Genomic DNA, 57,283 nt, shown 5'->3' with positions numbered 1-57,283 from the left:
ATGTGGAGCTCACTATACTTATGACACAATGACCGATAAATTAGCCATCCGTAACATGACATGATACTTCATGTAATAAATAGAAAGAGAACATCGGAATGAAACGCCACTTCGAAGAGATGCAGATCGGCACGCTGGAGCTGTTTTGCCAGGCCGCGGAACAGCTGAGCTTCAGCGCGGCGGCCAATTTTATGGGGATCACGCCCGCGGCGGTCAGCCGCTCTATCGCCCGCCTTGAAGAGCGCTTAGGCGTGCGCCTGTTCGTGCGTACAACCCGCCAGATCAGGCTGACAGAAAGCGGGGAGCGCTATTTCCGCCAGTGCCAGCAGGCGCTGCAGCAGCTCAGAGAGGCAGAGCGGGAAGTCACCGGCGCGCAGAGAGAACCCGCTGGCGTGCTGCGAATTAGCCTCCCTACCCCGTATGCGCATTATCGAGTGCTGCCGCTGCTGCCGGAATTCAGGCAGCTTTACCCCCGCGTCTCGGTGCAGGTTCACATCAGCAACCGCAACATCGACTTTGCCGATGAAAGTTACGACATTGCCATTCGCGGCCGCTCACCTCAGGATTCATCGCTTATTGCCCGCAAACTCGAAGACGCGGAGCTTATCACCGTGGCTTCCCCGGCCTATTTAGCCCGGGCGGGAATACCCCAAACGCTGGACGACTTAAATCACCATGAGTGCATCCAGTTTGAGCTGCCGAGCACCGGGCGAAAAGTCCCCTGGACGTTCAGCGTCGACGGCAAAGATACCGACATTTTTACCCACGGCGGCTTTACCTGCGCGGAAGATGTATTGGGGGTAGTGACGCTTGCCAGAAGCGGAGCAGGCCTGATTCAGACCTACCGGTTTATTCTGGAGCAGGATGTGGCCGACGGAACGCTGGTTGAGGTGCTGCCGGAGTACAGCGGCACCTCACGACCGTTTATTTTACTTTACCCTCACGCTCGCCATCTCTCTTTACGCGTCAGGAGCCTGGTTGATTTCTTAGTCCAGCGGACTGGAACATAGCGCCAATCGCCCTCTGCAGCCAGGCCAGCACCTCCGGCGTCATCCAGGTGCCTGTGGCAAGCTCTGGCTCGTTCGCCATCGCGGTGCGGAATTTTTGCTGCGTTTGCACAGACGGCCCGGCAAACGACTGAAACAGTTCCAGCCAGCGACGTGCGAGCTGCTGTGCCTGCTCTGATTCAGCTTGTACGCCTTCCGCATTGGCCTTACGCACCGCGGCCACCAGCGGCGGCCACTCCTGCATACGGTCGAAATAGTGGCGGCTGGTGAAAGCAAACTCCTCATCGTTGAGGTAGCGCCGGTAAATATTCAGCTTGCTGTGGCCGAATGCGTGAGTTACGTATTCGGTCAGCGCCGGCGAAATCCCGGTCTGGCGGGCCATGTCCGGCTCAGCCTGATGCATTTTGTTCAGGCGAACCAGAAAATCCGGCTCACCCGCCGTGTCACGCTCCAGGATTTCCATCCAGTACACCGCCAGCCGCTGGGCGCGCTCATCCGCAGGTGGAACGCCCTGGGCATGAAGCCCGGCCACCTCGTCTACCAGTTGTTTCCATTCCGCGTCACGGCGGCTATCAGCCTGCGCAAAAGGCAGGCGCTCTAACTCTTCTTTTGAAAAATAGCGATCGTACATCGTCATTAACTCCAGCGTAGTCAGCCATTCCTCGAGGTCAGGTTCTGCGCCGCTGCGCAGAGTATCACGCAGCGTAACCAGCCGCTGGCGCAGCACGGCGATTTCAGCCAGCTGGCCATCCAGCACGGAGATCTGCGAATCCAGGATCTCCTGGAGCGACAGCGCCTGACGCTCGAGACAGTCGCGCACCTCACCCAGGCTCATTCCCATCCGGCTCAACGCCTGAATATGATGTAGACGGGCGATATCCAGCCGGTTATACAGTCGATAACCCGCGGCGGTGCGGGCAGAAGGCAGCAACAGGCCTATAGCTTCATAGTGGTGTAGCGTCCGTACCGTGATCCCGGCACGCTTTGCCAGTTCACCTACTTTGAACAACATGTCCTGCTCCTTTTGGCTTCTGCTGAGAGGGAGTGTGCAGCCTCACGTAACGTGAGGGTCAATCCGTTAAGCATAAAAAAAACGGCCCCTGAAAAGGAGCCGTTTCTCAAAATCTGCTAAATATTAGCTGTGGCGATGATGTTCATCCCGGCGGCAGCGTTTATCGTAATGGCGAACCCACCAGTAACGGTCGCAGACCTGTTCACGTCCGCCAATACGCGCCCCGGCAAGCCAAAGTACGGCCCCAACGAAGATGCTCAGCACGGCACCGTGGGCGAAAAACTGCGGCAGGTTTAGCTGCGGGAGCTGGTTCAGAATTGAATAGCCCACGCCGACCACCATCACAACCAGTCCCAATCCCATGAGGACATTACCGAGTAACGAAGCGTTTCTGCGTTTCATATGTCACCTCCGCACTATTACGGGTGGTGGGGAACATCCCCTATCCTTGTGACTAAAGTATAGACAATGCCCCTAAAGAGCGTGTGCGTGAGCGATCACAATTACGAATGAAAGACCTACAAAAGTTTACAAATAAGCGTCTGAGTTACTTGAAATTCTAATGGTTCAGATCCTCAACTATTCAAGAATGTGTCGGCGGGGGGATTGCGCTTTGTCAACGTCGCCCTCGCGCAGTAAACTACGCGGCTGTGAACGGTTTTCAGGAATTTAAACGTGAGCATTAAATTAATTGTCGGCCTGGCCAACCCAGGCGCGGAATATGCAGCGACCCGCCATAATGCCGGGGCCTGGTATGTGGATTTACTGGCCGAGCGCCACAATCAGTCGCTGAAAGAAGAAGCGAAATTCTTTGGCTATACCGCCCGCATTAATCTGGGTGGAGAAGACGTTCGCCTGCTGGTTCCGACCACGTTTATGAACCTCAGCGGGAAAGCGGTTGCCGCCATGGCCACCTTCTTCCGCATCGCCCCGGACGAAATTCTGGTGGCGCACGATGAACTGGATCTCCCTCCGGGCGTGGCGAAATTCAAGCTGGGTGGCGGCCACGGCGGGCACAACGGCCTGAAGGACATAATCAGTAAACTCGGCAATAACCCGAACTTTCACCGGTTACGCGTGGGGATTGGCCATCCGGGCGATAAAAACAAAGTTGTCGGCTTTGTGCTCGGCAAACCGCCGGTCAGCGAACAGAAGCTTATCGACGACGCGGTAGACGAAGCGGCGCGCTGCACCGAAGTCTGGCTGAAAGAAGGCCTGACTAAAGCAACTAATCGTCTGCACGCCTTTAAAGCACAATAAACCGGCCTTCCCCGCACCGGGAAAGGATTTCCACGCCCGCTGGCGGCGGTTTCAGTGTATAATGCGCAAAGTTATCTACATTTTTTCAATGAAAACAGTTAAATTCATTGATAATCAAGCAATTAAGGTGATTTAAACCATGGGATTCAAATGCGGTATCGTCGGCTTGCCGAACGTGGGCAAATCCACGCTGTTCAACGCCCTGACCAAAGCAGGTATCGAAGCGGCTAACTTCCCGTTCTGTACCATCGAGCCGAACACGGGTGTGGTGCCAATGCCGGACCCGCGTCTGGACAAGCTGGCCGAAATCGTTAAACCCCAGCGTATTCTGCCGACCACCATGGAATTCGTGGACATCGCAGGCCTGGTGAAAGGCGCATCTAAAGGTGAAGGCCTGGGCAACCAGTTCCTGACCAACATCCGTGAAACCGAAGCTATCGGCCACGTGGTGCGCTGCTTTGAAAACGACAACATCATCCACGTAAACAATAAAGTGGATCCGGCTGACGACATCGAAGTTATCAATACCGAGCTGGCGCTGTCTGACCTGGACACCTGCGAGCGCGCGATTCACCGCGTGCAGAAGAAAGCCAAAGGCGGCGACAAAGACGCTAAAGCCGAGCTGGCGGCGCTGGAAAAATGCCTGCCGCAGTTGGAAAACGCCGGTATGCTGCGCGCGCTGAAAAATCTGACCGAAGAAGATAAGGCGGCGATCAAATACCTGAGCTTCCTGACCCTGAAGCCAACCATGTACATCGCCAACGTTAACGAAGACGGTTTTGAAAACAACCCGTACCTCGATAAAGTCCGCGAAATTGCCGCTGGTGAAGGCTCCGTCGTGGTTGCCGTCTGCGCCGCGGTTGAATCCGACATCGCCGAGCTGGACGATGCCGACCGCGAAGAGTTCATGGCCGAGTTGGGTCTGGAAGAGCCGGGCCTGAACCGCGTGATCCGCGCAGGCTACGAGCTGCTGAGCCTGCAGACCTATTTCACCGCTGGCGTGAAAGAAGTGCGCGCGTGGACCATCCCTGTCGGCGCGACGGCTCCACAGGCGGCGGGTAAAATCCACACCGACTTCGAAAAAGGCTTCATCCGCGCGCAAACCATCGCCTATGAAGACTTTATCACCTACAAAGGCGAGCAAGGCGCAAAAGAAGCCGGCAAAATGCGCGCCGAAGGTAAAGACTACGTCGTGAAAGACGGCGACGTGATGAACTTCCTGTTCAACGTCTAACCCCTTCCCTTTGGGCATAAAAAATCCACGCTCAGGCGTGGATTTTTTTTAACAAAGAAAAATCAGCGGGCCGCGCTATTCGGGTAAACCGTCGCCGCTGGTAGAACGCGTTTATCGAGGCGATGCAGGCCATAATAGAGAATCGCCGTACCGAACCAGCCGATGATCCACGACACGTCATTGCCGTCAAAGAGCCACGTCAGCGAGCCGTGGTAAAGCGGGTTCTCAATAAACGGCAGCTGAATCAGCACTCCGACGATATAAACCCCTATGCCAAACAGGTTCCAGCGGCCATAGCGCTTATCGGCATCAAACAGCGCGGGAATATCTACGGCTCGGGACGAAATAAAGAAGTAATCGGTCAGGCTAATGGCGCTCCACGGCACAAAGAAGGCCAGCAAGAACAGCAGGAAATGGGTGAAGTGTTTCAGGAATGCCGGCTCACTCAACAGCGCAATGATGCATGAAGCCGCCACCATCAGCACCACAAACAGAATGCGGTTCTTCTGGCTCAGGGTCACCTGCTTGCGGAACCCTGACACAATGGTGGTCAGCGACATAAAGCTGCCGTATGCGTTCAGCGTGGTGAAAGTAATTTTGCCGAAGCAGATAGCAAAATAAATCAGCATCGCCATGGTTTCGGTTTTACCCAGCCCTACAATATAGGCGACTTCGTGGCCAGAAAAAGCGCTCCCGGCAATGGCCGCGGTGATAACGCCCAGCGTCATGGAGGCCTGAGTCCCCAGCACGGTGCCGCTAAACACCGAGAAAAACACCTTCGGGCCAGACACGTCTCGCGGCAGGTAGCGCGAGTAATCGGAAACATAGGGGCAAAAGGCAATTTGCCAGGAAGAGGACAGCGACACCGCCAGCAAAAACATCGGCATGGAGAAATGGTTATTTTGCAGAATGCCCGCGAGATCGGTGTTGAACAGCAGTGACCCAAACAGCCAGGCAAAAGCCAGCACGCCAACAACACTGGCGACCTTGCCAAGCTTATGGATCACGCGATAGCCGAGCACGGCAATGACGATAATAATGACGCTGAACAGGATCATCCCGCTGACATCGCTGATTGACAGCAAATGCGCCATTGCCTGCCCCGCCAGCACGGTGCCGCTGGCGGAAAAGCCGATATACATGATGCACACCAGCACCAACGGAATCACCGCCCCGTAAACGCCAAACTGCGCCCGGGAGATTATCATCTGCGGCAGGCCAAGGCGCGGCCCCTGTAATGCGTGGAAGGACATGATCGATGCCCCCAGAATCTGCCCCACAAACAGCCCCACCAGCGACCAAACGACGTCGCCGCCCAGCACCACGGCCAGCGCGCCGGTGACAATCGCGGTGATCTGCAAATTGCCGCCGAACCAAAGGGTGAACTGGCTAAACGCATGCCCGTGACGTTCCCCGTCCGGGATGTAATCGATAGATCGGGTCTCGCTCAGACGTGAGCCCTTTTTTGACTGTTCTTCTGTGGATGAAAAGGAAGACATAACGACCTCGCTGAACCTGATTAAACGCCGGAAAACCCATCGCACATCAAATGATCACTCATGTATATACAAGTAATGCACACAAACAACACCCTGCTGATAATGAATTTGCGAACTAAGTTGTAGATTTTATGTAACCAAATTGATGTGTAGATGTACCAATATGAAAAACTGATGGTGAACAGGCGTCGAAGACCGGCCCAAGGGTTGACGGGAGGGCGAACGTTGAGAAAAGAGGGAAACTAAGGCGTCAGTTAATGCCAAAAGAAACCCACGCTGACGGTGGGTTTCCTACGTTACCGCCTGCCACACAGGCTGAACAAAATGGGGATTACAGTCCGGCGGGGCGCGGCACTTCGAAATAGTTACCGTTAATATCCTTCTGGTAATAGCTGCCGTTACGCACGTAATAGCGTTTGCCGTTATAATCCAGCACGCTGACGCCAGAATTGATGCTGGACGGCGTCTCCACGCGAATGTATTCCGCTCCCTGACGCTGGTAATAAATCCCGTTGACCACGTAATAGGTCAGGCCACCAACAATAATGGCCGTGGCAAGCCCAGGCAAAACGGTTAAACGCGGTCCGCCATAGAAATAATGCGGCCCCGGATAATAGCGCGGGCCAGACCAGAATCCAGGGCCATGACCAAACCATGGGCCAGGACGCGCCTGCGCCAGGGACGGCACAACAATCAGCGCAGACATAGCCAACACATACAGATACTTTTTCATCTTAAACTCTCCTGACCTGCGGCTGAACGCGAGCATTCGCCCGCTCTATGTCGATTATAATCCCGCCGCCTCAGGCTTTTCCGTACAGGGAAAGTAAATCCGCGAAATCTCCACAATCCCGCTTCTGACGTCTTTATTTATCCATAGATGTAAAAAATCCACGCAAAGCGTGGATTTATTTATCTGCAAGAGCGCTGGCGAGAATTTATTCGAAACAAACGTCAGGGTTATCCGCCAGGGAAACAAAGGATTTGCTGTTTTTATCCAGGGTGCGAATTTCACCGCTTTCGATATCGTAAACCCAGCCGTGCAGGCGCAGGCCATTGTTACGCAGCCCTACCGCGACGGAAGGATGCGTTTTAATGTTGTTCAACTGGGCAATAACGTTTTCTTCTACCATGGCGTTGACCTTGTCGGTCTCGTTGTTCCAGGTTTTCTTTTCCACGACCGCTTTTGCCGCATCGGCATAGTGCAGCCAGTGCGCAACGGCCGGCATCGGATCCAGGCACTGGCAGGAGGCAATAGCTTTCATCGCACCGCAGTTAGAGTGCCCGCAAATCACAATATCGGTTACGCCAAGGGCAACAACTGCGTACTCGATGGTTGCAGAAACGCCGCCCGGCTCCGGACCGAAAGAAGGCACGATATTGCCGGCATTACGAATAACGAAGAGCTGCCCCGGTTCCTGCTGTGTTACCAGCTCCGGCACCAGTCGGCTGTCGGAACAGGAAATAAAAAGCGCTTTAGGATTTTGGCTGGACGCCAGGCTGCGAAAGAGCTCTTTGCGCTGCGGGAAAATCTCTTTCTGGAAGTTAAGAAAACCTTCGATGATATGTTGCATAGCACGTTCTCTTGTTCTGTAGTGACCCCGACATGATAGAGATCACATTGAGTTAGTCCAGCCCCGACTCGCCAAAAGTCCGCTTTTTCTCTGGCGATAAACCGGAATAAATCCACAGTAAACGTGGATTTATTCCCTGCTACCGACGGCAAATACTTAGCCGCATCGGGCTTTAATCGCCGAGACGTTTTTTTCCAGATTCGCCGGGTCGTATTCCGCCAACTGAAAATTAAAACCTTGATTCCTTTGTAGATCCAGACGCTCCGGGCGCAGCATGTTCGGGTTACTGTCAACGTCGAACAGCTTAGCAATATGCCCCGGATCGATTCGCCCGTGCGCCATGTTCATAAAATGCGTATTGATATCGTTCAGCGATACCGGCTGTGCAGCTTTCTTGCTCATCCAGTCGTCAAGACGCAGCGGGCGAGTCGCCCCTTCCCCTAAATCCGACTGATACAGAAACGCATCGCGCCTTGGCTTTGTGCTGGCCGGGAGATCAATCACGTAAGCATGGCCCATGCCTGCGTCATTCACGCGCAAAATAAAGTGTTTGTGGGCGGGTAAATTGGCAAGCTGTTGCTGAAGCTGGGGTAACGACATTGTTCGCCCGTGTTCAAAAGCGTAGCTGAAATGGTCGGTGTCGAGGAAAAGCTTCATCACGTTATTCGCCGTAACGCCGCAAACAGGCTCGTTAATGCGTTTGCTGCTGCCCAGCATCGCCTCAACTTCATGCTTAGGCATCCCCCACTCTCTGGCCGTATTTGAAATATTATCGTCTATCGCTTTCAGCAGTGCCGACGGGCTTTTATGGTGAATAGGTACCGAATTATCATCGCTGTTAAGCAACACGTTGGCCCTCAGGTTTTTGCCGCTTAACTTCGCGAAATCCTGCACCAGGCGGGTGGACGGGTTATTCACGTTGCGGGACGACGATGCCGTGGCCGACGTTCTGGCGGTGCGGCTCGACTGGCCACTTTGCGCCTGCAGGCGAGGATCGGACTGTGTAGGACGGAAAGTATTAAGGATGTTTCTCATCGGAGGGTATTCCACTCGTTGGGCAATTGAGGCTGAGTGGTAGCGCCGGCGCGCAGGTTCCCCGACAGAGGTAAAAAACCCACGCCGCAGCGTGGGTAGCAGGATTATTTCAGATTCAATGGATTGGTTGATTTCAGATTGACATTATCCGCCAGGAGATTGACCTTCTTCGTCTCTTCCTTATCAAACGGGGTGCGTTTCTCATCGGTCAAACGCGCCGCAACGTAAGTCTGAACATATTCGGCGTTATGGGTCGCGCGGCTGGTTTCCACGCTCGCCAGATTGCCCTTTTTGAACGCCAGCGTTGTTTGGGTCGACGTTTCTTCACTAATCACATGATAAGTATAATTTTGTGAGGATTTCAGTCCCGTGAGATCCAATTTCCCGCCCGGGACCAGCGACTCATGATAGCTGGCCTTGAGACTCGCCTTCGTGCTCTGAGCCAGCTTGCTCAGGTCACCCCGGGTATCGGTGCTGCCCTGAGTGGTCTGGCTAAAGTCATAGGAAAAACTGTCTTTTTCCTCGGACTTGTATGGATTTGAGGCCACGTCCGACTGTTTAAAGGACGCGGTAAAATCAGCCAGCCCGCTCAAGTAAGAGCATGCTTTATCTTCTGCAGAAACAGTGATGCTTTGCTGTATCCCACTGGTTTTCGATTCGTTAGAGCCATAATCGCTGTTCAGCGCGTGGAAGGCGCTTTTAAACAGGGCAAGCTGGGCTTTGTTCGCATGGCCGCGGGATCCGGCTCCGTCGAGCTGTTTCTCATAGGCGGAAAGCGCCTGGGCCTGCTGACTTTTGCTGCCCAATGTCCCCGCGTTACTGAGGTCGGTCGTCAGGTTAAACGTGGCGTCGCCGTCTTTATAACTGAGCGTGCGCCGAGCGCTGTCGCTCTGGAAACTCAGAGACTGGATTGAGCTGCCGGCCTGGCTGACATCGGTGTTCAGCTCCACGGACTTGAACAGCCTGCTATCAACGTTGAGCAGTCCGCCAATTTTTATCGCCGGTGGCTGCTGCGACAGGCCATCAAGCACGTTCTGGAAGCCATCCGCCAGGCCCGAGATCGCCGCCACGTCATCGTCGGTCAGATCGCCGCCGCTGATCTGAACTTGCGCGACCAGGCCTTCAGACTGGCGGGATAACGAAATGCTGACCTTAACGCCGCTCTTTGTCTCGATATTCAGCGCGACAGCGCTGTCTTTGTCCTGCACAACGTCGCCCTCTACGGCGGCGGCCGCAGGCGAGGCAACCGCCAGAGAGAAACCTTTCGGATTGTCTTTCAGCGCCAGCAGAAGCTCTTTACCCAGCCCCTGAAACGAGACAGAACCTGGCTGCGAAAGGGTTGCCCCCATCAGCGCGGATAAACTGCTGTTGCCTGCGGGCGTATTCGCCCGAAGCTTTTGGGCACCGAACGAGTAAACGGCGCTGATGCTGTCGCTCGCTCCGCTGAGGGTAACGCGCGTTGAGGCCTGGATCGCCGGGCCGGGGACCACCGGAGCTTTAACCTTTGCCGCAATATTTGCCCCCATCGAGGGAACAGAAACGCCAATGCTGCCAATCGGACCTGTCATTTAATTCATCCCATATTGTTGGTCTGCAAAAAATATCGGCCCGGGCGGGGCTAACTTGAGTGCGAAAGCACCCACGGACAAACGTGCCTACCGCAGCGTATAGCCGCCATCGCAATAAATTGTACTGCCGGTAATATTATGATTATCAAGTAAAAAAAGAGCCGTTGCGGCCTGTTCATCTACGTGTCCTGGGCGACCATTTAACGCCAGACTGTTCCAATATTGGTAGGTCGATTCACGCACTTCGGCCGGTCGGCTACGCCAAAGTTCACTGTCGGTGGTACCCGGCGACAGGCAGTTGACTCGCACCGGCTTCAGCTCCACCGCCAGGCCCCGCGCCAGGCCCTCAAGCGCCGCATTGCAGGCGGCATAGGCGGGTGCACCAATGGGGCGGGCAGAAGCGGCACCGGACATCAGCACCACGGCAGAGGAAGCATGCAGATTAGAAAGCGCCTCATAGACGGCCCAATACTGTGACCAGAATTTGGCCTGAAACAGCGCTTCGGACGTGGCGGCATCGCCGTCGCGAAAATCGCCAGTTTGATAAGAGGCCGCGGGGGTAAACAACCCAGCCAGCGGCCCGGCCTCCGAAAAAAATGCCCGGAGAGACAGTCGGTCTGTCACGTCCACCGTTTTACCTGCGGCATTTACGCCAAGCTCAGCTAATGCCGCCTGCAGTTTTTTCCCCGATCGCCCGCCGATAAGGACGCTGTCTCCGCGGGACGTCAGCTTCCGGGCAAGCGCCAGCCCGATACCAGAGCTGCCGCCCAAAATAGCATAACGTGCATTGGCCATGATTTTCTCCTCGTGAACTTGCAGGCCAGCATTAAAACCCGAAAGCCCGGAGGCGGATAGCTCAATAGCGGATATGCATTTTCACCGGGTAACTAACGCGTTAACTGCTTCAGCACCTGCGCGAAGCCTGCTTTGATCTCCGTGTCTTTCTCGTGCCGCCCTTCGCGTATCACCCATTTCCCGCCGGTCATAACGTCTTTGATTGGGTTAGAAGAGCAGGCAAAAATCCAGCGGTTCAACAGCTCGCTATCTTTCGCCGTCGCCAGGAACGGATCGTTGCCGTCCAGCACCAGCCAGTCGGCTCTCGCCCCTACGGCCAGCTCGCCAATATTTTGCCCCAGCGCCATGCGTCCGCCGCGAAGCGCCCCCTGATAAAGCACATTGCCGACATACGGCTCCGCTTCAAGGTGAAGCAAATTGCGGCGGCGGTTATTCAGCCGCTGGCCGTATTCAAACCAGCGTAAATCCTCGCTAACGCTGACGCTGATATGGCTGTCGGAGCCAATGCCCCAGTTGCCGCCCTGCTGCAAAAACGCCTGCCCGGGGAAAATGCCGTCCCCGAGATTCGCCTCGGTGGTCAAACACAACCCGGCAACTGCGCCGGAATCAGCCATAAGTCGCGTTTCGCTTTCGGTGATGTGGGTGGCGTGAATCAGGCACCAGCGATCATCGACGGGCATATTGTCATACAGCCACTCGACGGGACGCAGCCCGGACCAGACGAGGCAGTCCGCCACCTCTTTCTGCTGCTCGGAAATATGAATATGCACCGGCTGAGGCTGCGGCTGGCTGGACAGCACCAGATGCATTTGTTCCGGCGTCACGGCGCGCAGCGAATGGAAGCACAACCCAGCGCGCTGCATCGGTTCCGGGGCAAGCGCTGTGGCAATGCTGTCATACAGCTTCAGGTAGCTGTCGGTGTCGTTAATAAAGCGACGCTGCCCTGCCGATGCAGGCTGGCCCCCGAAACCAGAATGCGTATATAGCACCGGGAGCAGCGTCAGGCCAATGCCAACGTTTTTTGCAGCCTGAGCCACGCGCAGCGCCAGTTCCGCAGGCTGCGCGTAGGCTTTGCCGTCCACATCGTGATGCAGATAGTGAAACTCGGCCACCGAGGTATAGCCGGCTTTTAACATTTCGATATACAGATAGCTGGCGATGGTCTCCAGCTGTTCCGGGGTGATTTTGCCCACCAGGCGATACATTAGATCGCGCCAGGTCCAGAAGCTGTCTGCCGGATCGCCAACGACTTCCGTCAGCCCCGCCATCGCCCGCTGAAAAGCGTGCGAATGCAGGTTCGGCATCCCCGGCACAACAACGCCGTCCAGGCGAATATCGCCTTCATCCGGCACGCTGTCAGCGACCACGGACTGAATGACGCCCTCGGGCGAAACGCCCACCCTGACATTTTCCGCCCAGCCCTGCGGCAGAAGCGCTTTTGCCGCGAAATATACCGCCATATCAGCACCCCGGTTCGATGTTAATCAATTGTATATACATGCATGTATATATACATCCAAATAGGGGTAGAGTAAACTTTAAAGGATACCCGGGCGAGGAATGATGAATGGCACAAAACGACGTTTTTAAAGCAGCGGCAGAGACCGACAATCTGGACCAGCCGGCCCCCTATTATGAAAGGGTCAAAATCATTATTAAGACCAATATTCATAGTGGATTATGGCCAGTAAACTACCGGGTTCCCTCCGAAAGTGAACTGGTGAATCAGTTTGGCTACAGTCGCATGACCATCAACCGCGCTCTGCGCGAGCTGACCGCCGAAGGTCTGCTGGTGCGTATGCAGGGGATCGGGACTTTCGTCGCCGAAGTGCGCGGGCAGTCCGCGCTGCTCGAAATCAATAATATTGCCGACGAAATTGCCAGCCGTGGCCACCGCCATCACGCCCGCGTACTGGAGCTAACCCAGGTGTATGCCGACGCGCAGCAGGCGATGGCCTTCAATTTACCCAAGGGCAGCCGCCTGTTCCATTCGCTGATTTGCCACTACGAAAACGGCGTCCCGGTGATGCTGGAAGACCGCCTGGTGAACTCGCTGATCGTGCCGGATTACTTCCAGCAGGATTTCACCCGCATCACGCCCAACGCCTATCTTTCGTCCATCGCGCCTATCGTTGAAGGTGAGCATATTATTGAGGCGGTAAACGTGCCTCGCGAAGAGTGCGCTTATCTTGAAATCGACGAGCACACGCCTTGCCTGCAGGTCAATCGTCGTACCTGGACCGGCCGCCAGAACAAAAAAATCGTCACCAGCGTGCGCCTGGTTTACCCGGGTTCACGCTACCGCCTCGAAGGAAGCATGCACAAATGATCCAGCTTCTGCCCTACGAGCAGTGCCCGGAAATGCCCTGGAAAAACGGCCAGGGCGTGACGCGGGAAATTTATCGTTTCCCGGCAACGGATAACTACGCCTGGCGCATTTCGGTGGCGACCATCCGCCAGGACGGCCCCTTCTCTCTTTTTTCAGGCTATCTGCGCAATATCAGCGTACTGGAAGGCGAAGGCATGTATCTCACCGTCGACGGCGAACAAAGCCCGCTTATTCCACCGTTCCAGGCTACGGATTTTAGCGGCGAAAGCGAAGTCAGCTGTGCGATTGTCGGTGGGCCGCTGCTGGATTTTAACGTCATCTATAAAGCAGAGAGCACGCGAGCCACGGTAAGCTGGCTGCGGGAAGGCGCCTGGAAACATCAGCAGGGTACACAGCTGCTGTTTAATGCCGGTGACGTTCTTGAGGTTGAGGTCAACGGGGAACGCCTGGTATTACAACACTACGACAGCCTGTTGATTAGCACCCCGGCCACGGTCAGCGTGGTTTCTGCGGCCTCTTCCCTTTTCGCTCGCGTCATCCTTTCGGCATAAAAAAACCGGCAGACTTGCTGCCGGTTTAAACGTTATCCAACCTCATCGCCCCTTAAACTCGGGCGATTGTTTATTTTTAAACGCCGCCAGCCCCGCCGCCCGGTCTTCACTGTCGGCAATTAACGCAGAGAGCGATCGCTCGTAGGCCACGCCCGCGCTCAGCGGCATTTCGTAGCTGGCCGCCACGGCTTTTTTGATCATCATCGCGGCAAGCGGCGCGGCTTTTGCCACCTGAGTCGCCAGCGCTAAAGCCTGCTCTTCCAGCGAATCCGTCACGCGGCTGACAAGCCCGGCACGCAGCGCTTCCTGCGCGTCAATTCTTCTGCCGCTTAACAGCATGTCCATCGCCAGCGATTTGCCCACGGCGCGCACCAGCCGCTGCGTCCCGCCCGCCCCGGGGATAATCCCGATGTGGCTTTCCGGCAGGCCAAAGACGGCGCTTGAATCGGCGATAATAATGTCGCACAGCAGCGCCAGCTCCAGGCCACCGCCGAGGGCGTAGCCAGACACGGCGGCAATCAGCGGCGTTTCAATGCTCGCCACCTGGTCCCACTTCTCGCTGAATCCACTGCGCCATAATGTTGTCGCCGAAGCAGATGCCAGCGTGCCGGTATCCGCCCCGGCAGAAAACGCTTTGGGAGAGCCAAGCAAAACGATCGCCCTGACGTCCGGTCGCCCGTCCAGCTCGGTTAAGACGCCGAGCAGCTCATCAAGCATTTCAGCCGTGAGCGCGTTGTATTTCTGTGGCCGGTTGAGCGTCACCACCGCAATCGCACCATCAACGTGAGAAAGGATATCACTCATGCTTCTCTCCCCCGGTCAGTTGCCTGACGATTTCATCCCGGTGGCGCATTCCGGCTGCGGCGGTCTCTGCGGTCCATGCATAGAAGCCCTCCCCGCTTTTCGCGCCGAGCTTACCGTCGGCCACTTTGGCTTTCAGCCACGTCGGGAGTTCACCGCTGTTATCCAATTCGGGCAATAGAATACCGGCCACTTTCTCTACCGTATCCAGCCCGGCAAAATCCATTAGCTTCATCGGCCCCATCGCCGCCCAACGGGGCGCCAGCGTGCGCTGTACCGCCAGGTCAACGTCCTCTACGGAGCCAATACCTGCATCCACCAGGTAAAGCGCCTCGCGCAGCATCGCGTACTGCAGCCGGTTTATAATAAAACCCGGAATATCCTGGTTAACGACGATAGTCTCTTTCCCCAGTTGCTGGCAGATGTCCCGCACGCGCTGGCAGATGTCATCCCCGGTCTGTGTCCCGCGCACAATCTCGATCATCGGCATGGTATCCGCCGGGTTAAACCAGTGCATACCAATCAGCCGCTGCGGCTGGCTCAAGGCCGATGCCAGCAGCGTAATAGATACGCTTGAAGTGTTCGTCGTGATAACACAATGCTCACTCACCAGGCGCTCGACATCCCTCAGCACGCGCTGCTTGAGCGCCACGTCTTCGGCAACGTTCTCGGACACCAGGTCGGCATCGCTCAGGCAAGCCTCAAAGGAGGTGGTGAACTCTACGGCTTCACCAGCGCCGAGGGATGCCACAATGGCCCGCGCTTTATCGAGCGTCGGCTCAGAGCGCGACCACAGGCTAACGAGGTAGCCCGCTCGCGCCATCACCACGGCAATGCGCGCGCCCATCGTTCCGGCCCCGACCACCGCCACTTTCTTTATTTGCACCATTTTTGTTCTCCGCCGGTTAAATGACGCCCTGCGCCTTGAGCTGCGCCAGCGTTGCCTCGTCGATAGCCAGTAATTCTCGCAGCACGCTGGCCGTATGTTCACCCAGCGCAGGCGGCAACAGCGCCGGCTCGGCCTGCATGGCGCTCATTTTCACCGGCTGCGGAACAATAGAGATGGTGCCTGCCGTCGGGTGCGTCACCTGCTTAACGAGTTCACGTTCTTTCGCATAGTCGCTGGTCAGAATCTGGTCGAGACGCAGCACGGCAGAAGCCGGGACGCCCGCATGGTCCAGAATGGCCTGAGCATCGTTCACCGTTTTATCCGCCAGCCAGCGCTCAATTTCTTCCCGCAGTGGCCGCTGGTTCGCCAGGCGTAGCGGATCGGTGAGATACAGCGGGTCGCTTGCCAGTTCAGGCTTATTCATCGCCGAGCAAAGCTGGCGGAAAAGTTTATCGTTGGCGACAGCAATGACAATGTGGCCATCCTGCGCCGGATAGCTGTCCATCGGGGCGCTGATCGGGTGCGCGTTGCCCAGGCGCCCGGCGGAAGGCTGCCCGCCGATCCACTGGGTCAGGGAAACCATTTGCATCGTCACCATCGTGTCGAGCATCGACACATCAAGATGCTGCCCTTTGCCGCTGATCCCGCGCTGCAGCAACGCCGCGAGCACCGCCCAACTGCCGTACAACCCGGCCACAACATCCCCAATGGCATCGCCGACGCGTGTTGGCTCTCCTTCCGCCCAGCCGGTGACCTGCATAATGCCGCCGTAGGCCTGCACGATATGGTCGTAGGCAGCTTTGTGTGCCATCGCCCCGTGCTGCCCAAACCCGGAAATGCTGGCGTAAACCAGCCGCGGGTTGATTTCCTGCAGCGTCGCGTAGTCGATGCCGAGGCGTTTGGTTACGCCCGGACGGAAGTTCTCCACCAGCACATCGGCCTGCGCCACCAGTTGCTTAAGAATGGCTAACCCCTCCGGTGCCTTTAAATCCAGAGTGACGCTTTTCTTGCCGTGGTTAAGCTGCATGAAGTAGCTGCTTTCCCCGCCGATGTGCGGGGTGAAGCTACGAGAGTCATCCCCGCTGCCCGGCATCTCAATCTTGATGACTTCCGCCCCGAGATCGTTCAGCAGCGAGGCGCACCACGGGCCGGCCAGCACACGGGATAAATCAAGCACTCTGACGCCTTTCAGCGGTTGCAAAGCTTCACTCATGTTCGGACTCCTCAACCAGAGCGAGCAGTCGTTGGCTCAGCTCACCTTCAGCAATCAAATTGCGCACGGCGTGCATATCCGGGTAAAGCGCCGTGTCTGTCTCACGGAATGGCACTCGGGCGCGCACCATGCTCAGCGTTAACTCCGCACCAACCGAGGCGCGAAGCGGGCGGTGAAACTCAAGCGCCTGGCTGGCGCACAGCAACTCAATGGCAACGATATCCACCGCGTTGCTCACCGCCAGCATGGCTTTTCGCGCCGAAGAAACGCCCATGCTGATATGGTCTTCCTGCCCGGCGCAGGTGGTGACGGTATGCACGCTCGACGGCGCGGCCAGGCTGCGGTTATCCCCCGCCAGCGCGGCGGCCACATAAGGCGGGATCATCATCCCGGAGTTCGCGCCGCTTCTGCCCACCAGGAACGCAGGCAGGCCGCTCAGGTGCACGTTGGTGATACGATCCGATCGCGCCTGGGACGCCGTGCTGACCTGGGCAATGGCAACGGCCAGAGAATCCAGTGCCAGCGCCAGCGGCGCACCGTGCCCGTTGCCACCGGGCAGAATAACCAGCGCGTCTTCTTCGATAAGGAAGACCGGGTTATCGGTCACCGAATTGAGTTCGATAGTCACAATCTGACGGCAATGGGCGAGCTGGTCGCGCACCGCGCCGTGAATTTGCGGAATGCAGCGCAGGCTGAGCGCATCCTGCACCCGATGGTCGCGGTAGCGGGCAAAGATCTCGCTGCCGCTCAGTAACCGGCGAAGAATCGCGGCGGTTTTCTGCTGCCCATCGTGCGGACGCAGGGCGTGCAGACGGGCATCATAGCCACGAGTATTGCCCTTCAGCGCCTCAAGGCACATACCGCCGGCCATGTCCGCCACCGGCAGCAGCCGCTCAAAATCATGCACGGCAAGGCACGCCAGGCCGGTGATTTCGTAGGTGCCGCTGATCAGCGCATGACCTTCACGCGGGCCAGGCACTCGGGGAGCAATCCCCGCTTTTGCCAAAGCTTCGGCGGACGGCAGAAGCTCGCCCTGATACCAGCACTGCCCCTCGCCAAACAGAGACAGCCCGATATGCGCCGTCGCAATTAAATAGCCGACCGAGCCGCTGGCCGGTGACCATGGCGTCACCTGCCGGTTAAGCATTTCGGCCATGCGTGTCGCCAGATCGGCGCTGACGCCGCTATAACCTTGCAGTAGCGACTTCAGCATCACCGCCATCATGGCGCGCACTTCACGCACGGACAAATCTGGCCCCATCCCGCAGGCGTGGCTGCGCAGCATATTGAGCTGCACGCTGGCGATTTGGTCGGCGGAAAGGCGCTCCGTCACCAGATCGCCTACCCCGGTGGTCAGGCCGTAGATCACCTGTCCCTCATCTATTGCTCGTCGAATATACCCGCTGACGTGGTTCATATTCGCCAGGGCTTCGGGGGCCAGTTCGACCGGCGCCCCGTCGGCAATGCGTACCAGCTCGTCAATGGTGGTTTGCGCCCTGCCTAAGGTGACGGTTTCATGGGAACGTGCGGTGGAGCCAGTTTGTCTTGTCATCGTTCGCCCTTACTTGCTCAGACCATGTTTAACCAGCCACTGATGCGCCACGTCATCAATGCTGGCAAATTCCGCAAGCTGTCCGTTCATGGCGATCAGATCCGCGGTGGTCAACTGAGCCGAGACTTTATTCAGCGTGCCCTCAATCGTCGGATTCAGCGTAGTAGTGGCCACAATCGGGACGATGTTTTGCGCCGCAAACAGGTTTTTCGGATCGGCCAGCGCCACCAGATGGTCTTTCTGAATTTCCGGCGTGGTGGAGGTTAAATCCGCCGCCTGAATTTGGTTGTTCTTCAGCGCGGTCAACGTCAGCGGGCCAGCCACGTCCAGCACTTTGAAGCTCTTGAAGTTCAGGCCATACACTTCTTTCAGCCCCGGCACGCCTTCGTGACGCGTTTTCCATTCAGCCGGGCCGCCCAGAATAAGCTCTGCCGCGTGAGGCTTCAGGTCTTCAATGGTTTTGAGGTTGTATTTATCCGCCGTTTTTTTGGTGACGGCGATAACGTCGCTGTTTTGCGCCACGGAGGTATTCAGCATTTTCACTTTGGCCGGCAGCTTCGCCGCCAGCGCGGTCGCCACTTCATCAGAACTGTGCGCCGTGTTCTTGGCATCCAGGTAGCTCAGCAGCGCACCGCTGTACTCAGGGATAACATTAATGGAGCCGTCCAGCAGGGCCGGAATGTAAACTTCGCGGCTGCCGATGTTGAGCTTCTTCTCCACTGGGATGTTTTGCGCTTCCAGCGCCCCGGCGTAAATCGTCGCCAGCAGCTGGTTTTCCGGGAAGTCAGCCGAGCCAATAATCACCTTCTGCCCCGCATCTGCCGCCCACGCGGAGGAAACAACGGACAGCATCGCGGCACTCAACAGCGTCAAACAACGTTTCTTCATATTCATCGCTTTCACCTTGTGTAATTAACGGGCTCAACATCACTGGGTTTTGATACGTCGGGAAATGCCGTGGGATACCACGTACTTCACCGAAAGGGAAAAGAACACATCCACGAGCAGCGCCAGAATGGCAACGAGTACCGCACCAGCGGTCATCTGGGCAAAATCGTTCGCCGCACGGCCATCGATAATCAATCGCCCCAGGCCGCCAAGGGAGACGTAGGCCGCAATGGTGGCAGTAGAGATTATCTGCAGCGTGGCGCTGCGAATGCCGGACAGAATCAACGGCGTGGCGCAGGGCAACTCCACCTGAGTCAGCACCTGGAAAGGCGTCAGGCCGATACCTTTGGCGGCATCGTGCACGCTAGGGTCAACGGAGCGAATCCCCGCATGCACGCCCAGCGCTATCGGCGGCAGGGCTAATACCACCAGCACGATAATGCACGGCAGAATAAAGGCCATGTCGGACTCGAAGTAGCCCGCCATCAGAATTACCAGCAGGATAATCAGGCCAAACGACGGCAGGGAGCGCAGCGCGTTGGTGGTGCCAATCAGCAGCGCCTCCCCTTTGCCGGTATGGCCGGTGTAGCAGCCCACCGGAAACGCAATGGCTATCGCTATCGCCAGCGCCACCGCGCTGTAGCCTATATGCTGCACCAGCAGCGGAAGAATACCGTCGTCGCCATACCAGTGGCTGAGCGTAAAGAACCAGTCAGACATACTTTATCCCCTTGTTGGCTGCCAGCGGCTTAATGAGCGGGTGACGGCCACGACCACGCAGTCGAGCACGAAAGCCAGCACGATACACAGCACGATGCCGGCAATAATCGGTGTCAGAAACTGCAGCTGAAACCCCTGGGTAAATAGCGACCCGAGCTGCGGGGCACCGATCAGCGCAGCGACGGAAACGATGCTGACGTTTGAGACCACGGCAACCCGCATCCCCGAGCCAATCACCGGCACTGCCAGCGGCAAATCAACCTGGAAAAACTGGTGCACCGGCTTGTAGCCGAGGGCAAAGGCGGACTGCCGGGTGTCGGTGGGTACTGAATCCAGCCCGTCGCACACGGTTCTGACCAGCAGCGCAAAGCTATAAATTGTCAACGCCACCACCACGTTGATCGGATCGAGGATCTGCGTGCCGAGCAGCGGCGGCAGCAGCACAAACAGCGCCAGAGACGGGATGGTGTACAGCAGCCCGAACAGGTTAAGAATGACGCCCTTCACGCGCGGCATACTGCTCACCAGCCAGCCAGCCGGAATTGCCAGCAGCAGGCCAATCAGGATCGGCGTTACCGAAAGGTAGAGATGCCACAGCAGCAAATGGAAAATTTTGTCGCTCTGCGCCCACAGCCAGTCAAATCTCATACCGCCTCCCGCGCCATTGACTTGCAGGCATCCAGGACGTGATCCAGCCCCAGAGTCCCCAGCACCTCTGCCCGCTCGCCAATCACCACAGCCCGATGACACGGCGAGCTGAGCGCAGAGTCAAGCATCTGGCGCAGCGTGCCGGTTTGCGGGAAGAAGGTGGCGCCCAGATTAATGTGCTCCGGCACCACGGCCTCAACCTGCTGATGCGTATCAAACCAGCCGCAGGCTTTGCCTTCGCGGGTTACCAGCAGCCAGCGCTGCACCGCAATGTTGCGAGCCATATCAATAGGCGTGCCCACTTCGGCGGTCGGCTCCGTTTGCATTGAGGCCAGCGGCCCGGAATTGTAGAAACTCAGCTTGCGATAGCCGCGGTCGCGGCCAATAAAGTCGGCAACAAAATCACTCTGCGGGGCGTTAAGCAGTTCACTCGGGGAGGCCATCTGCCCCAGCTTGCCGCCGGGCCTCAGGACCGCGACCAGATCGCCCAGCTTCATCGCTTCGTCAATATCGTGAGTCACCATAATGATGGTTTTACTCACTTCCTTTTGAATGCGGAGAAACTCCTCCTGCAACTGGTCACGCACCACCGGGTCCACGGCGCTAAAGGGTTCATCCATCAGCATGAACTCCGGGTCAGCGGCCAACGCTCGGGCAACCCCGACACGCTGCTGCTGGCCGCCGGAAAGCTGCCACGGATAACGTTTGGCCAGCTGCGGGGCCAGGCCGACAACCTCCAGAAGCTCCCCCGCTCGCGCACGGGCTTTGGCCTTAGACATACCGTTTAGAATCGCGGTGGTAGCAATGTTGTCGATGATGTTTCGATGTGGGAACAGGCCCGCATTCTGGATAACGTAGCCAATGCGGCGGCGCAGCTGCACCACGTCCATGGCGGAGGTGGATTCGCCGTTAAGCAGAATGTCACCGGAAGACGGCTCAATCAGCCGATTAATCATGCGCAGTGACGTTGTTTTCCCACAACCGGAAGGGCCTACCAGCACGGTGATCTTGCCGCCGGGTGCGGTGAGATTCAGTCCGTCTACCACGACCGTGCCGTCGTCATAAAACTTGGTCACATTGTTGAAAGTAATCATCGCTACGCCTCATGGTCATCTGGCTGCCGAAGAAATGAACGGCTGCGTAAAAAAGCTATGTATAGCATTGTATGTACAATCTGCAAAGCCTGTGCCATAACAAATACGCAACATTACAATCAATCAAATTTATTGTTTAAAAACAAATAAATAATGAATTTATTAAATTTTAAGTGTGATCAAACCGTGATTTTTATCAGGATTAAACGGTGCCTTCCGGGCGATTTGCCAGCTATCTGAACTGCTATTTTTGCCCCAAAAAGGATCAATCTCTTTGTAAAGAGCGTCAAAATGGTGCGGAAGAGGTCGAAAAAGAAAAGATATATGATGTAACTACCTATCGATCAATATTTAAAATATTGATTTAAAAGAATAATAAAATGTTTTTCACGCCTGGCATCAAATATGCTAATCATGTATATACAAGCAAACGAAAAGATGACATGGTATTTTTCGTGAGCACTTTCCCCGTTATATCAAAACAAGGTGAACCCCATGAAGAGTGAGTTTTCTCGTTATCGTGATGTTGAAATCAGGGCGCCACGCGGCACAAAGCTGAATGCAAAAAGCTGGCTGACGGAAGCCCCGCTGCGCATGCTGATGAATAACCTCGATCCGGATGTGGCTGAAAACCCGAAAGAACTGGTGGTTTACGGCGGCATTGGCCGGGCGGCGAGAAACTGGGAGTGCTACGACAAAATGGTCGAAGCGCTTAAAGCCCTGAATGACGATGAAACCCTGCTGGTGCAGTCCGGCAAGCCGGTTGGCGTCTTTAAAACCCATGCCAACGCCCCTCGCGTGCTGATTGCCAACTCTAACCTGGTGCCGCACTGGGCTAACTGGGAACACTTCAATGAGCTGGACGCCAAAGGCCTGGCGATGTACGGCCAGATGACCGCCGGGTCGTGGATCTACATCGGCAGCCAGGGCATTGTGCAGGGCACCTATGAAACTTTCGTGGAAGCAGGCCGCCAGCACTACAACGGCTCGCTAACCGGGCGCTGGGTGCTCACCGCGGGCCTCGGCGGCATGGGCGGCGCGCAGCCGCTGGCCGCTACCCTTGCCGGTGCCTGTTCACTGAACATTGAATGCCAGCAGTCGCGCATCGATTTCCGCCTGCGCACCGGGTATGTCGACGAGCAGGCCAAAGATATGGACGATGCCCTCGCCCGCCTCAAACGCTACACCGGCGAAGGGAAAGCTGTCTCTATCGCCCTGCACGGTAATGCAGCAGAAATTCTGCCTGAGCTGGTGAAGCGCGGCGTGCGCCCGGACATGGTCACCGATCAGACCAGCGCCCACGACCCGCTCAACGGCTACTTGCCCGTTGGCTGGAACTGGGAAGAGTATCGCGAGCGCGCAGCCGTTGAGCCTGCGGTGGTCACTCAGGCGGCGAAAGCGTCCATGGCGGAACACGTAAAAGCGATGCTCGCCTTCCAGCAGCAGGGCATTCCTACCTTTGATTACGGCAACAACATCCGCCAGATGGCCAAAGAGATGGGCGTCAGCAACGCCTTTGATTTCCCGGGCTTTGTACCGGCCTATATTCGCCCGCTGTTCTGCCGTGGGATCGGGCCTTTCCGCTGGGCCGCACTCTCCGGTAACCCGGAAGATATTTACCGCACCGATGCCAAAGTCAAAGAGTTGATCCCGGACGACAATCACCTGCACCGTTGGCTGGACATGGCCAAAGAGCGCATTAGCTTCCAGGGTCTGCCGGCGCGTATCTGCTGGGTCGGCCTCGGCCAGCGCGCAAAACTGGGCCTGGCGTTTAACGAAATGGTCAGAAGCGGCGAGCTGTCTGCCCCTATCGTCATTGGCCGCGATCACCTTGATTCCGGCTCGGTGGCAAGCCCGAACCGCGAAACCGAATCGATGCAGGATGGGTCCGATGCCGTGTCCGACTGGCCACTGCTGAACGCCCTGCTGAACACGGCCAGCGGCGCGACCTGGGTTTCCCTGCACCACGGCGGCGGCGTCGGCATGGGCTTCTCACAGCACTCCGGCATGGTTATCGTCTGCGACGGTACCGACGAAGCGGCGGAGCGTATTGCTCGCGTGTTGAACAACGACCCGGCCACCGGCGTGATGCGCCACGCGGATGCGGGCTATGATATTGCTATTGAGTGCGCCAGAGAACACGGCCTGAACCTGCCAATGCTGGCGAAGTAGTTCCCCTGGGGTGCGGCTTTTGTCGTGCCCCGTCCTGATGAGAGAGATCTTATGCGGATTTTATGGCGTAACTGCCGCATCGCCACCATGGTCAACGGCAAGTACAATATTATCGAAGACGCAGCGATGCTGACAGAAGGCGAGAAAATTGCCTGGGTTGGCCCCGAAAGCCAGCGTCCCAACCAGCCCCACGACGAAGAACGCGACCTTCAGGGTAAACTCGTCACCCCCGGCCTTATCGACTGCCACACCCACAGCGTGTTCGGCGGCAACCGCAGCCAGGAATTTGAGATGCGCCTGAACGGTGCCACCTACGCGGATATTGCCGCAGCAGGCGGTGGGATAGCCAGCACGGTGAAAGCCACGCGCCAGGCCAGCGAAGCCGAGCTGCTGGAAAGCGCCAGTCGCCGTATCAATGCGCTGCGTAAAGACGGCGTGACTACTCTGGAAGTGAAATCGGGCTACGGCCTCAGCTTTGAAGACGAGCGAAAAATGCTTCGCGTTGTCCGCCAGCTGGCGCAAAGTCTGCCGCTGACGATTTACAGTACCTGCCTGGCTGCACACGCCCTGCCCCCGGAATACAAAGACCGCAGCGACGATTTTATCACCACCGTTTGCGAACGTTGGTTACCGGAATTGCATCGCGAAGGGCTCGTTGACGCCGTCGATGCCTTCTGTGAACACCTGGCCTTTTCCGTGCCGCAGGTTGAGCGCGTCTTTGTGAAAGCCCATGAGCTGGGCCTGCCGGTTAAGCTTCATGCCGAACAGCTTTCGCTGCTGCATGGCGCGGGGCTTGCCGCCCGCCACAATGCGCTTTCCGCCGACCATCTGGAATATCTCTGCGAGGACGATATTACGCTGATGGCAAAACACGGCACGACCGCCGTGCTGCTGCCCGGCGCATTTTACTTCCTGCGCGAAACACAGAAGCCGCCGGTGGCGCTGCTGCGCAAACACAGCGTGCCGATGGCTATTTCCAGCGACCTGAACCCGGGCACCTCCCCGGTGCAATCCCTGCGTCTGATGATGAATATGGCCTGCACGCTGTTTGGCCTGACGCCGGAAGAAGCGCTTGCTGGCGTGACGCTGAATGCGGCGCGTGCACTCGGGATCGGTGAGAAAACGGGCACTCTTGAAGCCGGGAAAGACGCAAGCTTTGTTGCCTGGGAAATAGACCATCCCGCCGAGCTGAGCTACTGGCTGGGCGGCACGCTCTCCAAACAGGTTATCTATCAAGGTAAAGAGGTGTGGAATGATTAAGGGCTTTGAGCTTCATCAGGGCAAGCTGCCGCTGCTTATCAGCATGCCGCATCCCGGTACACAGTTAACGCCGGAAGTGGCAAACGGGCTGACGGCTCGCGCCAAAAAACTGGAAGATACCGACTGGCATATTCCCAAACTTTATCAGCCGATACGCGAGATGGGTGCCAGCATACTCAGCGCCAACTACTCGCGCTACGTGGTGGATTTGAACCGCCCGTCGGACGATAAGCCGCTGTACACCACCGCTACTACGGGGCTTTACCCGGACATCTTTTTCGACGGTGAACCGCTGTTCGAGGCGGGAAAATCCCCCGATGTACAGGCCAGAGCAGATATCCTGACCAACATCTGGCAGCCCTATCATCAGGCACTGGCCCAGGAACTGGCAAGGCTGAAAGAAACCTTTGGCTATGCGCTGCTGTGGGATGCGCACTCCATCAAATCCGTGGTACCTCGCCTGTTCGAAGGCCGCCTGCCGGATCTTAACTTCGGCACCGCAGACGGCACCAGCTGCGATCCGGTACTCAGCGCTGAACTGTTAAAAACCAGCGAGCATTTCAACGGCTACAGCAAAGTGCTGAACGGGCGCTTCAAGGGTGGATACATCACGCGCCATTACGGTGCGCCACAGCAAAATATCCATGCGGTACAGCTGGAAGTGGCGCAGTGTTGCTACATGGATGAAGAGAGTTTTGCCTGGTCTGACGAGAAAGGAACCCAATTCCAGCAGGTGCTAGCCCGACTGATCGAAACCGCCCTGGCCTGGGGCCAGCGGCATTACGGCTAGCCCACTTGACTTAATTTGTTAAAAGCGTACTTTTCAGGACATGAAAACGATTCTGGTAATTGTTCCTGACGGCGGCATGCTGTTCGAAGCCGCCGGTATCGCCGATATTCTGATGCAGGCTAACCGCCTGCATGCGGACGCCTTGGCCGAGCCTCGCTACCGCATCAGTATCGCCACCACTCAACCTCATCACGTCGTGCACGGTATGTCCGGCCTTAACCTGCTGGCCGACTACAGGCTGGCCGACCTCAACCCCAATGAGCCCCGCGACACCATCATGATAACCGGCAAAGGCCAGAGCGAGCCTGAAGGCAGCGCGGTGGTCGACTGGTTATGCCGCGCCGCGCCAAATACTCAGCGCATTGCCTCCGTGTGCGGCGGTGCGATGCTGCTGGCCCGCGCCGGGCTGCTGGATGGCCGCCGGGCAACTACCCACTGGCGAATGCTGGAAGAGATGCAGGCCAGGTGGCCGCAAATCAAAGTGGAAGGCGGCCCTTTGTATATTCAGGACGGCCCGGTGTGGACCTCCGGCGGCGTGAGTTCCGGCTTTGACCTTACGCTCGCGTTAGTTGAGGCGGATTACGGCTTTACCCTCGCGCGGGATGTGGCCCAGGATCTGGTGATGTACCTCCATCGCCCCGGCGGTCAGCTACAGTTTAGCCGCTATCATCTGCGCCAGGCGGCCAATACCGGGCCGATAAGTCAGCTCCAGGACTGGCTGCTGGATAACCTGGCGGAGGATTTATCGGTCGAAAAACTGGCGGAACGGGTCGCCATGAGTCCGCGTAATTTTACCCGCGTCTTTACCCGTGAAACCGGCGTCACGCCCGCCCGCTATGTGGAAGAAGCCCGGCTGGCCGCCGCCCGCCATCATCTTGAGCAGTCGAACGACACCCTGGAGCGGGTCGCCTGCGCCTCGGGCTTTGGCACCGCCATTAACCTGCGCCGCGTCTTTGAGCGCCAGCTTCACCTCACGCCGGGGGAATACCGGGAACGCTTCCACTGCCGGAAATTGGCATGAATTGATCCTTTTTTGTCATTTACGCCATTTCACTCTGCGCCTACTCTGACCTCAGACATTCAAGAGAAGGAGTGAATCATGGTTAAGGTCGGGATTAATGGTTTTGGCAGAATAGGACGTAACGTCCTGCGCGCTACCCTGGGTAACCCCAATATTGAGATCGTGGCTATCAACGATCTGACGGACAGCAAAACCCTTGCGCACCTGTTAAAACACGACTCGCTGATGGGTAAACTGCCTGCGCCAGTGGAAGCCTCCGAAGGGCTGCTCCACGTTGACGGCAAGCCGGTTCGCGTTTTCAGCGAAAGAGATCCGGCGCAGATCCCATGGCGTGAGGTCGGCGTAGATATCGTTATCGAGGCCACCGGCTTTTTCACCAGCCGCGAAAAAGCGGAAGTTCACATCACCCACGGCGGCGCAAAACGCGTCATCATTTCTGCCCCTGGTAAAGACGACGATCTGACTATCGTGCTGGGCGTGAACCACGAAAGTTACAATCCGCAGAAACACTTTGTGGTCAGCAACGGCAGCTGTACCACCAACGGCCTGGCCCCTGCCGCGCAGGTGCTGCATCAGGCATTCGGCATTGAACATGGCCTGATGAACACTACTCACGCCTACACCAACAGCCAGGCGCTGCACGACCAGCCGGAAAAAGACCTGCGTGGTGCACGTGCGGCAGCGCTATCAATTGTGCCGTATTCCAGTGGCGCGGCTAAAGCCCTCGGCAAGGTTATCCCCGAGCTTGACGGTCGCCTGACAGGCTACTCTTTGCGCGTGCCTGTACCGGTGGTGTCTATCGTTGATTTAACCGTGACGCTCAAACGCGATGTCACGGCGGAGGAAGTGAACGCCGCGTTCCGCAAAGCCGCTGAATCTGGCCCGCTGAAAGACATTCTGGGCTACAGCGATGAGCCGCTGGTTTCCAGCGACTATCAGGGCGACCCGCGCTCTTCGATTATTGACGGGCTTTCGACCCTGGTGATTGGCGGGAATCTGGTGAAAATCCTGGCCTGGTACGACAACGAATGGGGCTTCTCTAACCGCCTGGTTGACCTTGCCCTGCTGATGGATAAACGCGGGTTGTAACGGCAACTGAAAGAAAAAAGCCAGCCTTACGGCTGGCTTTTTTTATCATTGCCTCTGTCGTAACAGCGGCTGGCTGAGGCGTTAACTTACAGCGCCATGTCGTGCTGAGGAGCCGCTTCCGCTTTCGCTTCGGCTGGTTTTGCTACCGGGGTTGCGCTCTGGTCGTTCATTTGAATAACCGGCGGTTTGGTCAGTTGCAGCGTGGCCGCGGTGTCATCCCAGACTTTCTGCGTCAGCGCCGCGTTGCCGTTCATCTCCTGGCCGTAGCTTGGTACAACAGCGCGGATCTTGCTCTGCCATTCCGGGGAGTTGAACTGCTGCGGGAACATCTGCTTCAGCACGTTCAGGGTAATAGGTGCCGCGGTAGATGCGCCTGGGGATGCCCCCAGCAGAGCAGAAATGGTTTTCTGCTGGTCAACAACCACTTCGGTACCGAGCTTCAGCACGCCGCCTTTGTTCTCATCTTTTTTGATGATCTGCACACGTTGGCCAGCCTGAATCAGTTTCCAGTCTTCTTTACGCGCCTGCGGATAGTACTCTTTCAGCGCTTCAAAACGGTCTTCATCACTCAGCATCACCTGACCAATCAGGTATTTCACCAGGTCAAAGTTATCCAGACCTACGTCGGTCATCGGCATAAAGTTGCTGGTGGTGGTGGTGCTCAGCAGATCAAAGAAAGAGCCGTTTTTCAGGAACTTGGTAGAGAAGGTTGCGAACGGCCCGAACAGCACTACGCGCTTACCGTCGATAAAGCGGGCATCAATGTGCGGCACGGACATCGGCGGTGCACCCACGGAGGCCTGACCATACACTTTTTCAAGATGCTGGCTGGTTACCGCCGGGTTTTCGGTCATCAGGAAGGAGCCACCCACCGGGAAACCGGCGTAGTTTTTCGATTCCGGAATACCGGTTTCCTGCAGCAGTTTCAGTGCGCCGCCGCCAGCCCCGATAAAGACATATTTCGCGTCGATGGCGTGCTCTTTGCCGCTGGTGACGTCTTTGATGGTGACGTGCCAGGAATTATCGCCGTTGCGTTTGAAGTCGGTGACTTCAGAAGAGGTTTGCAGGGAGAAATTCGGGCTTTTTTTCAGGCTGCCGATCAGTTGGCGGGTAATTTCACCGTAGTTAACGTCTGTCCCTACTGGCGTCCAGGTCGCCGCCACTTTTTGATTTGGGTCTCGCCCTTCCATCACCAGCGGAGCCCACTGTTTAATTTGCTCGTGGTTGGTGGAGAATTTCATCCCCTGGAACAGCGTGGTTTTCTGCAGCGCGGCATAGCGCTTGGTCAGATACTCAACGTTTTTATCGCCCCAAACAAAACTCATGTGCGGCGTGGAATTAATAAACGAATGCGGGTCGTTCAAAATACCGCGCTGAATTTGTGCGGTCCAGAACTGGCGGGAAATCATAAACTGTTCATTAATTTCCAGCGCTTTGCTGACATCAATAGAACCGTCCGGGCGCTCCGGCGTATAGTTCAGTTCCATATTTGCCGAGTGCCCGGTGCCGGCATTATTCCAGCCGTTCGAGGACTCAAGCGCCACGCCGTCAAGCTTCTCAACCATGACCTGTTTCCAGTCCGGTTGCAGCTCCTGGAGCCACGTCCCGAGAGAGGCGCTCATAATACCGCCGCCAATCAGCAGGAAGTCGGTTTTTTGCGTGGAATCCGCGTTAGCGTAGCTAGCAGAGCTGACGAATAACGCCAGTGTTGTCAGAGAAATAATTGTCTTTTTCATTGCAGGCATAATAATTCTATTGCATCGCAGGTGAATGAAGTAAATCTATGTTAACCCATTTTTACGATATTTTAAAATCTCATTCACAACCTGATTAATCCATACAATTAATGCCAATGATTTTTTTAATTAAAAAAACCAAATAAAATCAAATATTATAAAAATAACACCACCGAATAATACATCCTGTATTCCGGGTATTATTAGCGGTAATCCGCTTAGTTATCGGGATGTTATTGGCAAAAAAAATCCACACACATGTATGGATTTTATCCTTATTCCTTTCTCATAAAAGGCGATAAATTCGTCGTTAACGGTTTGTGCTATTCTGCTCTACCGCCTTAATAAAGACGGCAAGCTGGGTACGAATAGACGCCGCCGTGGCGGAATCAATTAAACGCCCGTTCTCTAATTTCTGATTCGCAAAACTGACCGCCAGCTCCGGCAGCGGCACCATATTGCACAGCATTGAGGCCAGCGTTTCCCGCAGCTGGTATTGCGCCCTGACGCCGCCAAGCGCGCCGGTCGACTGCGAAACGAAAAAGACATATTTTCCCAGCATACAGCTGGCTCTGACCGGCCGTGACAGCCAGTCGAGCGCATTCTTGAGTACGCCGGGCATGCCGTGATTGTATTCCGGTACCGTAATGATCACCGCATCGGCCTCAGCCACTAACCGGCGGGCGCTTACCACCGGCTCCGGTAATTCCCCCTTTTCCAGGTCCTGGCAGTAATGTTCCATGGCGCCAATATCAAGCACGCTAAAATGACTCTGCTCAGGCAACATTTCACCAATACTGTTGAGCAATGCTCGGGAAGCGGAATCTACCCGCAAGCTACCGGCGATACCTACGAAGCGTAATGTTTTCATCTTGTTCTCCTCTAATTTTCTCGATGCAGGCATTATCAGAAAAAGAATGAGATAATTCTTTCGCTAATCCGCCAAAACACTTCGCAGGAGTGCCAACATGCCAGACGCCCTATCCGTGGCTATCGCTGCTTCAGACATGGCCCATCACCGGGGTGACGATGTGACGTTTCACCGCCATATACACGGCCAGTTGAGCGTGACGCTGGAGGGAACTCTTCGTTTGCAAAACGAAACAGGTTGGTGGCTGGCTACGCCCGGTAACGGCATTTGGGTGCCGCCGGGCATGCTACACCGGGCGCTTTACACCGAGCGTTCGCGGCTGATCAATTTGCGTTTCAGGCAAGGATTTGAGCTGCAATTGCCGGAAAATAGCTCGCTTATCGTCGCCTCCAACCTGCTGATGGAACTGGCCAAAGAAGCCTTAGCGATTCAACACCACGTCGATGCGGGCGCGCAACTTGAGCTCATTGCACAACTGCTGCACTTCCAGTTGCGCAAGCAAGTTTTGAAAACCGATCTGTTTGTGCCTGAGGGTAAAGATAAGCGGCTGAGGCTAATCACCAGCCTGCTGCGGGAAGATCCGGCCTGCAGCAAAACGCTGGTGCAGCTGGCCGCCGTTGCCTTCATCAGTCCCAGAACATTAGGCCGCCTCTTCGAAAGCGAAGTCGGGATGAGTTTTACCCGCTGGCGGGAAAGAATGCGGATTATCAGTTCGGTGGAGAAATTGGTTAACGGTGAGCCGATAACTCAGGTGGCATATGATATGGGCTATCAAAGCGCCAGCAGCTTTACCACTGCCTTTACCCGAATTATCGGCCAGCCGCCGGGGCGTTATCTTAAAGAGACTTTCACCCCGGACAAAAGCTGACGGCGGGTGACGGCTGCAACCGCCAGCGCAAGCATCATCACGATTTCTGCCGCCAGGAAACCGATCATCGCCACGGAGTAATCCCCGCTTTGGTGCTGCAGATGCAGGAACAATGCTCCGAGGACCGCCGGGCCAAGCCCCAGCGCAGACTGCTGCAGGGTGCTTAATATGGCGCTTGCCGCCCCGGCATCGTTCAGGTCGATATCGCGCATCCCGATGCGGTAGAAGCTGTTCACAATCAGCGCCTGCCCGTAGCCCACCACCAGCGTCGCCGGGGCAATTGCCAGCGGGCCTGCGTGGGTGCCAAAGTGCCAGAGCGTAAATATCAGCCCCAACAGGCCAACCACCTGGATAGCAATCCCACTCAGTAGAATAGTGCTTAACGAGTGGCGCACGATAAGCCTCGGCGCAAACCACGCTGAGACAAAATACGAAATGCCCATGGCAATAAAGCTGTTCCCGGACTGCCACGGCGCCATTCCCATGCCCGACTGGAGCGTCAGCGCCATGCAGAACATAAAGCCCGACCAACAGGTAAAGAACAACAGCGCGATCAGCAGGCCAAACCTTATGCTGCCCAACTTAAGCAGTCTTGGCGGCAACAGCGGCTGTAGCCCCCGCTGCTGTTGGTTAAGCGCGCCAACACGCATCAGATAACCGAGCGGCAATGTCGCCACCAGCATCAGCTGCATCGGCCATGGCCAGTGCAGCTCGGGGCCAAGCGCCATCGGGAACAGCAGGCAACACAGCACCAGCGCGAGCGTGACGGTGCCCTGCCAGTCAATACGCGAGTGGCTTTCGCTGCGTGTTTCAGGAATATAAAACCGGCTCAGGACCAGCACCAACAGGCAGATTGGCACGTTAATAAAGAACGCGTTTCGCCAGCCAAGCCCGGCAATATCCGCCGACACCAGCCAGCCGCCGCCCATCTGGCCGATAATAAAAGCGATCCCACCAATGCCACCGTACAGACTGATGGCGCGGGCGTGAGCAGTGCCCTTGAGCGTCACGTGCAGCGTGGCAAGGATCTGCGGCACGATAAGCGCAGCCCCGACGCCTTGCAGGGTCCGGGCCGCCAGCAGCTCGGTGACCGAACCGGAGATCCCGCACAGGAAAGAAGCAATACCGAACAGCGCCACGCCCCAGAGCAACGTTCTGCGCCGGCCGTGGTTATCCCCCAGCTTGCTGCCCACCGCCAGGCTGACGGCAAAGGCAACGCCGTAAAGTGCCACAATAAGTTCAAGCTGGGTTGGCGTGGTGCCGAGGGACTGGGTGATCGAGTCCAGCGCCACGTTGGTGATAGAGGTGTCGATTAACGGCAACATCTGGCCCGTCAACAGCAGCACCAGGCCTGCACGACCGGGTGAAACAGGCGAATTATTCATCAGGGACTCCATTGCATAGTTCAGGATACCGACGTAGGATCCCTGAACATTTAACCGGGTACCAGTTCTTGCTTATACTGGTACTGGCACTACTATTCTGGAGTATTTGCGATGCTCATCACTCAGCCTGAGCTGCGACATGGCCCGCTGGACGACAGCCGTAAAATGCTGGCGCTGTTTTTGCGTACCCGGCGTGAAAGTCTGGACCCGCAGCGCCTGGGGCTACCGCGCAGCGGGCGTCGGCGCACGCCCGGCCTTCGCCGTGAAGAAGTGGCGCTGCTGGCCGACATCGGCGTAACCTGGTATACCTGGCTGGAACAGGGCCGAGAAGTGAATCCATCCTCAAGCGCCATGGCGGCGATCGCCAGCGCGCTGCAGTGCTCCCCGGCGGAAACTCGTCATTTGTTTATTCTGGCCGGGCTGCCTCCGTCCGAAGCGCCCGCCGCCGCGCAGTGCGAGGGGCTCAGCCCCGCCGCCCGCCGGATGCTGGACGCCCTGATGCCCAACCCCGCCAGCATTCAGAAGCCGAACTTCGACATCCTCGGCTACAATTCACATTTTTGCCAGCTAATGGGGGTCGATCTCGACAATGAACCGCCGGAGCATCGCAACTGCATTTATCAATATCTGACCAATGAGACCTGGCGCAGCCGGGTGGACTGTAACGAAGATGTGCTGCCCAAGTTTGTCGGCTGGTTCCGCGCCGGGATCACCGAGCACCGCGGCGACCCGCGCTGGGAAGCGCTGCTGGAGTCGTTTTTCACCGCCTCTCCCGCGTTTAAAACGCTCTGGGAGCAGCGCTATGAAATCCGCAATATCGAAAACCATATCAAGCAGTATACGCATCCGCAGGTCGGCACCTTCGGTATGCAACAGGTCAACTGGTACTCTGCCCCGCGAGACGGTTCAAGGCTGCTGGTTTACCTGCCGATAGATGAAACAGGTGAGCGAGCTTTGCGGTTATTTTCTCAATCGAGCGGAGTCTGAATCTCTCCCTTCTCATCGGGCATCCTGAAGACGGCCCGATGTTTTTTTATTGTTTTAAGAATAACCTCAGGGAAACCCCAAAAGACGATTTGCATTGACCACAGAATAAAAATAACACCACAACGAAAAGTCTGAATTTATCAAATAAATTCAAAAAATTACCCCCATCTCCCTACTTTTCATTCCTTTTAAGTGGCGAGCCGATTACATTTACCTCAGCCCAATTTTTTACTGCGCTAACCCGGCATCAAACCTTCATGTACGTAATAGGTTATTCCACTGTTATAACACCATTGAATTGTTAACCGGGCTATGTAAAATCACGCTACTATGCTGAAACCACGCGAATTCCTTGCGCCGGCGAGATACTCAAGCCGCCGCGCCGTTTTGCGTGGGCGTATCTCACGTCGTGGATAATTTTCCTGTGCGGCGCTTCTTGCTCCCGCGGCGGTTGAGTTTTAACCTTTTTCTCAGGGAACGTCTCAATGAAATTGCGAAGCCTGTTAGTCCTCCTTGTTGTCACTACGGTTGTCGGCTGTAAAGCGCCGCCGCCGAAGATGACCGACGACACCATTGTGACCAGCACGGTAAACGGCGTCACCCTGACTCACCGCTATGTCGTTGAAGTACCAAAAGAATTCACACCAGTTGACGCCGAGTATCGGGCGCTTTATCCGGGCTCCATCATGAGCAAACCCGATTTTGGTGGCAAAGTGCTGGCCCAGCTTGAAAACGGCCAAAGCTACACGGTGCTGGGCGAGGTAGAAAATCACTGGTTTGCTATCGCCGAGCAGGATAAACAAGAGCTGCTGGGCTATGTGCCGCTCAGGGCGCTGGTAAAAAGCGAGCTGTATACCCAGACGCTGAAAAAAGACCGGCCTCGCCCTCGCCGCGCGGCCAAAAAATCCACCTGCGTTGCGGTAGATAATAAAAGCAAAGCCTGCCAGAACGCCGACAACGGAACGTGGATCATTAATTAAACTTCCCCTCCGGGGGTTTTCTAACCAAAGATTTTGGTATGAGAGTAGCAACGACTCGCCCGGCAACCTGTATGGGCGTTAACGTAGCCCCTCTTTACACACAGGCTAACAAGGATTTTTATGAAACTCTGGCTTTCGGGTATGGCGTTGCTGCTGGCATCCACTACCGTGTGGGCAGGGAACTACCGCATCGTTCAATCGCCGTCCCAAAAGCTGGACGTGTGGATAGACAACATCAAAAGCAATGCCCCGCAAAGCTGGTGCGGAAGCGATCTTCCGGTTCGAATTGTGGCAAACGGGGATAAAAACCCCCTTATTTTGAAAACGTTCATGCCTCGCCTCGGCGCGCTTCTGGAAAACCAGTGCAGCGAGATTGAGCGCGTCAACTGGCAGCTTGAAGATCCCGAGGGGGCTTCCCTCGCTCGCGGGTCTGCCACCAAAACCAGCGACTGGGGAGTAACTATCGAGTCCCCGCTTTCTTCGGTAGCGACCCGTAATGAGCGCCCGGAAGATCTTTCCACGCCTCTCGACCGCACGCCGTGGCTGGAATTTACCCTACAGGATGGCTGCCACTTGCGCACATTCTGGCAGGGCGATGCCTCCAGCAGTTCCCTGTTTATTCCGGGTAAAGAGAATGGCAAATGTGAAAAAGGCGGCTGGCTGAACGGCACCAGCGAAGTGGTGCAGCGCGGCGTCGGCGGCGAAAAGCGCATTATGATGACGTTTGTCCACGGTTTCCCGGTCAACGGATTGAACCCCTCCGCTGACGCCGACAGCCTGCTTATCACCAGCGTGAACAATGAGCGCATGGTCGTCAGCAGTGAACAGGCACCGCAAAGCTGGCTTATTTTGCCTTACCACCCTGAAATTAACGGCTGGAAAGCCAGCGGCACCGTTGCCGTGGAAGTGTCTCGCGACATGGCATTAGATGAACAGCGTCTCCAGACACGGCTCAACGAGGTGCGTAAGCTCTGGTCCGGCTGGGTGACGCCGGGCACGGCCATTACGTTGTTGCTGGTCGAGTCCCTGCACCCGCAGCTGCGCGACCCGGCCGCGGGTGCCTGGCGAGCCCAAAAATAAATCCGCCGCATGTTGCATGACTACGCGCAGAGAACATCATGATAGATAACGATTTTATTCCAAAAGTGCCCAATGCTCTGCCGCCTGGCTACCGCTTTGACGAATTTGAAATTCAGGAAGCCATCGACGCCAGCATGACCAGTATTCTTTACCGGGCGTGGGATCATCAGCTCGAGCGTCTGGTCGCTATCCGTGAATACATGCCTAAAGCTTACGTCATGCGCAATGACGTGATGGAGCTGGTGCTGCACAGCGAGCGCGATCACCTGGTCTACACCACAGGTCTGAACGGCTTTATGCAGGAAGCGCGTCAGCTGGCGCACTTTAATCACCCGAACCTGCCTCAGGTGTTGCGTATCTGGAGCGACAATAATACCGCTTACGTCGTGACGCTGTTTTATAGCGGCATTACGCTGGATGAACTGCAAAAGCAGCAGCCGTCGCCGATCGATGAAACGTGGATCCGCCGGATGCTGCCAATGCTTTGCGGCGCGCTGGCAACGCTTCACGCGGCCGAACATCTGCACCGCAACCTGTCGCTGAAAAGCATTCAAATTCAGGATAACGGGCTGCCCATCCTGCTTAATACCGGCGCGCCACGCCGGGGACAAGGCTCACTGGATGAAGGCAATACCCTGCTTCACCCCGGATTTGCACCGCTGGAACAGTACAGCGGAGACCTGGCAAGCCAGCTGGGGCCGTGGACAGATATTTACGCCCTCGGAGCCGTGCTTTATACGCTGATTACCGGCAATGCACCGCCTGCCAGCGTCGCCCGCAGTATTCAGGACAGCTGTATCCAGCTCGCGGAAAACCAGCCCGAGGGCTATTCCTTGAATATACTGCAGGCGGTTGATAAAGCGCTGTCGCTGAAGCCGGAAGATCGCCCCCAATCCATTGACGCTTTTGCGGCCCTGCTGAATATCCAGCCAGACGACGTGCGTGAACTGATCGGTAATAAAAAAACGGGTACCGCACTGGTGCCGGTAGAAGATCCAGAGAACACGGCGACGAGTCCGCTCTGGAAGCGCTATCAACCTGCCCTGCAAATTGGCGCGGGCGCCGTCGCGGGCCTGATTGTTGGCGCGGTACTTTTTGGCCGGGGAAGCCCTTCAGTGAGCTCGCCGGAATCTGCTCCCGCACCGCTTGCAGCTAATCAAAGCCCGACGCAGGCAAGCGCGGCCCCTGCAGCCTCCGCGGCTGAAAGTACGCTTGCCCGAGTGTATGTTCGAATGAACGACGGCGAACAGCTGGCGGTCAACGGCAAAGCGCAAAAGCTGACGCCCGCTGCCAACGGTTTTACGTCGCTTCAGCTCCCCGCCGGGAAATATTTGTTGGCACTGAGCGGCGGCGAAACGCCCCGCAAGCAAACTATTGTGGTAACGAATTCCGGCACCTGGCTGGTAAACCCGCAGGGGTGATTACAGACTTAACGAATACTTCAGCCCCGTTCTACGGGGCTTTTTTATGAGGTAAAAAATCCGGTTTTTCTCTTTTTATCTTCAACGGCGCTCGAAATTCGGAAAATTCAACTAAGGTTTTCAGGGAGTTGATCGCAACGTAGCGTGTTGCGTCCCGTCGATGGAGAAGGAATGATGATAAAACCCGTTTTGCGCCGGCCTTATGCGCTTTGCTTTGCGGCCCAAATGGCCGCTGCCGGTGCCGTATTTGGCCTTACGCCGCTTGCTTCGTTTGCAGCCCAGGAAACCGAATCCCCACGCCCGCCCGAGCCTCAATCGCCCGACGAGCTTTTTGGGCCTTTGTTTATTGATGTCCAGACCGCGAAGCTGTTCCCCGACCAGAAAACCTTTGCGGATGCCGTGCCCAAGGGCGATCCGCTGATGATCCTTGCCGATTATCGTATGCAGCGCCGGCTCTCGGGGTTCGACTTACGCCATTTTGTTGATGTGAACTTTATCCTGCCGAAGGAAGAAAAAAAGTCTGTGCCACAGGAAGGAGAAAGCCTGCGGGAGCATATCAACGGGCTCTGGCCTGAACTGACCCGTTCCGCGAACAGCGACAACAAATGGGACCCGCTTCTCCCGCTACCAAAACCTTACGTTGTGTCCGGCGGGCGCTTCCACGAGCTTTACTATTGGGACAGTTACTTCACCCTGCTGGGGCTGGCGGAGAGTGGGCGCTGGGATGACGTGCAAAATATGGTGGACAACTTCGCCCACGAAATCGATACCTGGGGCTACATTCCCAACGGGAACCGCAGCTACTACCTGGGCCGTTCACAGCCGCCGTTTTTCGCCATGATGGTTGAACTGCTGGCGCAGAATAAAGGCGATAGCGTTTACACAGCCTATCTGCCGCAGCTGAAGCAGGAGTACAGCTGGTGGATGGACGGCAGCGACGCCCTCAAACCGGGCGAAGCCCATGCCCGCGTGGTGAAACTCAAAAATGGTGCCCTGCTCAACCGTTACTGGGATGAGAAAGACACGCCGCGAACCGAGTCTTACCTGGACGACGTCACCACTGCGAAAAATACGCCGTCGCGTGCAGCCACGGATATTTATCGTGACCTGCGAGCCGCCGCCGCTTCCGGCTGGGACTTCAGCTCCCGCTGGATGGATAATCCAGCCCAACTGGGCACCATCCGTACCACAAGCATTGTGCCCGTGGACCTTAATGCGCTGCTCTATCAGCTTGAAAAAACGTTGGCTCACGCCAGCGAGCTGGCAAAAGATAGCGACGCAGCACAGCGCTATAAGCAGGCCGCTGACGATCGACAGAAAGCAATTGAACAAAACCTGTGGAACGCCAAAGAAGGCTGGTACGCGGATTACGACCTGAAAAGCCACACGGTTCGAAACCAGCTAACCGCCGCCGCCCTGTTCCCACTGTACGTTCATGCGGCGGCGCAGGACAGAGCGGACAAGATGGCGAAGGCCACCCGTCAGCATCTGCTCAGCGCGGGCGGACTTGCCACGACCAGCGTAAAAACCAGCCAGCAATGGGATGCCCCCAACGGCTGGGCGCCGCTGCAGTGGGTGGCCACCGAAGGTCTGCAAAATTACGGGCATAAAGATCTCGCGCTGGAAGTCAGCTTCCGCTTCCTGAGTACGGTGCAGAACCTCTTCAACAAAGAGCAAAAGCTGGTTGAAAAATACGATGTGACAGCCGGAGGTGCGGGCGGTGGAGGCGGTGAATATCCACTTCAGGATGGCTTCGGCTGGACCAACGGCGTCGCGCTGAAAATGCTGGATATGCTCTGTGCAAAAGAAAAACCCTGCGACAATGCACCGGATAAGTTGCCTTCGGCCACGCCCGGCCCGGTGACGGAAACCACCAAATCGGCTGCAGATAAAACGGAGCCATCGTCTGCTTCAAGCCAGCCAGCGCCGTAACCTGACCGCACTGACCACGGCGTGATTGCCGCTTAATCATTTCATTTAAAACAATAAGCCCATGAAATCATCATTGATTTCATGGGCTTTTATGCATTAAAAATCATCGCACGCCTTGCACTTGATAATAATAACGATAACAATTCTCATTCGAAGCCGCATTTAAAAACCGCGTTTTCCCGTCGCATGCCGGCGGAGGACTTCCATCAGGATGATGATCTCAATACTTCCGGATCGAAAAAATGATAAAGCTTTTTACCATCAAGCGTTCCGCCTTACTCTGCACGCTGGCGCTCATCGCCCCTTTTTCTTCATCGGCTGAAGAAACTCTGGTTGTCACCGCTAAACCTGCCGATACCGCGACCTCTCCTACGCTGGGCTACACCGCCACCACAACCCGTGGCGCGACCAAAACCGACGCGCCGTTGATCACCACCGGGCAAAGCATTTCCGTCGTGACGCGTCAGCAAATGGAAGACCAGAGCGCGCAAACCATTAATAGCGCGCTGAACTATACCCCCGGCGTGTTCACCGGTTTCTCCGGCGGCGCCACCCGCTACGACACCGTCGCGTTAAGAGGATTTCATGGCGGCGACGTGAATAACATTTTCCTTGATGGCCTGCGGCTGATGAGCGATGCGGGTAGCTTTAACGTGGTCCAGGTCGACCCCTGGTTCCTGGAACGCCTTGACGTCATCAAAGGCCCGTCTTCCGCACTTTACGGCCAGACTGTTCCGGGTGGCCTGGTGATGGAAACGTCTAAACGCCCGCAGTTTGTCGAAGAAGGCCACGTGCGGGCGATATACGGCAACCACAACACCAACGGCACGGCGTTTGATTACACTAACGCGATTAATGACCAGTGGGCCTTCCGTATCACCGGCCTGACCAAAAATAGTGATACGCAGTATGACAACACGCGTGACGAACGTTACGCTATTTCGCCGTCCCTGCTTTGGCAGCCGGATGATGCAACGTCTCTGGTACTAAGAGCCTACCTGGAAAAAGATCCGTCCGGGGGCTACCACGGTTCTGTTCCGGGCGACGGCAGCCTTTACACCACCACGGGACGCAAGCTGGATACTGGCTTTTCTGACGTACAACCGGGCGATGACGCCTTTAAGCGCCACCAGCAGATCTACAGCTACGAGTTTGCTCACGCCTTCGATGAAGTCTGGTCTTTCCGCTCAAACGCCAGCTATACCCACTCAAACGTAGCGCTACGCCAGGCCTATCAAATTGGCTGGGCAGATACCGCGCATAACGAACTGTCGCGCTACTACAGCCGTGAAAACTCCTCGCTGGATGCCTGGGCCATCGACAATCAGTTAAAAGCCGACTTCGCGACCGGCGATCTGCAGCATAAAGTGGTGCTCGGCGGGGAATATCACCGGTTCACCAACGATCTGACCGACGGAACGGGCTACACCACCAACCAGAACCCATGGACCGGCGTTTCTGGTGGCGTTGGCGGTTACTATTATTACGATCCACGTGACCCAAGCTACGCGACAATTAATCAGGGGCTTTTGGTTAAATCAGGCCGCCGCCAGTATGAGCAAACCGGGGCTTATCTGCAGGATGAGATGAAGTGGGACCGCTGGCATATGACGCTGTCTGGTCGCTACGATCATCTGGTGACTAAAAGCCATCTGGTGGCAACGGCGATCGACAGTGACGTAACGGACAACCGCAGCGACAACCACTTTAGCGGCCGCGCATCTCTGCTGTACGCCTTTGATAACGGTATTTCGCCGTATGTGAGCTACAGCCAGGCCGTCACACCGCAGGTACTTTCCGATGCCGAAGGCAAGCTGCTGAAACCCACAACCGCAGAACAGTACGAGGCCGGGATTAAATACCAGCCTGTGGGAACCAGCGATCTGTATAGCGCCGCCGTTTACGATTTGACCCAAAAAGATGTGGGGAACCGTAACGTGCAGGGGGGATATTTTGAACCGGCAGGCAAAGTGCATTCGCAAGGACTTGAGCTGGAAGCCCGCACTCAGTTGACACCACGCCTGTCAACCATCGCTGGCTATACCCTTAACCGGGTGCGCTATAAAGATGCCATCGACGGTAATGACGACAACACGCCGTACGTCACGCCAAATCAAATGGCGAGCCTGTGGAGCACGTTCAAAGCCGATTATGGCCTGAGCCTGGGCGCAGGGATTCGCTACATCGGCAAACAATGGGCCGACAACGAAAATACCCTGCGTGTTCCTTCCGTAACGCTGCTGGATGCCATGGTTCGGGCAGACATGGGCGCATGGACACCGTCGCTGAAAGGCGCGTTTGTGCAGCTCAATGCCACCAACCTGACGGGCCGTGACTATGTGGCGGGCTGCTACGGGACGGGCTATTGCTATTGGGGCGCGGAACGTTCGATCATTGCGACCGTGGGCTACGATTTCTAAACTTATATAGAAAGCTAAACGTAAAAACGGCCCTGAAGGGCCGTTTTTACGTAATGAATGACTTTCTACCGTCGTACCATCCTGAAAATAGCCAGCACAATAATGGCACCAATCACCGCCACAAAGAAACTTGGCCAGTTAAAACCGGTTACCGGTCCGCCAAGGTGCAATGCCGTCGCCACCCAACCGCCGACAACCGCGCCCACGATCCCCAGAATACAGGTGAGGATAATACCGCCGCCGTCTTTGCCAGGCATAATCCACTTAGCTACCACACCCGCGATAAGACCAAAAATAATCCAGGCCAGGATACCCATTTTAGAACGTCCTCTTCTACATTGTGAGCTTTAGCAGGCTCGCCCGAGGCTGTCTGCGCCCCGGCCAGCGACCTGCTGTCAAAAAGAGTATAGTTCGGTTGCAAAAAAACGTGATGAATCTCACCTGGTTATGCGCATTTTCAGGAAAAAATAGTCAAAAATTTGTATTAAGTTTTGTGCGGTTTTGCCGATAAGCTTCGTTACCACAACCTGAAAACACAACAAGGACTTGAGCCTTGAGTCACTATAACGATCAGTTCCTGAAGCAGTCTCCTCTGGCAGTATTAGGTGTGTTACGTGATTTACACAGACAGCAGGTTCCCGTCAGGCTGGAATGGTCTAACGGGCAGTTCATCAGCAAAATTCTCGATGTCTCGGCGGAGCGTTTAGTGCTGGACTTTGGCAGCCAGGCGCAGGAAAACCTTTCCGTGCAGAAGGCCAACGATATTGATTTCATCGCTGAAACGCAGGGGGCAAAAGTCGAATTCTCTCTGCCGGGCCTTAAAGCGACGGAATATCAAAATCTCCCGGCGTTTACCACGCCGCTGCCGCCATCGCTGTGGTTCGTTCAGCGCCGGGAATATTTCCGCATTACCGCGCCTACGCAGCCCCAGTATTATTGCCGTACCGAACTTGCCGACGGTTCTCAGTTTGCCTTCCGGCTCTGCGACCTGTCTCTTGGTGGAATGGGCGCCCTGGTGGACGGCACGTTACCGCCGGGCCTTGCACCCGGGCTGCGTTTTGGCCGCGTAGAGATGGATCTCGTGGAATGGGGCAAGTTTTACTTTGATATGCAGCTGGTGATGGTTTCAGAGCGAAAAGTCGTGGACAGTAAAAACGAGACCATTTCTACTCCGCGCCTGAGTTTTCGTTTCTTAAACGTCAACCCGGCGGTCGAGCGCGAACTGCAAAAGATTATTTTCTCGCTGGAGCGGTCGGCCCGGGAAAAGGCCAACCGCGTGAAATAGCTTAAATGGCGTTCATGGCCCGCGTGACCTTATACAGGTAGCGCGGTGCCTGCGGCGCAGGATGGTTGGTCGCTACATGCTGATAAAATTCATCCGGGCTCAGGCGGTTAATTTTGTCGATTGCGGTCTGCCTGTCGGAATCAAAGGTTCTTAGTAACGCCCCCGCCCCGTTCACGTAAGAAACAATCAGCGCGTACTGCATCACCTGCGGGTCGTTGATTCCCCGCAAAATGCCGTGTTCCAGAATACTCAGATAAGCCGTACCGATGTCGATATTACGCGCCGGCTCTCTCAGTTCACTGTCCGAAGGCTGCCCTCTGAAGCCCTGATTGCGATACACCTCTTTGCCCGCCGTGGAGCCTTTGATCTGCATCAGGCCGATAGCATTAGAGGCGCTAACCAGCTGCGGATTGCCGCCCGACTCTACCGCAATAATTGCCGTTATCAGTCTCGGACTAACGCCCCATTGCTGGCCGGAGAGTTCGGTCAGCGGCATCCAGTTCAGCGCCCGCTGGGTGGGGATCGTCGGATCCCACGGTGCCTGCTGCTGCGGAGAATGGCTGGAGCAACCGGCCAAAAATAGCACCAGAATGATAAACCCTCTTAATTTCACGCCTCTATCCTTATTGCTGTGGCCGGCCATAACGGCGATGACAAGCGCTCTCGATAGCGGCATGATAACCAATTCATATTCAGCAAGGAAATGCCATGTCTCTGATTCATTTAATCGCCCCGTCCGGCTACTGCATTAATCAACAGGCCGCCGCCAGGGGCATTCGTCGGCTGGAAGAGAACGGGCATCAGGTCGTCAATCAGCAGGCAGTGACCCGGCGTTTTCAGCGTTTTGCCGGCACGGACAGTGAGCGACTGGCTGAACTTAATCAGCTGGCGGCGCTGCCGTCGGAAACGGACATCGTGCTGGCCGTGCGCGGGGGTTACGGCGTGAGCCGCCTGCTTGAACACATTGATTTTTCACGTCTTGGGGCTTTGCTTCGCGCCCGCCCTCAAATTATTTGCGGTCACAGCGACTTCACCGCTTTCCAGATGGCCCTGCTGGCACAGTGCGGAGTCATCACCTTCAGTGGCCCGATGCTGGCCGGAAATTTTGGTGCCGAAGATATGGATGAATATACCTGGCGCCACTTCTGGCAGGCGCTCAGCGAACCGACGTTCACGCTAAGTTGGGAAAACGATGCGCCCGCGATGCAGGCCAGCGGCACGGTTTGGGGCGGCAATCTCGCGATGCTAATCTCCCTGGTCGGCACGCCGTTTTTGCCGCCAATAGACGGCGGTATTTTGGTTGTGGAGGACATCAACGAACATCCCTTCCGCGTTGAGCGCATGCTGCTGCAGCTTTACCATGCGGGCATTCTGTCACGCCAGAAAGCGATTATTTTAGGCAGTTTTAACGGTACAACCGCAACGGACTACGATGCAGGATATACTTTTGAGGTAATGCGTAAAACGCTGCAACAGCGCCTGAACGTGCCTGTCCTTTCCGGCCTGCCTTTTGGACATGAACCACAAACCGTGACGCTGCCGCTCGGTGCGTTTGGCGAGCTGGCCCACGACGGCGTTACCTCCCGACTGACGTTAAGTGGGCACCCGGTACTTCGCTAAAGAAGCCCGGTTTAAGCGCCCTTTTTGAGCGTTTGGGTAACAGATGACATGTTACAATTCGACAACATAGACAAAGGAGACGAATGATTTTGGACGCAGGGGCGATTGTCAGTTTGTTTATTTTGGGTTCCGTTCTGGTAACTTGCAGTATCTTATTAAGTTCTTTCTCCTCTCGTCTGGGCATTCCCATTCTGGTTATCTTTCTGGCTATCGGCATGCTGGCCGGGATCGATGGCCTTGGCGGTATCCCGTTTGATAATTATCCCTTTGCCTACCTGATCAGTAACCTGGCGCTGGCGGTGATCCTGCTTGACGGCGGGATGCGAACCCAGGCGAGTTCGTTTCGCGTTGCGCTGGGCCCCGCGCTCTCGCTGGCAACCGTTGGGGTATTAATTACCTCCGGGCTGACCGGGATTGCCGCCGCCTGGCTGTTCAACCTGAACCTGATTGACGGCCTGCTTATCGGTGCCATTGTCGGCTCCACCGACGCCGCCGCGGTCTTTTCCCTGCTCGGTGGGAAAGGCCTGAACGAACGCGTAGGCGCGACGCTTGAAATTGAATCGGGCAGCAATGACCCGATGGCGGTGTTTCTCACCATCACGCTGATTGAGATGATCCAGCAGCACCAGACCGGCCTGAGCTGGCTGTTCCTCGTACACATCATTCAGCAATTTGGCCTGGGGATTTTGCTTGGTCTCGGCGGCGGCTATCTGCTGCTGCAAATGATTAACCGGATAACCTTACCCCACGGGCTTTACCCGATGCTGGCCCTGAGCGGCGGGATTATGGTATTTGGCGTCACGACGGCGCTGGACGGCAGCGGTATTCTGGCGGTTTATCTGTGCGGCTTTGTGATGGGCAACCGCCCGATTCGCAACCGTTTCGGGATCCTGCAAACCTTCGACGGCCTGGCCTGGATGGCGCAAATCGGCATGTTCCTGGTGCTGGGTTTACTGGTAAACCCGTCCGATCTGCTGCCGATTGCAGTACCTGCTCTCCTGCTTTCCGCGTGGATGATCTTCTTTGCTCGTCCGCTGTCAATTTTTGCCGGTCTGCTGCCATTCCGCGGTTTTAATCTGCGCGAGCGCGTATTTATCAGCTGGGTTGGGCTGCGAGGTGCAGTGCCGATCATCCTGGCGGTGTTCCCGATGATGGCCGGGCTCGATAACGCCCGCCTGTTTTTCAACGTGGCCTTCTTTGTGGTGCTGGTGTCTCTGCTGCTCCAGGGCACGTCGCTGGGCTGGGCCGCCAAAAAAGCCAAAGTCGTCGTGCCGCCAGTAGGCTGGCCCGTTTCGCGCGTGGGTCTGGATATTCATCCTGACAATCCGTGGGAACAGTTTGTCTACCAGCTAAGCGAAGAGAAATGGTGCGTGGGCGCCGCCCTTCGTGACCTGCATATGCCAGAAGAAACGCGCATTGCCGCGCTGTTCCGCAATAACGTACTGCTTCACCCAACGGGCAGCACTCGCCTGCGAGAAGGCGATGTGCTTTGCGTTATTGGCCGGGAACGCGATCTTCCCGCGCTGGGGAAACTGTTTAGCCAGTCGCCGCCGGTGGATTTGGATCAGCGTTTCTTTGGCGACTTTATTCTGGAAGCCAGCGCCCAGTTCTCCGACGTGGCGACCATTTACGGCCTGACGCTGGATGAAGAAGTGGATACTCAGCAATCGTTAGGTGATTTTGTGCTGGGGATGCTTGGCGGCGCGCCGGTGGTTGGCGACCAGGTGGAGTTTGCCGGAATGATTTGGACGGTGGCCGAGAAAGAGGACAATCTGGTGCGTAAGATTGGTGTCCGGGTGGCCGAGGAAGAAGAGGAGTAGTTTCCCCTCACCCCGGCCCTCTCCCCAAAGGGGCGAGGGGGAAAACAAATGGCGTTAACATAGCTTATCCCCTCTCCCTGCCCGGGAGGAGGGATCAGAAGCAGAAACGTTAACTCACCACCACCGGCACTCTCGGCGCTAACGCACACATGAGCTCATAGCCAACCGTGCCTGCAGCGCTGGCGACATCGTCAATTTTGACGTTTTTGCCCCACAGCTCAACCGGGCTGCCGATACCCGCCTGCGGGCAAGGCGTCAGGTCTACAGCGATCATATCCATTGATACTTTGCCCACCAGGCTGGTCATGACGCCATCCACCATGACCGGCGTGCCATCCGCCGCAATACGTGGGTAGCCGTCCGCATAGCCACCAGCCACAATCCCGATTCGCTGCTCGCCGCTGGCGGTGTAGCGGCTGCCGTAGCCCACGGTATCGCCTGCCTTCAGGTTCTGAATGCCGATAATTTCGCTGCTCAACGTCATTACCGGCTGAAGGCCGCTGGTGGCGATATCCTGCCATTGCCCGCTCGGAGAGGCACCATAAAGGATTATCCCCGGGCGAACCCAGTCAAAATGCGCTTCCGGGTGCCACAGCGTAGCCGCCGAGTTTGACAGCGAGCGAGGGGCATCAATCCCCTCCGCCGCCTGCTCAATGCGCTTCATCGGCTCAGTAATGCCTTCTGGCTGCTCGGCATCGGCAAAATGCGCCATCAGGGTTAGTTCGCCCACATTCGGAATAGAACGAAGTTTTTGCCAGATGCCGTGCACGCGATCGGGCGTAAACCCGAGACGATTCATCCCGCTGTTGATTTTGAGATAAACATCCAGCGGCGCGCTCAGCTTCGCGTTGGCTATCGCCTTCACCTGCCAGTTGCTGTGCAGGCTGGTGGTCAGCCGGTATTTGTCGAACAGCGCCAGCTCATCGGCATGGAAGAACCCTTCCAGCATCAGGATCGGCCCTTTCCAGCCGCGCTCACGCAGCAAAATGGCCTCTTCGAGATTCAGCATGGCAAAACCATCGGTCGCGCCTAACGCCGACCAGATACGGTCGAGACCGTGGCCATATGCGTTGGCCTTAACGACCGACCAGACACGCGAACGCGGGGCGGCTCTGCGCACCACTTCAAGATTATTGCGCAGCGCGCTGAGATCCAGCGTCGCTACCACAGGACGGGACATTACGGCTCCTTTTAGTTATGTGCGCCATGAAGATGACGGGCGCTCAGTGGCGTAAAGCCAGGCGCGTAGCGTGCGATGCCTAAATCCTCGCTTGGGATAGCCGGAGTACGCCCGGAGATCAGGTCGCTCAGCATCTGGCCCGAACCGCATGCCATTGTCCAGCCTAGCGTGCCGTGTCCGGTATTAAGCCAGAGATTCTTGAACGGCGTACGCCCTACAATTGGCGTCCCGTCCGGCGTCATCGGACGCAGCCCGGTCCAGAACGTTGCCTGCTCGACGTGCCCGCCGCGCGGATAGAGATCCCTGACGACCATTTCCAGCGTTTCACGGCGCGGCTGCAGCAGTTCAGTGTTAAAACCGACGATTTCTGCCATGCCTCCCACGCGGATGCGGTTGTCAAAGCGAGTAATAGCGATCTTGTAGGTCTCATCCAGAATGGTTGAAACCGGCGCGCCCTGTTCGTCGGCAATAGGAATTGTCAGGGAGTAACCTTTCAAAGGATAGACAGGAATATCGGCGATGCCCTTGAGCAGGCCGGTGGAATAGGACCCGAATGCCACGACGTAGGCATCCCCCTTCACCACTTCCTGGCCGCACTGTACGCCGCTGATTTGCTGGTTGTCGTAAAGCAGACGATCAACCGGCGTATTGAAGCGAAACTCAACGCCGGATTCCGCCGCCATCCGCGCCAGGTTTTGGGTAAACAGCTGGCAGTCACCGGTTTCATCGTTCGGTAAACGCAGGCCGCCGGTCAGCTTGTGGGCTACATCCGCCAGCGCGGGTTCAACGCGGTTAAGCTGGCTGGCTTCCAGCAGCTCATACGGCACGCCTGCGTCTTTCAAGACGGCGATGTCTTTAGCCGCGCTTTCATACTGCTGCTCGGTGCGGAACAGCTGCAGCGTCCCGCCCTGCCGGCCTTCATACTGGATGCCTGTGGCGTGGCGCAATTCTTTCAGGCAATCACGGCTGTACTCCGCCAGGCGTACCATGCGGCCTTTATTTTCCATGTAATGGCGGGTATCGCAGTTGCGCAGCATCTGCCACATCCACTTCAGCTGGAACTGGGTTCCGTCGAGGCTGATGGCCAGCGGAGCATGGCGCTGGAACATCCACTTAATGGCTTTTAACGGGACGCCCGGTGCCGCCCACGGAGCAGCATACCCCGGAGAGATCTGCCCGGCGTTGGCCGCGCTGGTTTCCTGCGCCGGCCCTGATTCGCGATCGATGACGGTGACTTCATGCCCGGCCTGACGTAAATACCAGGCGCTCGCCACGCCGACGACACCACTTCCCAGCACCACAACACGCATATCTGCTCCGCAATTAGCTAAAAGAATAATCTTCTGATTACATATTGATAACTCAGTTGAATATGTTATTCAACATATGGCTTTATTATGGTGACTAAACTCACAAACCTGCCCGCCAGTGCTGGAACGGGATAATTAGCATCTCCTGTACGGGAAAACATTTTCGTCAAAATAAAATGCTGAGTGACGCGCTAAAAGCCCGCTATTGAGATCAATAAATCGCGAAGAAAAAATTTTACTTGTCGGCGCTATCTTTCAGGAGTTGTCTATTCTTGAGAGTGAGGCTTTCCATCCAGAGAAAGTCGAAAACAATGAGGGCGCGCTGATGGCTAACGTAACTGATTTCGCCACAAAGGATCCCACCCGTCTGAGTGACGGACCCGACTGGACGTTTGAGCTACTGGACATTTACCTGGCCGAGATTGACCGGGTAGCAAAGCTCTACCGCCTGGACACCTATCCCCACCAGATTGAAGTCATTACCTCAGAGCAGATGATGGACGCGTATTCCAGCGTCGGGATGCCGATTAACTATCCGCACTGGTCTTTTGGCAAAAAATTCATCGAAACCGAGCGCCTGTACAAGCACGGGCAGCAAGGGCTGGCGTATGAGATCGTCATCAACTCTAACCCCTGCATTGCCTATTTGATGGAAGAGAACACCATCACCATGCAGGCGTTGGTGATTGCGCATGCCTGTTACGGGCACAACTCTTTCTTTAAAAACAACTACCTGTTCCGCAGTTGGACAGATGCCAGCTCGATAATCGACTACCTGATTTTCGCCAAGAATTACATTACGCAGTGTGAAGAGCGCTACGGGGTTGATGAGGTGGAGCGCCTGCTGGACTCCTGCCACGCGCTGATGAATTACGGCGTGGACCGCTATAAACGCCCGCAGAAGATATCCCTGCAGGAGGAGAAAGCGCGCCAGAAAAGCCGGGAAGAGTATCTGCAAAGCCAGGTGAATACGCTCTGGCGCACGCTGCCGCGTAAGGAAGAGGAAAAAACCGCAGAATCCGCCCACCGCTTCCCTTCGGAGCCACAGGAGAATCTGCTGTATTTTATGGAGAAGAATGCCCCGCTGCTGGAGCCATGGCAGCGTGAGATCCTGCGTATTGTGCGCAAGGTGAGCCAGTATTTTTATCCGCAAAAACAGACCCAGGTCATGAACGAGGGCTGGGCCACCTTCTGGCACTACACCATTCTCAATCACCTGTATGACGAGGGCAAAGTCAGCGACCGCTTTATGCTGGAGTTTTTGCACAGCCATACCAATGTGGTGTTCCAGCCGCCCTATAACAGCCCGTGGTACAACGGCATTAACCCCTACGCGCTGGGGTTCGCCATGTTCCAGGACATCAAACGTATTTGCCAGTCGCCGACCGAAGAAGACCGCTACTGGTTCCCGGATATTGCCGGCAAAGACTGGCTGGAAACGCTGCATTTCGCCATGCGTGACTTCAAGGACGAAAGCTTTATCAGCCAGTTCCTGTCGCCTAAGCTGATGCGCGACTTCCGCCTGTTCACCGTGCTGGACGATGACCGCAATAATTACCTGGAAATTTCGGCCATCCACAACGAAGAGGGATACAGGGAAATACGTTCCCAGCTGTCGGCCCAGTACAACCTGAGCAACCTCGAGCCGAATATTCAGGTTTGGGATGTAGATTTGCGCGGGGATCGTTCGCTAACGCTGCGCTACATCCCGCACAACCGCGCCCCGCTGGATAAAGGGCGTAGAGAAGTGCTCAAGCATGTGCATCGCCTGTGGGGCTTTGACGTCGTGCTGGAGCAGCAAAATGCGGATGGTAGCGTGGAACTGCTGGAGCGCTGCCCGCAGCGAAACCCGCTGTAAGAGTGAAAAAAAACGCTTCCCTCGGGAAGCGTTTTTTATGCTGGCCTAGCGACTGTGCATTGCCAAATCGCCAGGCAGGTTTTTCTGCATACGGTGCCAAATCTCGCCGCTCTCGCGACCGTAGTTACGCACGGTATCAAAGACCTGCTCGTGAAGCCCCTGCTGGCAGATTTCTGCCAGGCGGTGGTAGAAGCCCAGCGCCAGGCTACGGGCTTCAGGATTGGAGAAGTAGTGACGCCCGATGCGGGTGTACAGTCCTTTCATCCCGTTCAGGATCAGCCCATAAATTGGATTACCAGACGCAAACGCCAGGCCGCGGAAAATGTTGTAATCCAGCTCGGCAAAAGCGTCCGCGTGGTCTTCAACTTTGCTAGCCGTGGCCAGCACTTCCTGCGCTTTATCAGGATACTGACGAATCGCCGTACGAATAAATATCGTGGAGATATTGGTTCGCACCGAAAGCAGATTATCAATCAGCTGCGGCACGCTGTCATGATCGAGACGAGCCAGCGTTTCCAGAATGTTTAAGCCTGAGGTTTCCCAGAAATTGTTCACCCGCGTTGGCTTCCCGTGCTGAATTGTCAGCCAGCCGTCGCGTGCAAGACGCTGAAGCACTTCACGTAAAGTGGTACGCGTAACGCCAATCAGTTCTGAAAGTTCACGCTCTGCCGGCAGAATAGAACCCGGCGGAAAACGGCTGTTCCAGATACTTTCTATAATATACTCTTCCGCGAAACCCGCTGGGCTCTGCGCCTTAATGACCATAGTAAGATTTCCATTACTCAGGTTTTGCAAATTGGACTCATCATACCAGATGCCATGCGCGCCAGATAGCGGGTGCGACGCGCAAATGCGGGATCGGCGTTGAATTTTGACGATAAACGCCTTAACTCAGGATTTCCTTCGGCTTGATCGCGTGCGCCATAAACGAGTACCCTGAAGCGTTATCTTTTTAAACATCAACATAATACAACGGATAATGGTAACTATACGATGGAAATGTCCTTTGGGCGGGCGTTGTACCGCAATTTTCTGGGTCAATCACCTGACTGGTACAAACTGACGCTGCTTCTCTTTTTAGTGGTTAATCCGCTAGTCTTTTGGTTTGTCAGCCCATTTATCGCGGGATGGATGCTTGTAGTGGAGTTTATTTTCGCGCTGGCGATGGCGCTGAAATGCTACCCGCTGCTGCCGGGTGGCCTGCTGGCCATTGAGGCCGTGCTGGTCGGCATGACCAGCCCCGATCACGTTCGTGCTGAAATTGCCTCAAACCTCGAAGTGTTGCTGCTGCTGATGTTTATGGTGGCCGGGATTTATTTCATGAAGCAGCTCCTGTTGCTGCTCTTTACCCGCCTGCTGTTAGGGATCCGGTCTAAAGTTGCTCTGTCGCTGGCCTTCTGCGTCGCCGCCGCGTTTCTTTCCGCCTTCCTTGATGCCTTGACGGTCGTGGCCGTTGTCATTAGCGTCGCCGTGGGCTTCTACAGCATCTATCACCGCGTAGCATCTGAAGCACAGGATGACAGCAACGTGCAGGACGACAGCCATATTCGGAGCGACAGCCGCGAGGTGCTTGAGCAATTCCGCGCTTTCCTGCGCAGCCTGATGATGCACGCTGGCGTCGGTACCGCACTGGGCGGCGTAATGACCATGGTTGGCGAGCCGCAAAACCTGATTATTGCTAAAAACGCTGGCTGGCACTTCGGCGATTTCTTCCTGCGCATGATGCCAGTGACCGTGCCGGTGCTGATTTGTGGCCTGCTCACCTGCATTCTGCTGGAACGTTTTAAAGTGTTCGGGTACGGGCAAACGCTGCCGGAAAAAGTGCGTGGGATCCTGTATGACTTTGATGCTCAGAGCACCAAGAAGCGAACAAAGCAGGACCAGATGAAGCTGCTGATCCAGGCGCTGATTGGCGTCTGGCTGATTATCGCGCTGGCCTTCCATCTGGCAGAAGTTGGTCTGATTGGCCTGACGGTGATTATTCTGGCGACATCGCTGTGCGGGGTTACCGACGAGCATGCTATCGGCAAAGCCTTTACCGAAGCGCTGCCGTTTACCGCCCTGCTGACCGTTTTCTTCACTATCGTGGCGGTTATCATCGACCAGCATCTGTTCAGCCCGATAATTCAGTACGTGCTCGATGCCTCTCCGCATGCCCAGCTGTCGCTGTTTTATATCTTTAACGGCCTGCTATCCTCGATTTCCGACAACGTCTTTGTCGGTACTGTTTATATCAACGAGGCAAAAACCGCGTTGCAGAATGGCGCCATCAATATGCAGCAGTTCGAACTGCTGGCGGTGGCTATCAATACCGGTACAAACCTGCCTTCGGTGGCGACGCCAAACGGCCAGGCGGCGTTCCTGTTCCTGCTGACGTCGGCGCTGGCACCGCTGATTCGCCTCTCTTATGGCCGCATGGTTGTGATGGCGCTGCCCTACACGCTGGTGCTGACCCTTGTGGGTCTGCTGTGCGTGGAATATACCCTGGCGCCGGCTACACAATGGATGCTGGACAGCGGCTGGCTAGTAACGCCTGATACGTTGCTTGCACCGCACTAAGGCAATTTGACGGGAAGTCCGCTTCCCGTTACAAATTTTTTCCTTATAAACATCCGATTACTGCGTTATTTTCATCTGCGCTACTGGCGCAAAAAGGGAATTGGTTTACACTGCCGATTCTACGCATGCTGCAGGGAAACTGATTATGTTGCGATATTTAAACCAATGCTCTCTTGGGCGCACCGCCTGGCTGCTTTTAGCCTTTACGGCATTTGTGCTTGAGATGGTGGCATTGTGGTTCCAGCACGTTATGGGGCTGAAACCTTGTGTAATGTGTATCTATGAGCGTTGCGCGCTGTTTGGCGTGATGGGCGCTGGTATCGTGGGCGCGATAGCCCCTAAAAGCCCGCTGCGCTATGGCGCCCTGGCCATCTGGCTGTACAGCGCAGGGAAAGGCGTTCAGCTTGCATGGGAGCACACCATGCTGCAGCTTCACCCGTCCCCATTTGTGACCTGTGATTTCTTCGCTCGCTTCCCAAGCTGGCTACCGCTGGATAAATGGCTGCCGCAGGTCTTCGTTGCCAGCGGTGACTGCTCCGTTCGCCAGTGGGAATTCCTGTCGCTGGATATGGTGCAGTGGCTGCTCGGGATCTTCGCCGTGTTCCTGATCATTGCGGTGCTGGTGCTGATTGCTCAGTTCTTCAAGCCTAAGCGTCGCGATCTGTTTGGCCGTTAATTTCGCAAACGCCCGATAGTAATAACCCACCTTTCGGTGGGTTATTTTTTTCAGGAATGATCGCGCCGGTACAGCGCCCATTCATCAATTCTTTCCCCGCCTGGCAGCAGGCAGTCACTTCTTTCGCCCTCAGGCGTTTTCACCATCACAGATTTCCCGCCTTTGGCCTGGCAGTAAACTGAAGCCGGGTTCGCCATGCCTACGCTGTGCGGAGGCTTCGGTGCCTCACGCTCTGCCGTTGCACAGCCGCTGAGCAGCAATACGCCCATGATAATTGTTAGTTTTTTCATTTTTCCTCCTTTGAGGACGGAATCTTAACAGCGCAGCTGGGAAGAAGCCAAAGACTGTTGCCCCAGCGGGCTAAAACTGGAGAAGGTCGCATTTAACGGACGATGAGCGGACGCCTGCATTGCGGATTTGCAAAAGATACAGACTGCGCCATGGGGATTTGATTCTCGGACATCGTAGGGGGAGGTGCGATACTGCGATCCGCCACATGACGGACACTGGAATGTTAAATTCAGGATAAAAACTCTCTTATTTTGGTTATTGAAAGTCTATCCTATCACAAGATTGGTTATATAAAGGATTTATTTTTATTCCCGACCAGCATCGAAATGCGCTAGTCAGCCCATTCGGGCTTGTTGAGGATATGATCCTGCCAGTCGCGGACCTCTGACTCTTTCACCGCAATATGACGCACGGAAATGCGCTCGCCGTGCATGGCGGCTTTTGAACCGGTGATCAGCGGGTGCCATTCCGGCAGCGGTTTGCCTTCTGCCAGCAGGCGGTAAGCGCAGGTGTGCGGCAGCCACTCAAAAGTCGGCAAATTGTCGCGAGTGAGTTTGATGCAGTCCGGCTCGTATTCGAAGCGGCGGGCGTAGTTCTTGCACTGACAGGTTTTGATATTGAGCTGCTTACAGGCGACGTTGGTGAAATAAATCTCGTCGGTGTCTTCGTCCATCAGCTTATGCAGGCAGCACTGGCCACAGCCGTCGCACAGGGATTCCCACTCGGCGTCGCTCATTTCGTCGAGAGTTTTACTTTGCCAAAAAGGAGTGGGTGTCATAGCGGTTCCTGCATTTAAAAATTAAGCTGCACCTTATAAACAGTCTGACACCCGGATGCAAGTTTTGCCGCCCTGAAGCGGCAAATTGTTTATAAAACGCGCGTCGTCAGGCTGTGACCGGCAAAACTCACTTCCAGCTCGTCGCCACTGAGCAGCGGACCTACGCCTTCCGGTGTACCCGTCAGGATCACATCCCCCGCGCGCAGGGTGAAGAATTTGCTCATGTAGGCAATCAGCGGCACGATTTTGTGGATCATGTCTTCGGTATTGCCCTGCTGGCGAACTTCACCGTTGATCTTCAGCTCCAGCGGGGTGTTTTGCGGATCGTGGGTAAACTGTGCCGCAGGGATAAACCCGGAGATAGGGCAAGAGTTATCGAAGCCCTTGGCTTTTTCCCACGGCTGGCCTGCTTTTTTCAGTTTAGCCTGCAGATCGCGCAGCGTGAGGTCCAGTGCAACGCCATAGCCGGCAATGGCTTTCTGCACATGCTCTTCGCTTGCCTGCTTAAGAGTTGAGCCGATCAGAATGGCCAGCTCTACCTCATGATGCACAGAACCAAATTCCTGCGGCAACGCCAGCGGCTGGCGAATATCGCACAGGGCGCTTTCAGGCTTGATAAACACCACCGGCTCGTCCGGCGTCGCACTGCCCATCTCTTTAATATGTTTGGCATAGTTGCTGCCAACACAGACTACCTTGTTTACCGGAAAATCCAGCAGCGCACCCTGCCAGTTATGATGTTGATACATGCCTTTCCTCTGTGTCGTGTGTGTTAACTGCCTTTGATACTAGATAAAAAAATGCCTGCTGAATACCGGGGAAGTGTTTCTAAGCGTGCCTTATTTATCTGCGATGGCATCCGCCATTTTGCCGATGCTAATGGCAAAGTAGTAAGAACGGTTCCAGTGCATCAGGGTACGGAAGTTGTTATAGACCAGGAACGAACGCGCCAGGCCATCGTCTGGCTTCACCAGCCAGGCCTTTTGTGACGACACCGGAAGATGTGTGCCTTTAGGCAGCGTTACCCCTAGTTTTTTCCACTGGGCCACGGACTTGCCCTGCCCGGGTCGAGTCCCCAGCAACGAAGTATTAAAATCCGCAGGCAGTTTCACTTCATAGCCCCACGCCCCACCACGCTGCCAGCCCTCTACCACCAGGTAGTTAGCCGTGGAAGCGAAAACGTCGCGGGTGTTATTCCAGATATCAATTTTTCCGTCGCCATCGCCATCTTTGCCGTAGCGCAACAGCGAGCTCGGCATAAACTGGTTCTGCCCCATCGCCCCGGCCCATGAGCCTTTCATCTGCGTCGCGCTAACATCACCTCTCTGGATGATTTTCAGCGCCGCCATCAGCTCGTTGGTAAAAAAGGCTTCACGGCGCCCCTCAAAAGCGAGCGTCGCCAAAGCAGAAATGACATCTTCTTTGCCCTGCAGCTTGCCGAAGTTACTTTCCATTGCCCAAAGCGCGACGATGTAGCGACTCTGCACGCCACTGTTGGCGCTGACTTTTTCCAGCTCTGCCCGGTGCTGGCGGGCAAGGCTACGCGCCCGTTTGATTTTGGAGGGAGTAATAACACGGTTTAAATAGTCATCAAGCGTTATTTTCTTTTCCAGCTGATTGCGATCGGATTGAATGACCCGATCAACAAAATGAATATTCGCAAAGGCTTTTGCCAGCGTCGCATTGCTGATGCCCTCTGCTCTGGCTTGTTGCTTTAACTTTTCGACGTAAGCCGGGAATTCAGCGGGGTTGCGCCCTTGTTCAGCCAGCGTGGTGGTTTCAGGCGTGCGGCTTTGAGGAACTGAGGCGACTGCGGGAGCCGCCTCGGCATGGGGGAGATAACCTGCCCCACTGGAAAGTATTAAGGCGCTGAAGGTGTAACGCAAAGCTGCATTTTTCATCATCATTTCTTCAATAATGTGTTTCACACATTTTCCGTGTGAATACATAGAAAAGATTTACCTTCAGTCCGAAAGTTATTTTTTAGGACTCTTTTCCAGGTGCATTGTCAGCAAACTTTCTACTGGAGGTGGGATCTGTAAATAATAGCCCTCAGTTTCCAACGCCTGTTTCACTTTATCCAAATCGGCATTGGCCAGTTTTTTGCTACCGTCCAGCGGCAACAGCATAGACAGGACCGGTTTGCCAAAGCCTTTCATCAGCTCTTCCGGCACGCGGGAGAAATCGTCTTTTTTTTCGACATAAAGATATGTCTGGTCACGTTT

General features: G+C 55.9%; 53 protein-coding genes and 2 pseudogenes (1 of these 55 only partly in view). 23 read left to right on the top strand and 32 right to left on the bottom strand.

Features of this window, described 5'->3' with window-relative positions:
• The first annotated feature begins 98 nt into the window (after positions 1-98).
• Positions 99-1,010 (top strand): LysR family transcriptional regulator, encoded by a 912-nt coding sequence (locus ACR6JA_RS05070; RefSeq protein ID WP_213716048.1) that lies wholly within the window; start codon positions 99-101, stop codon positions 1,008-1,010.
• On the opposite strand, the gene ACR6JA_RS05065 is transcribed toward ACR6JA_RS05070, so the two are convergent.
• Together ACR6JA_RS05065 and ychH are read right to left on the bottom strand one after the other, a co-directional pair.
• On the bottom strand, positions 967-2,019 hold the full coding sequence (locus ACR6JA_RS05065) for a MerR family transcriptional regulator (protein ID WP_213716049.1): 1,053 nt from the start codon (positions 2,017-2,019) through the stop codon (positions 967-969). The two genes, ACR6JA_RS05070 and ACR6JA_RS05065, sit on opposite strands and share 44 nt — an antisense overlap.
• Positions 2,020-2,142: 123 nt before the next feature.
• Complete coding sequence (ychH, locus tag ACR6JA_RS05060; RefSeq protein WP_008454166.1) at positions 2,143-2,421, bottom strand: stress-induced protein YchH; 279 nt, start codon at positions 2,419-2,421, stop codon at positions 2,143-2,145.
• A 273-nt stretch (positions 2,422-2,694) separates the two neighbouring features.
• On the opposite strand from ychH, the gene pth reads away from it, so the two are divergent.
• Complete coding sequence (pth, locus tag ACR6JA_RS05055; RefSeq protein WP_008454164.1) at positions 2,695-3,279, top strand: aminoacyl-tRNA hydrolase; 585 nt, start codon at positions 2,695-2,697, stop codon at positions 3,277-3,279.
• A gap of 139 nt (positions 3,280-3,418) precedes the next feature.
• Entirely contained in the window at positions 3,419-4,513 is a 1,095-nt protein-coding gene (ychF, locus tag ACR6JA_RS05050) for a redox-regulated ATPase YchF (protein ID WP_039303845.1), read from the top strand.
• A gap of 62 nt (positions 4,514-4,575) precedes the next feature.
• On the opposite strand, the gene ACR6JA_RS05045 is transcribed toward ychF, so the two are convergent.
• The 7 genes from ACR6JA_RS05045 to ACR6JA_RS05015 all read right to left on the bottom strand — a co-directional run bounded on the left by ACR6JA_RS05045 (position 4,576) and on the right by ACR6JA_RS05015 (position 12,444).
• Complete coding sequence (locus ACR6JA_RS05045) at positions 4,576-5,964, bottom strand: purine-cytosine permease family protein (protein WP_213716112.1); 1,389 nt, start codon at positions 5,962-5,964, stop codon at positions 4,576-4,578.
• A gap of 379 nt (positions 5,965-6,343) precedes the next feature.
• Positions 6,344-6,745, bottom strand: a complete 402-nt coding sequence (locus ACR6JA_RS05040) for a DUF6515 family protein (RefSeq protein ID WP_008454157.1) — start codon at positions 6,743-6,745, stop codon at positions 6,344-6,346.
• 205 nt (positions 6,746-6,950) lie between these two features.
• Positions 6,951-7,586, bottom strand: a complete 636-nt coding sequence (locus ACR6JA_RS05035; RefSeq protein ID WP_008454155.1) for a carbonic anhydrase — start codon at positions 7,584-7,586, stop codon at positions 6,951-6,953.
• A gap of 156 nt (positions 7,587-7,742) precedes the next feature.
• Positions 7,743-8,621 carry a cycle-inhibiting factor gene (locus ACR6JA_RS05030; RefSeq protein ID WP_166873231.1) on the bottom strand — a complete coding sequence of 293 codons (879 nt, stop codon included), beginning with the start codon at positions 8,619-8,621 and terminating at the stop codon, positions 7,743-7,745.
• Between the two features lie 104 nt (positions 8,622-8,725).
• Complete coding sequence (locus ACR6JA_RS05025; RefSeq protein WP_494492985.1) at positions 8,726-10,189, bottom strand: hypothetical protein; 1,464 nt, start codon at positions 10,187-10,189, stop codon at positions 8,726-8,728.
• A gap of 87 nt (positions 10,190-10,276) precedes the next feature.
• Positions 10,277-10,984, bottom strand: a complete 708-nt coding sequence (locus ACR6JA_RS05020; protein WP_213716051.1) for an SDR family oxidoreductase — start codon at positions 10,982-10,984, stop codon at positions 10,277-10,279.
• 92 nt (positions 10,985-11,076) lie between these two features.
• The gene (locus tag ACR6JA_RS05015) at positions 11,077-12,444 is read right to left on the bottom strand and encodes a formimidoylglutamate deiminase (RefSeq protein WP_494492984.1); all 1,368 of its coding nucleotides are present in this window, start codon (positions 12,442-12,444) and stop codon (positions 11,077-11,079) included.
• A 107-nt stretch (positions 12,445-12,551) separates the two neighbouring features.
• Between ACR6JA_RS05015 and hutC the strand changes: the two genes are divergently transcribed.
• Positions 12,552-13,313: a histidine utilization transcriptional repressor HutC gene (hutC, locus tag ACR6JA_RS05010; protein ID WP_008454147.1), complete on the top strand. Its 762-nt coding sequence runs from the start codon at positions 12,552-12,554 to the stop codon at positions 13,311-13,313.
• Positions 13,310-13,864 carry a HutD/Ves family protein gene (locus tag ACR6JA_RS05005; protein WP_494492983.1) on the top strand — a complete coding sequence of 185 codons (555 nt, stop codon included), beginning with the start codon at positions 13,310-13,312 and terminating at the stop codon, positions 13,862-13,864. Before hutC ends, ACR6JA_RS05005 begins: the two co-directional genes overlap by 4 nt.
• Before the next feature lie 42 nt (positions 13,865-13,906).
• On the opposite strand, the gene ACR6JA_RS05000 is transcribed toward ACR6JA_RS05005, so the two are convergent.
• The 8 genes from ACR6JA_RS05000 to ACR6JA_RS04965 are packed head-to-tail and all read right to left on the bottom strand — an operon-like array spanning position 13,907 to position 21,669.
• Positions 13,907-14,668 carry an enoyl-CoA hydratase-related protein gene (locus ACR6JA_RS05000; RefSeq protein ID WP_213716055.1) on the bottom strand — a complete coding sequence of 254 codons (762 nt, stop codon included), beginning with the start codon at positions 14,666-14,668 and terminating at the stop codon, positions 13,907-13,909.
• Positions 14,661-15,554, bottom strand: a complete 894-nt coding sequence (locus tag ACR6JA_RS04995) for a 3-hydroxyacyl-CoA dehydrogenase family protein (RefSeq protein WP_494492982.1) — start codon at positions 15,552-15,554, stop codon at positions 14,661-14,663. Before ACR6JA_RS04995 ends, ACR6JA_RS05000 begins: the two co-directional genes overlap by 8 nt.
• 16 nt (positions 15,555-15,570) lie before the next feature.
• Positions 15,571-16,767, bottom strand: coding sequence for a CaiB/BaiF CoA transferase family protein (locus ACR6JA_RS04990; RefSeq protein ID WP_494492981.1), 1,197 nt, complete (start codon positions 16,765-16,767; stop codon positions 15,571-15,573).
• On the bottom strand, positions 16,760-18,319 hold the full coding sequence (locus tag ACR6JA_RS04985; protein ID WP_213716058.1) for an HAL/PAL/TAL family ammonia-lyase: 1,560 nt from the start codon (positions 18,317-18,319) through the stop codon (positions 16,760-16,762). Before ACR6JA_RS04985 ends, ACR6JA_RS04990 begins: the two co-directional genes overlap by 8 nt.
• Positions 18,320-18,328: 9 nt before the next feature.
• Complete coding sequence (locus tag ACR6JA_RS04980; protein WP_008454135.1) at positions 18,329-19,213, bottom strand: ABC transporter substrate-binding protein; 885 nt, start codon at positions 19,211-19,213, stop codon at positions 18,329-18,331.
• 33 nt (positions 19,214-19,246) lie between these two features.
• On the bottom strand, positions 19,247-19,927 hold the full coding sequence (locus ACR6JA_RS04975) for an ABC transporter permease (protein ID WP_213716059.1): 681 nt from the start codon (positions 19,925-19,927) through the stop codon (positions 19,247-19,249).
• Positions 19,928-19,930: 3 nt separating this feature from the next.
• Entirely contained in the window at positions 19,931-20,575 is a 645-nt protein-coding gene (locus tag ACR6JA_RS04970) for an ABC transporter permease (protein WP_008454132.1), read from the bottom strand.
• Complete coding sequence (locus tag ACR6JA_RS04965) at positions 20,572-21,669, bottom strand: ABC transporter ATP-binding protein (protein WP_494492980.1); 1,098 nt, start codon at positions 21,667-21,669, stop codon at positions 20,572-20,574. Before ACR6JA_RS04965 ends, ACR6JA_RS04970 begins: the two co-directional genes overlap by 4 nt.
• A 495-nt stretch (positions 21,670-22,164) precedes the next feature.
• Between ACR6JA_RS04965 and hutU the strand changes: the two genes are divergently transcribed.
• From hutU to gap, 5 genes are all read left to right on the top strand, one after another.
• Positions 22,165-23,841, top strand: a complete 1,677-nt coding sequence (gene hutU, locus ACR6JA_RS04960) for a urocanate hydratase (protein WP_494492979.1) — start codon at positions 22,165-22,167, stop codon at positions 23,839-23,841.
• Positions 23,842-23,892: 51 nt separating this feature from the next.
• Complete coding sequence (gene hutI / locus ACR6JA_RS04955) at positions 23,893-25,101, top strand: imidazolonepropionase (RefSeq protein WP_494492978.1); 1,209 nt, start codon at positions 23,893-23,895, stop codon at positions 25,099-25,101.
• Positions 25,094-25,891 (top strand): N-formylglutamate deformylase, encoded by a 798-nt coding sequence (hutG, locus tag ACR6JA_RS04950; RefSeq protein WP_213716064.1) that lies wholly within the window; start codon positions 25,094-25,096, stop codon positions 25,889-25,891. The genes hutI and hutG overlap by 8 nt, the downstream gene beginning before the upstream one ends.
• A 40-nt stretch (positions 25,892-25,931) precedes the next feature.
• On the top strand, positions 25,932-26,912 hold the full coding sequence (locus tag ACR6JA_RS04945) for a GlxA family transcriptional regulator (RefSeq protein ID WP_494492977.1): 981 nt from the start codon (positions 25,932-25,934) through the stop codon (positions 26,910-26,912).
• A gap of 78 nt (positions 26,913-26,990) precedes the next feature.
• Positions 26,991-28,001: a type I glyceraldehyde-3-phosphate dehydrogenase gene (gap, locus tag ACR6JA_RS04940; RefSeq protein ID WP_213716066.1), complete on the top strand. Its 1,011-nt coding sequence runs from the start codon at positions 26,991-26,993 to the stop codon at positions 27,999-28,001.
• Positions 28,002-28,087: 86 nt separating this feature from the next.
• Here gap and mqo read toward each other — a convergent pair whose 3' ends face one another.
• Both mqo and ACR6JA_RS04930 read right to left on the bottom strand, forming a co-directional pair.
• Positions 28,088-29,746, bottom strand: coding sequence for a malate dehydrogenase (quinone) (gene mqo, locus ACR6JA_RS04935; protein WP_213716067.1), 1,659 nt, complete (start codon positions 29,744-29,746; stop codon positions 28,088-28,090).
• Positions 29,747-30,047: 301 nt separating this feature from the next.
• Complete coding sequence (locus tag ACR6JA_RS04930; protein ID WP_166991927.1) at positions 30,048-30,608, bottom strand: NADPH-dependent FMN reductase; 561 nt, start codon at positions 30,606-30,608, stop codon at positions 30,048-30,050.
• Positions 30,609-30,705: 97 nt separating this feature from the next.
• Here ACR6JA_RS04930 and ACR6JA_RS04925 point away from each other — a divergent pair, with 97 nt between their 5' ends.
• Entirely contained in the window at positions 30,706-31,476 is a 771-nt protein-coding gene (locus ACR6JA_RS04925) for a helix-turn-helix domain-containing protein (protein ID WP_213716068.1), read from the top strand.
• Here ACR6JA_RS04925 and ACR6JA_RS04920 read toward each other — a convergent pair.
• Positions 31,440-32,861, bottom strand: a complete 1,422-nt coding sequence (locus tag ACR6JA_RS04920) for an MFS transporter (protein ID WP_008454112.1) — start codon at positions 32,859-32,861, stop codon at positions 31,440-31,442. The genes ACR6JA_RS04925 and ACR6JA_RS04920 overlap by 37 nt on opposite strands.
• A 111-nt stretch (positions 32,862-32,972) precedes the next feature.
• Between ACR6JA_RS04920 and ACR6JA_RS04915 the strand changes: the two genes are divergently transcribed.
• The 6 genes from ACR6JA_RS04915 to ACR6JA_RS04890 all read left to right on the top strand — a co-directional run bounded on the left by ACR6JA_RS04915 (position 32,973) and on the right by ACR6JA_RS04890 (position 41,681).
• Positions 32,973-33,848 (top strand): helix-turn-helix transcriptional regulator, encoded by an 876-nt coding sequence (locus ACR6JA_RS04915; protein WP_213716070.1) that lies wholly within the window; start codon positions 32,973-32,975, stop codon positions 33,846-33,848.
• Between the two features lie 485 nt (positions 33,849-34,333).
• The gene (locus ACR6JA_RS04910) at positions 34,334-34,828 is read left to right on the top strand and encodes an SH3 domain-containing protein (protein ID WP_166991918.1); all 495 of its coding nucleotides are present in this window, start codon (positions 34,334-34,336) and stop codon (positions 34,826-34,828) included.
• A 120-nt stretch (positions 34,829-34,948) separates the two neighbouring features.
• A complete protein-coding gene (locus tag ACR6JA_RS04905; protein ID WP_213716071.1) occupies positions 34,949-35,908 on the top strand; it encodes a hypothetical protein in 960 nt (319 codons plus the stop codon).
• 38 nt (positions 35,909-35,946) lie between these two features.
• The gene (locus tag ACR6JA_RS04900; protein ID WP_213716072.1) at positions 35,947-37,329 is read left to right on the top strand and encodes a serine/threonine protein kinase; all 1,383 of its coding nucleotides are present in this window, start codon (positions 35,947-35,949) and stop codon (positions 37,327-37,329) included.
• Between the two features lie 174 nt (positions 37,330-37,503).
• On the top strand, positions 37,504-39,261 hold the full coding sequence (gene treA, locus ACR6JA_RS04895; protein ID WP_494493259.1) for an alpha,alpha-trehalase TreA: 1,758 nt from the start codon (positions 37,504-37,506) through the stop codon (positions 39,259-39,261).
• Positions 39,262-39,503: 242 nt separating this feature from the next.
• Positions 39,504-41,681: a TonB-dependent siderophore receptor gene (locus tag ACR6JA_RS04890; protein ID WP_494492976.1), complete on the top strand. Its 2,178-nt coding sequence runs from the start codon at positions 39,504-39,506 to the stop codon at positions 41,679-41,681.
• A 65-nt stretch (positions 41,682-41,746) separates the two neighbouring features.
• On the opposite strand, the gene ACR6JA_RS04885 is transcribed toward ACR6JA_RS04890, so the two are convergent.
• Positions 41,747-41,998, bottom strand: a complete 252-nt coding sequence (locus tag ACR6JA_RS04885) for a GlsB/YeaQ/YmgE family stress response membrane protein (protein ID WP_008454104.1) — start codon at positions 41,996-41,998, stop codon at positions 41,747-41,749.
• 236 nt (positions 41,999-42,234) lie between these two features.
• On the opposite strand from ACR6JA_RS04885, the gene ycgR reads away from it, so the two are divergent.
• Positions 42,235-42,966 (top strand): flagellar brake protein YcgR, encoded by a 732-nt coding sequence (gene ycgR / locus ACR6JA_RS04880; protein WP_273970554.1) that lies wholly within the window; start codon positions 42,235-42,237, stop codon positions 42,964-42,966.
• A gap of 1 nt (position 42,967) precedes the next feature.
• Here ycgR and emtA read toward each other — a convergent pair whose 3' ends face one another.
• Entirely contained in the window at positions 42,968-43,579 is a 612-nt protein-coding gene (emtA, locus tag ACR6JA_RS04875; RefSeq protein ID WP_008454102.1) for a membrane-bound lytic murein transglycosylase EmtA, read from the bottom strand.
• Positions 43,580-43,674: 95 nt separating this feature from the next.
• Between emtA and ldcA the strand changes: the two genes are divergently transcribed.
• Positions 43,675-44,586 carry a muramoyltetrapeptide carboxypeptidase gene (ldcA, locus tag ACR6JA_RS04870; RefSeq protein WP_494492975.1) on the top strand — a complete coding sequence of 304 codons (912 nt, stop codon included), beginning with the start codon at positions 43,675-43,677 and terminating at the stop codon, positions 44,584-44,586.
• Positions 44,587-44,669: 83 nt separating this feature from the next.
• Positions 44,670-46,388, top strand: a pseudogene (locus tag ACR6JA_RS04865) (potassium/proton antiporter); the annotation flags it as partial.
• Here the strand turns inward: ACR6JA_RS04865 and ACR6JA_RS04860 are convergent.
• The 3 genes and pseudogenes from ACR6JA_RS04860 to ACR6JA_RS04850 form a co-directional block, all read right to left on the bottom strand.
• Positions 46,338-46,454 (bottom strand): annotated as a pseudogene (locus ACR6JA_RS04860) (hypothetical protein); the annotation flags it as partial. The pseudogenes ACR6JA_RS04865 and ACR6JA_RS04860 sit on opposite strands and share 51 nt — an antisense overlap.
• 61 nt (positions 46,455-46,515) lie before the next feature.
• Positions 46,516-47,586, bottom strand: coding sequence for a catabolic alanine racemase DadX (dadX, locus tag ACR6JA_RS04855; RefSeq protein WP_494492974.1), 1,071 nt, complete (start codon positions 47,584-47,586; stop codon positions 46,516-46,518).
• Positions 47,587-47,597: 11 nt separating this feature from the next.
• Positions 47,598-48,896: a D-amino acid dehydrogenase gene (locus ACR6JA_RS04850; protein WP_213716079.1), complete on the bottom strand. Its 1,299-nt coding sequence runs from the start codon at positions 48,894-48,896 to the stop codon at positions 47,598-47,600.
• Between the two features lie 325 nt (positions 48,897-49,221).
• Between ACR6JA_RS04850 and ACR6JA_RS04845 the strand changes: the two genes are divergently transcribed.
• Positions 49,222-50,754: a SpoVR family protein gene (locus ACR6JA_RS04845; protein ID WP_039306344.1), complete on the top strand. Its 1,533-nt coding sequence runs from the start codon at positions 49,222-49,224 to the stop codon at positions 50,752-50,754.
• 45 nt (positions 50,755-50,799) lie between these two features.
• On the opposite strand, the gene fadR is transcribed toward ACR6JA_RS04845, so the two are convergent.
• On the bottom strand, positions 50,800-51,519 hold the full coding sequence (gene fadR / locus ACR6JA_RS04840; RefSeq protein ID WP_008454089.1) for a fatty acid metabolism transcriptional regulator FadR: 720 nt from the start codon (positions 51,517-51,519) through the stop codon (positions 50,800-50,802).
• A gap of 228 nt (positions 51,520-51,747) precedes the next feature.
• On the opposite strand from fadR, the gene nhaB reads away from it, so the two are divergent.
• Entirely contained in the window at positions 51,748-53,313 is a 1,566-nt protein-coding gene (gene nhaB / locus ACR6JA_RS04835) for a sodium/proton antiporter NhaB (protein ID WP_494492973.1), read from the top strand.
• Between the two features lie 145 nt (positions 53,314-53,458).
• Positions 53,459-53,989 (top strand): disulfide bond formation protein DsbB, encoded by a 531-nt coding sequence (dsbB, locus tag ACR6JA_RS04830; protein WP_213716082.1) that lies wholly within the window; start codon positions 53,459-53,461, stop codon positions 53,987-53,989.
• A gap of 50 nt (positions 53,990-54,039) precedes the next feature.
• Here the strand turns inward: dsbB and ACR6JA_RS04825 are convergent, their stop codons facing one another.
• The 6 genes from ACR6JA_RS04825 to ACR6JA_RS04800 form a co-directional block, all read right to left on the bottom strand.
• Positions 54,040-54,279, bottom strand: a complete 240-nt coding sequence (locus ACR6JA_RS04825) for a putative hemolysin (RefSeq protein ID WP_213716083.1) — start codon at positions 54,277-54,279, stop codon at positions 54,040-54,042.
• Positions 54,280-54,303: 24 nt separating this feature from the next.
• Entirely contained in the window at positions 54,304-54,513 is a 210-nt protein-coding gene (ymcF, locus tag ACR6JA_RS04820) for a cold shock small protein YmcF (RefSeq protein ID WP_494493258.1), read from the bottom strand.
• Positions 54,514-54,611: 98 nt separating this feature from the next.
• Positions 54,612-55,058 (bottom strand): cysteine cluster protein YcgN, encoded by a 447-nt coding sequence (ycgN, locus tag ACR6JA_RS04815; protein ID WP_008454079.1) that lies wholly within the window; start codon positions 55,056-55,058, stop codon positions 54,612-54,614.
• 89 nt (positions 55,059-55,147) lie between these two features.
• Positions 55,148-55,807: a fumarylacetoacetate hydrolase family protein gene (locus tag ACR6JA_RS04810; protein ID WP_039294414.1), complete on the bottom strand. Its 660-nt coding sequence runs from the start codon at positions 55,805-55,807 to the stop codon at positions 55,148-55,150.
• 90 nt (positions 55,808-55,897) lie between these two features.
• The gene (locus ACR6JA_RS04805; RefSeq protein ID WP_494493257.1) at positions 55,898-56,959 is read right to left on the bottom strand and encodes a lytic murein transglycosylase; all 1,062 of its coding nucleotides are present in this window, start codon (positions 56,957-56,959) and stop codon (positions 55,898-55,900) included.
• A 75-nt stretch (positions 56,960-57,034) separates the two neighbouring features.
• Positions 57,035-57,283, bottom strand: the 3' portion of a protein-coding gene (locus ACR6JA_RS04800; protein ID WP_008454073.1) for a YcgL domain-containing protein. Its footprint extends 27 nt past the window's final position; 249 of the gene's 276 nt are visible here — the last part of the coding sequence; its start codon lies off the right edge, out of view — the gene reads right to left on this strand; its stop codon occupies positions 57,035-57,037.

The sequence above is a fragment of the Cedecea sp. B1(4) genome, from assembly GCF_059414925.1.
This window is presented reverse-complemented; position numbering and strand designations above follow the sequence as displayed.

Excerpts from the sequence above, each read along its gene's own strand:
- dadX (WP_494492974.1), bottom strand. The coding sequence starts at position 47,586 with ATGTCCCGTCCTGTGGTAGCGACGCTGGATCTCAGCGCGCTGCGCAAT.
- ACR6JA_RS04885 (WP_008454104.1), bottom strand. The coding sequence starts at position 41,998 with ATGGGTATCCTGGCCTGGATTATTTTTGGTCTTATCGCGGGTGTGGTA.
- hutC (WP_008454147.1), top strand. The coding sequence starts at position 12,552 with ATGGCACAAAACGACGTTTTTAAAGCAGCGGCAGAGACCGACAATCTG.
- ACR6JA_RS05065 (WP_213716049.1), bottom strand. The coding sequence starts at position 2,019 with ATGTTGTTCAAAGTAGGTGAACTGGCAAAGCGTGCCGGGATCACGGTA.
- hutU (WP_494492979.1), top strand. The coding sequence starts at position 22,165 with ATGAAGAGTGAGTTTTCTCGTTATCGTGATGTTGAAATCAGGGCGCCA.
- ACR6JA_RS05005 (WP_494492983.1), top strand. The coding sequence starts at position 13,310 with ATGATCCAGCTTCTGCCCTACGAGCAGTGCCCGGAAATGCCCTGGAAA.
- ACR6JA_RS04845 (WP_039306344.1), top strand. The coding sequence starts at position 49,222 with ATGGCTAACGTAACTGATTTCGCCACAAAGGATCCCACCCGTCTGAGT.
- ACR6JA_RS04805 (WP_494493257.1), bottom strand. The coding sequence starts at position 56,959 with ATGAAAAATGCAGCTTTGCGTTACACCTTCAGCGCCTTAATACTTTCC.
- ACR6JA_RS04970 (WP_008454132.1), bottom strand. The coding sequence starts at position 20,575 with ATGAGATTTGACTGGCTGTGGGCGCAGAGCGACAAAATTTTCCATTTG.
- ACR6JA_RS04980 (WP_008454135.1), bottom strand. The coding sequence starts at position 19,213 with ATGAATATGAAGAAACGTTGTTTGACGCTGTTGAGTGCCGCGATGCTG.
- ychH (WP_008454166.1), bottom strand. The coding sequence starts at position 2,421 with ATGAAACGCAGAAACGCTTCGTTACTCGGTAATGTCCTCATGGGATTG.
- ACR6JA_RS04945 (WP_494492977.1), top strand. The coding sequence starts at position 25,932 with ATGAAAACGATTCTGGTAATTGTTCCTGACGGCGGCATGCTGTTCGAA.
- ACR6JA_RS04965 (WP_494492980.1), bottom strand. The coding sequence starts at position 21,669 with ATGATTACTTTCAACAATGTGACCAAGTTTTATGACGACGGCACGGTC.
- ACR6JA_RS04810 (WP_039294414.1), bottom strand. The coding sequence starts at position 55,807 with ATGTATCAACATCATAACTGGCAGGGTGCGCTGCTGGATTTTCCGGTA.
- ACR6JA_RS05035 (WP_008454155.1), bottom strand. The coding sequence starts at position 7,586 with ATGCAACATATCATCGAAGGTTTTCTTAACTTCCAGAAAGAGATTTTC.
- ACR6JA_RS04850 (WP_213716079.1), bottom strand. The coding sequence starts at position 48,896 with ATGCGTGTTGTGGTGCTGGGAAGTGGTGTCGTCGGCGTGGCGAGCGCC.
- ACR6JA_RS05025 (WP_494492985.1), bottom strand. The coding sequence starts at position 10,189 with ATGACAGGTCCGATTGGCAGCATTGGCGTTTCTGTTCCCTCGATGGGG.
- ACR6JA_RS04915 (WP_213716070.1), top strand. The coding sequence starts at position 32,973 with ATGCTCATCACTCAGCCTGAGCTGCGACATGGCCCGCTGGACGACAGC.
- ACR6JA_RS04985 (WP_213716058.1), bottom strand. The coding sequence starts at position 18,319 with ATGACAAGACAAACTGGCTCCACCGCACGTTCCCATGAAACCGTCACC.
- dsbB (WP_213716082.1), top strand. The coding sequence starts at position 53,459 with ATGTTGCGATATTTAAACCAATGCTCTCTTGGGCGCACCGCCTGGCTG.
- ycgN (WP_008454079.1), bottom strand. The coding sequence starts at position 55,058 with ATGACACCCACTCCTTTTTGGCAAAGTAAAACTCTCGACGAAATGAGC.
- ACR6JA_RS05030 (WP_166873231.1), bottom strand. The coding sequence starts at position 8,621 with ATGAGAAACATCCTTAATACTTTCCGTCCTACACAGTCCGATCCTCGC.
- ychF (WP_039303845.1), top strand. The coding sequence starts at position 3,419 with ATGGGATTCAAATGCGGTATCGTCGGCTTGCCGAACGTGGGCAAATCC.
- ACR6JA_RS05070 (WP_213716048.1), top strand. The coding sequence starts at position 99 with ATGAAACGCCACTTCGAAGAGATGCAGATCGGCACGCTGGAGCTGTTT.
- ACR6JA_RS04990 (WP_494492981.1), bottom strand. The coding sequence starts at position 16,767 with ATGAGTGAAGCTTTGCAACCGCTGAAAGGCGTCAGAGTGCTTGATTTA.
- ACR6JA_RS04905 (WP_213716071.1), top strand. The coding sequence starts at position 34,949 with ATGAAACTCTGGCTTTCGGGTATGGCGTTGCTGCTGGCATCCACTACC.
- ACR6JA_RS05000 (WP_213716055.1), bottom strand. The coding sequence starts at position 14,668 with ATGAGTGATATCCTTTCTCACGTTGATGGTGCGATTGCGGTGGTGACG.
- ACR6JA_RS04890 (WP_494492976.1), top strand. The coding sequence starts at position 39,504 with ATGATAAAGCTTTTTACCATCAAGCGTTCCGCCTTACTCTGCACGCTG.
- ACR6JA_RS04910 (WP_166991918.1), top strand. The coding sequence starts at position 34,334 with ATGAAATTGCGAAGCCTGTTAGTCCTCCTTGTTGTCACTACGGTTGTC.
- ACR6JA_RS04900 (WP_213716072.1), top strand. The coding sequence starts at position 35,947 with ATGATAGATAACGATTTTATTCCAAAAGTGCCCAATGCTCTGCCGCCT.
- ACR6JA_RS04920 (WP_008454112.1), bottom strand. The coding sequence starts at position 32,861 with ATGAATAATTCGCCTGTTTCACCCGGTCGTGCAGGCCTGGTGCTGCTG.
- hutI (WP_494492978.1), top strand. The coding sequence starts at position 23,893 with ATGCGGATTTTATGGCGTAACTGCCGCATCGCCACCATGGTCAACGGC.
- mqo (WP_213716067.1), bottom strand. The coding sequence starts at position 29,746 with ATGCCTGCAATGAAAAAGACAATTATTTCTCTGACAACACTGGCGTTA.
- ldcA (WP_494492975.1), top strand. The coding sequence starts at position 43,675 with ATGTCTCTGATTCATTTAATCGCCCCGTCCGGCTACTGCATTAATCAA.
- ACR6JA_RS04925 (WP_213716068.1), top strand. The coding sequence starts at position 30,706 with ATGCCAGACGCCCTATCCGTGGCTATCGCTGCTTCAGACATGGCCCAT.
- ACR6JA_RS05020 (WP_213716051.1), bottom strand. The coding sequence starts at position 10,984 with ATGGCCAATGCACGTTATGCTATTTTGGGCGGCAGCTCTGGTATCGGG.
- ACR6JA_RS05015 (WP_494492984.1), bottom strand. The coding sequence starts at position 12,444 with ATGGCGGTATATTTCGCGGCAAAAGCGCTTCTGCCGCAGGGCTGGGCG.
- ACR6JA_RS04995 (WP_494492982.1), bottom strand. The coding sequence starts at position 15,554 with ATGGTGCAAATAAAGAAAGTGGCGGTGGTCGGGGCCGGAACGATGGGC.
- nhaB (WP_494492973.1), top strand. The coding sequence starts at position 51,748 with ATGGAAATGTCCTTTGGGCGGGCGTTGTACCGCAATTTTCTGGGTCAA.
- hutG (WP_213716064.1), top strand. The coding sequence starts at position 25,094 with ATGATTAAGGGCTTTGAGCTTCATCAGGGCAAGCTGCCGCTGCTTATC.
- fadR (WP_008454089.1), bottom strand. The coding sequence starts at position 51,519 with ATGGTCATTAAGGCGCAGAGCCCAGCGGGTTTCGCGGAAGAGTATATT.
- ACR6JA_RS04930 (WP_166991927.1), bottom strand. The coding sequence starts at position 30,608 with ATGAAAACATTACGCTTCGTAGGTATCGCCGGTAGCTTGCGGGTAGAT.
- gap (WP_213716066.1), top strand. The coding sequence starts at position 26,991 with ATGGTTAAGGTCGGGATTAATGGTTTTGGCAGAATAGGACGTAACGTC.
- treA (WP_494493259.1), top strand. The coding sequence starts at position 37,504 with ATGATAAAACCCGTTTTGCGCCGGCCTTATGCGCTTTGCTTTGCGGCC.
- ACR6JA_RS04975 (WP_213716059.1), bottom strand. The coding sequence starts at position 19,927 with ATGTCTGACTGGTTCTTTACGCTCAGCCACTGGTATGGCGACGACGGT.
- ACR6JA_RS04825 (WP_213716083.1), bottom strand. The coding sequence starts at position 54,279 with ATGAAAAAACTAACAATTATCATGGGCGTATTGCTGCTCAGCGGCTGT.
- ACR6JA_RS05040 (WP_008454157.1), bottom strand. The coding sequence starts at position 6,745 with ATGAAAAAGTATCTGTATGTGTTGGCTATGTCTGCGCTGATTGTTGTG.